Below are 57,671 nucleotides of genomic sequence, written 5' to 3'. Positions count from 1 at the left end.
ACGTTGCCGCCGCCCGCCCGAGAAACGACCTCAATGCCCAGCTGCTGCTGCAATTCCCGAGCCGACTGCATCTCCGGCTCGTCCCATCGAGACTTGTCGGACTGCCCGGGCGAAAACAGTCTGTCCAGCGCGTCTTGAATCTGGTTCTCTATCTGGTTCCCTGGATTCGCAGGGGGCGATGTGCTGGGAGGGGGCTGGAGGGCTTGAGGTGCGAATTGCTTTCCCCCTCGGGGAATACCGGGCCTGCGGAACGTCGGTGTCGGTGTCGGCGTGGGGGCTGCGACCGGCTTACTCCTGGCGGGCGGGCACTCGCCGCCTCCTACCCTGCAGACTGCCTTTTCGATACCTGACACTACGGTGCCACCCAGACCGGTGGACGCGACGGCGGCGGTGATGGCCGCGATAAGGAGAACCCCTACCACATATGATACGGGGCCTTCGCCCCTGTCGCCACGATTTGCGCGTTCAATCGTTGCTCGGAGTGGTACAAACTGCCGCATTCGGAAACCGTACGGATCCGAACAGGGCAAGTGGCAGGGTCCTGGGGCCCAAGCCCGGGCCTCATCTGGCGGACGTTCGCTTTCGGGTCGTGGGTAGGACTTATGGGACCAAGGCGCCACGCATTATGTCCCGGGAGAGACGACGTACGACGGATCGCGCTCACGTTGCTCGCGGTGACGGAACGGTCGTCGCGCGATGGTGTACCCGAATGGCGAGTGAAGGACAAAGTGTACGTGTGGTGAGGTCGGCTCTTTTCAGGATCGCGTCGCCGAAGTCGACGAGTCCATGCCGACGACCATCTGCTCGAAACCGCGCGCTCTGCTACCGGCGCCGTGACCTGCGCGAGCAAAGGTCACGCTCTGGTCAGGCCGGCCGTTCAACACCTGGGGCGCCGGCCCGCCGCCGACGGCGCGCCTGCCCGCAACCCACCTGGCCGGCTGCGTCCGGCCGGGCGACTCTCCTTGACAGCGGATCTAGTTAGGATCATATTGTGCTAGATACCTAGATTAATGGGGACCCTGGTGATCGAGTTCCACCTGGACGCGCGCTCGGGTGTTTCGCCGTATCTGCAGTTGGTGCGTCAGGTTCGGCAGGCGCTGCGGTTGGGGTTGCTGGCGGAGGGGGATCAGCTTCCGACGGTCAAGGAGGTGGTGGCGGGGTTGGCGATCAACCCGAACACGGTGCTCAAGGCCTATCGGGAGCTTGAGCACGACGGTCTGGTGGCGGCCCGGCCGGGGAGGGGGACGTTCGTGACGGCGACGCTGGCCGATGCCTCGCTGGCCGCGCACGGGCCGCTGCGTCAGGACCTGCGGCGCTGGCTGGCCAAGGCCCGCCGGGCGGGTCTGGACGAGGAGAGCATCGAGGCGCTGTTCATGACCACCTTTCGGGCCGCCGCTCAGGAGGAAATAGCATGACCGCCGTCTTGCAGGCCCAGGGGCTGGGCAAAAGGTACGGGCGGCGCTGGGCGCTGACCGACTGCACCCTGGACATCCCGGCCGGGCACGTGGTGGGACTGGTCGGCCCCAACGGAGCGGGAAAGACCACGCTGCTGAACCTGGCCGTGGGCCAGTTGCCACCGACATCTGGTGACATCGAGGTGCTCGGCGGCAGCCCCGCCGACGGCCCGGCACAGCTGGCCAAGGTCGGGTACGTCGCCCAGGACACCCCCACCTACGCCGGGTTGAGCGTCGCCGACCATCTACGGCTCGGCGCCCGGCTCAACCCCGGATGGGACGACGCGCTGGCACACGAGCGGATCGCAGGGCTCGGCCTCGATCCCGCTCGCCGGGCGGCGAAGTTGTCGGGTGGTCAACGTGCTCAGCTCGCCCTCACCCTGGGCGTCGCCAAACGACCAGAGCTGCTGATCCTGGACGAGCCGGTCGCCGCGCTCGACCCGCTCGCCCGCCGCGAGTTCCTGCAAAGCCTGATGGAGGCCGTCGCAGAACACGAGTTCAGTGTGGTGCTGTCCTCGCACCTGGTGGCCGACCTCGAAAGGGTCTGCGACTACCTCGTGGTCCTGGTCGACTCGCGCATCCAGGTGGCCGGAGAGGTCGAGGAACTGCTGGCCACCCACCACCGGCTCACCGGCCCCCGCCGCGACCCCAAGACGCTCCCCGCAGGTCAGCAGGTCATCTCCGCCGGTCACACCGACCGCCAGACCACCCTCCTGGTCCGCACCGACGACCCGATACACGACCCCGCCTGGACCGTCGGCCAGGTCAGCCTGGAAGACCTCGTCCTGGCCTACATGAGCCGGCAGGCCGAAACCGACCGCGGCGACAGGCCCGCACTGGAGGTACAACGATGATCTGGCTGACCTGGCGCCAGTTCCGCGCTTCGGCCGCGATGATGTTCGCCGCCCTGGCTTTGCTGGCCGTCATTCTGGGCCTGACCGGCCCGGGCCTGGCCGACGACTACTCCACCGGGATCGCCGCGTGTACCACCGAGAGCGGCGGCTGCACGAACTTCCTCGGCCGATTCTTCCAGGAAAGGCAGGATGCCTTCCTCGCCGTCACCGCCATCGTGCTGGTGCTGCCCGCCCTCATCGGGCTGTTCTGGGGAGCGCCGCTGATCACCCGTGAGCTGGAGGCCGGCACACACCGGCTGGTGTGGAACCAGAGCATCACCCGCACCCGCTGGCTGACCGTCAAACTCGCCCTCACCGGCCTGGCCGCCATGACCGCCGCCGGACTGGGCAGCCTCGCGGTGACCTGGTGGGCCGGCCCCATCGACAAGAGCGCCACCGATGGCTACCCGCGGCTGGGGCCCCTGCTGTTCGGCGCCCGCGGCATCGTCCCGATCGGGTACGCGGCCTTCGCCTTCGCCCTCGGCGTCACCATCGGCATGCTCGTCCGCCGCACCCTCCCCGCCATGGCCATCACCCTCGTCGCGTTCGTCGCCCTCCAGATCGCCATGCCCCTGCTGGCCCGGCCTCACTTCGTGTCCCCGATCCGTTCGACCGGTGAAATCACCCCATCGAGGCTCGATGGCCTGGCTTGGTCGCGCGGCGGCGGCCCGTTGTATCTGAGGGTGAAGAACCAGGTGCCCGGCCGCACGGGTGCCTGGGTCCTGTCCAGCCACATCGTCGACGCATCCGGACGCAAAGTCGACGGGACCATGCCCGTGTCCACGACCTCAGGACCCTGCAAACCACCCGAGGCACCCGGGCAGGGCGCTTCGTCGTGCCTCCCAGAGATAAAGCGGCTCGGCTACCGGCATCAGGTGACCTACCAGCCGTCCAGCCGCTACTGGACCTTCCAGTGGTACGAGACCGCGATCTACGCCGCCCTCGCCCTCGGGCTCGCGGGGTTCAGCTTCTGGTGGATCCGCCGACGCGTGTCCTAAGCCGATTCCGCACCCGCAGGATCGCCGGCTCGGCCGGTTGCTCTACAGATCGAGTTCTCCGGAGCGGATGCGGGTGAGGAGCCCGCCGAAGGCGGCCGCTGAGACGGTGAGGTGGCCGGCTTCGGGGTTCTGGCCGTCTTTGAGACCGACGGCACCGGGGAGCCGGGCGGCCTCGACGCAGGAGTTACCGGAGGCGTCGCTGTGGGTGCTCTTGCGCCATGTGGGGGTGCTCATGTCATGCCCTCCATCACCTGCTCGATGAGATCTCTCGTCGAGTCCCGGGACAGTGCGTCCGCCCCGATGCGGTCAAAACGTATGCCGTATCTCCGGATCTCCGCCTTGTCCAACGAGAGTCTGCCACCTCCCACGGCCTCCATATAGGCCACGTCTCCCTCGGCCACGGTGGTGACTGCGAAGGATCCCTCCAGTCCGATGTGGGCGCCGAGCGACCTCGGCACGACGCGGATGACGATGTGGGGAAGGCGGCTGGCTTCGAGCAGCCGTGCGAGCTGCGCCCTCATCACCTTGGGCCCGCCCAAGGGCTGGTCCAGGACGCTCTGGTTCAGCAATACCCACAGCTGGGGCGGCTCTTCTCTCGTGAGGATCTTACCTGTGTACGGGGAAAGAGGTCGAAGAGACGATCGAAGAGACGGTCGGGGGGTGATGGCAATGGATGCGATAACGGTTGAAATAGGAAAAAGTCGCCTGGAATTGACCTTGTTCCCGGTACCCCAGTCTGTGGCGATCGCGCGGATGTTCGTGCGCCACCAGCTCATCAGCCTGAGGTACGCCGACCTGATCCACGACGCGAACCAGATCGTCTCCGAACTGGTCACCAACGCGATCGCGGTCACGGTGTCCGAGGGCCGCGAGAAGCCGGGGCGCATCAGGCTCTACCTCGGCCCGAATCAGGGCCGGCCGCTTTTGGAGGTGTGGGACCCGTCTCCGACCTTGCCCCGGGTGAGAGAGCCCGACTTCGTCAGCGAGTCCGGCCGGGGCCTGCACATCGTCATGTCACTCGCCGCCGAGTTCGGGTGGACCGAAGGGGAGGGAGGGAAGACGGTATGGGCGTTGCTCGGATGAGAGGTGTCTCCTGGCTGAGCCGGTGACCTGACCACCGGACCTGACCACGACCTGATCAGCGGGACCTGGCCACCGGGACCTGACCACCGGGACCTGACCACCGGGACCTGACCACCGGGACCTGTCATCGGGCGGACACCGCACTGTGACCCCCTGTGATCAGGGCGATACAGGGCATAGTGTCGCGATTTGGGGGCATTTCCCTCGCCGTCACAACTGGACCGGATGGGGAGCGTCACGCTGAACGCGCATCGGACATATCCATGTAACACAGTGAATCTAGTGTCGCGTGATGGCTGATCGTCCAGAGCTGATGGCCGTCGGTGTCGAGGAGGAGTTCCACACCGTCGACCTCGAGACGCATCGATTGCTCCCGCGCGCCGACAGTCTGCTGGAGCAACTGCCCGCGCAACGGTTCGGAGCCGAGCTTCAGCGCTCGGTGGTCGAGACCAACAGCCGGCCCTTCGTGCGCCTGATCGACCTGGCCGAGGACCTCGCGGCGCTGCGCCGCGGCGTCGTCGCGGCCGCGGAGCCGCTCGGGCTCGGCATCGTGGCGGCCGGAACGGTGCCGGTGGTGGACCTCGACGCGCTCAAGGTCACGCCCGATCCGCGGTACGAGAACATGCTGGAGGAATATCAGGCGCTCGCCCGCGAGCAGCTCATCTGCGGCGCGCAGGTGCACGTCGACGTCGGCGACCGCGATCTCGCGGTGGCGGTGGCGCACCGGGTCGGGCCCTGGCTGCCCGCGCTGCTTGCCGTCTCGGCGAGCTCTCCGTACTGGCTCGGCTCCGACACCGGCTACGCCAGCTACCGGACGCTGCTGTGGAGCCGCTGGCCGACCACCGGGCCCGTAGGGCCGTTCGAGTCGGCGCGCGAGTACGACCGGCTGCTGGACGACCTCGTCAAAACCGGCGTGATCAGCGACCAGGGCATGATCTATTTCGACGTACGCCCGTCGGCGCACCTGCCCACGGTGGAGCTGCGCATCTGCGACGCCTGCCCGCGGGTCGAGGACGTCGTCCTGCTCGCCGGGCTCTTCCGCGCATTGGTGATCCGCGAGCTGGACGCCATCGCGTCCGGAGCGCCGGCCCGGCCGGTGCGCACCGAGCTCGTACGGGCGGCGGCATGGCGCGCGGCCAGATCGGGGCTGGAGGGAGAGCTGGTCGACCCGGTCAGCGGAGGGCCGATGCCCGCGGGCGCCTATCTCCGCGGGCTGCTTTCGGACCTGCGGCCGACGCTTGAGCGCACCGACGACTGGGAGCTCGTCGCGGAGCTGACCGAGGCGGCGCTGGCCGGGGGCGGTTCGGCCGCCCGGCAACGAGCGGCGTTCGCCGGCGGCGGCCTGGGCGACGTGGTGGAACTGCTGCTCGCGGAGACCCGCGCCAACACCGAGTGGATGCCCGGCGCGGGACCGGCCCGCCAAGAGGTGACCACGATGCTCGCGGGCTACCGCGCCGAGGCCGACGAGGCCGTGCTGTTCGACGGCAGCGCGCGCGGACCGTACGGCATGATCATGACCGCGCTCGACCGCATCGGCATCGACGGGCTGCGCGAGCGCGAGCGGCAGCGCGACGAGGTGCAGCGGCAGCTCGGCATGACGTTCCACGTCGACGGCGAGCAGCAGGACCGGCTCTTCCCGTTCGACGTCATCCCGAGGGTGATCGCCGCCGAGGACTGGACGCCGCTGCAGGCCGGCCTGTCGCAGCGGGTGCGGGCCCTGGAGGCCTTCCTGCACGACGCGTACGGCGAGCGCGCGGCGGTCAAGGACGGGGTGCTCCCGGACTGGATCATCAAGGAGTCGCCGGGGCTGCGACCGGACGGCCGGTTCGTGCCCCGGTCGGCGGTGCGGTGCGCCGTGGCGGGCATCGATCTCGTACGGGACGGGGCGGGGCGATGGGCCGTGCTCGAGGACAACCTGCGGGTGCCCTCGGGTCTCGGTTACGCCCTCGCCAACCGCTGGCTCGCGGCACGCGTGCTGCCCGAGCTGGTGCGCGCCTCGCACACGCCCGCCCCGGCGCGGGCGTTGAGCGTGCTGCGCACCGCGCTCACCGGCGCCTCGCCCGCGCTGGCGCTGGTCACGCTGGGGGAGGAGGACTCGGCGTTCTACGAGCACCGGCTGCTGGCCCGCGAGATGAGCATTCCGCTGGCCACGCCCGATCGGCTGCTCGTCACCGCCGAAGGCCTGCGGATCGACGACGACGAACGCACGCCGGTGGAGGTGCTCTACCGGCGGATCGACGAGGACGAGCTCTTCGACGCCATCGGCGCCGACGGCCGGCCGCTCGGCCCGGGGTTGCTCGCCGCGGTCGAGCAGGGCACGCTGACGCTCGCGAACGCGCCGGGCAACGGGGTCGGCGACGACAAGGCGCTCTACGCGTACGTCCCGCAGCTGATCGAGTACTACCTGGGGGAGCGCCCGCTGCTGGACATCGTCCCCACGTACCTCTGCCGCGACGCCGAGCAGCGCGCGCAGGTGCTCGACCGGCTGGACGAGCTGGTGGTCAAGCCGGTGGACGGGTACGGCGGCAACGGTGTGGTCATCGGCCCGGACGCCTCGGCCGCCGAGCTGGACGAGGTCCGCGAGCGGATCCTCGCCGAGCCCGCCCGCTGGATCGCGCAGGAGACCGTACGGCTGTCGACCCACCCGACCTTCACGGGCGACCGGTTCGAACCGCGCGCCGTCGACCTGCGCGCTTTCGTCGTACGCGGCCGCGTCGACGCCGAGCCGGCCGTCGTGCCGGTCGCGCTGACCCGGGTGGCCCCGGCCGGGAGCAAGATCGTCAACTCCTCGCAGGGAGGTGGCTCCAAGGACACCTGGCTGATGCAGTAGCCCGAGGTTCGCGTAGAAAGGATCCCCCCTCATGACCTTCTGGAGCCGCCCATGTGCGGGCTGAGCGGTGAACTGCGGCTCGACGGCGGGCTCGCCGACGTCGCCGCGGTGGCCCGGATGACCGCCGCGATGGAGCCGCGCGGGCCGGACGGCTCAGGCGTGTGGTCGAACGGCCCGGTCGCGCTCGGCCACCGCCGCCTGAAGATCATCGATCTGTCGGACAGGGCCGCCCAGCCCATGGTGGACAGCGAACTCGGCCTGACCGGGGTCTTCAACGGCTGTCTCTACAACTACAAGCAGTTGCGCGAGGAACTGCGCGAAGAGGGCTACCGGTTCTTCTCCACCTCCGACACCGAGGTGCTGCTGAAGGCCTACCACCGGTGGGGACGCGACTGCGTCGACCACTTCAAGGGCATGTTCGCCTTCGTCGTCGCGCTGCGCGACTCCGGGACGCTGGTGCTCGGCCGTGACCGGCTGGGCATCAAGCCGCTGTACGTCACCCGCGACACCGCCCGGCTGCGCTTCGCCTCGACGCTTCCCGCGCTGCTGGCGGGCGGCGGAGTCGACACCGAACTCGACCTGGTGGCGCTGCACCACTACATGAGCTTCCACTCGGTCGTGCCGCCGCCCCGCACGATCTTCGCGGGTGTCGAGAAGCTCCCGCCCGCGACCGTACGGACGATCCGGGCGGACGGAACGGTCGAGGACCACCGCTACTGGGCGCCCGATTTCACCCACGTGCCGGAGACCAGCCCGGCCGACCGGAGCCCCGCCGACCGGAGCGCTGCTGATTGGAGCACGGCGGTCCTGGAGGGGCTGCGCACCGCCGTGGACCGGCGCATGGTCGCCGACGTGCCCGTCGGGGTGCTGCTGTCGGGCGGCCTGGACTCGAGCTTCATCGTCGCGCTGCTCGCCGAGGCCGGCCAGCGGGATCTGACGACCTTCAGCATCGGCTTCGAGGCGGCCGGCGGCGAGTCGGGCGACGAGTTCGTCTACTCCGACCTGGTCGCCGAGCATTTCGGCACCGACCACCACCGGATCCGCATCGACGACTCGCGGCTGCTGCCCGCCCTCGCCGGCGCCATCGGCGCCATGAGCGAACCGATGGTCAGCCACGACGCGGTGGCCTTCTACCTGCTGTCGCAGGAGGTGTCGCGCCATGTCAAGGTCGTGCAGTCGGGGCAGGGCGCCGACGAGGTCTTCGCCGGGTACGACTGGTATCCGCCGCTGGCCGACGTGCCGCGCGCCGACGCGGCGGAGTCGTACGCGCGGGTGTTCTTCGACCGCAGGCACGACGCGCTCGTCGGAATCCTGAACCCGGTGTACCTGCTCGACGACGACGCGGCGTTCGACTTCGTCCGACGGCATTTCGACCAGCCCGGTGCCGAGACCTCGGTGGACGCCGCGCTGCGGCTCGACACCACGGTGATGCTGGTGGACGACCCGGTGAAACGCGTCGACAACATGACGATGGCCTGGGGGCTCGAGGCGCGCACGCCGTTCCTCGACCACGACCTCGTCGAACTCGCCGCCGCCTGCCCACCGGAGCTGAAACTCGCCGAGGACGGCAAGGGCGTGCTCAAGCGGGCCGCGCGCGGGCTCGTACCCGACGAGGTGATAGATCGAACCAAGGGGTACTTCCCGGTGCCGGCGATCCGGCATCTGTCCGGGCCGTACCTGGAGATGGTGCGTGAGGCGCTGGCCGCGCCCGCGGCGAAGTCGCGTGCGCTGTTCCGCCCGGAGTACGTGGAGCGCCTGCTCGCCGCGCCGAGCACGCACCGTACGACGCTCGGCGCCAGCCAACTGTGGCAGGTGGCCCTGTTGGAGTTGTGGCTACAGAACCACGGGGTGTAAGAGGAAGGAATGACCACCGCGTCATCGCGGTGGCGTGTGTCCGCAAGCGAGGGGAGATCTCACGTCGATGTGCCGTCATTTCACCTGGGTCGGAACACCCAAGACGCTGCATGAGCTCTTTTTCGCGCCGAGCTATGGCCTGCCCCATCAGGCCAGGCTTCCGCGCTGGCAGCAGATCGGCCTGGTCAACAAGGACGGCTTCGGCGCCGGCTGGTATCTCACGGACGGTTCGTATCGCGAGAACGGTTCACATCCCGAGAACGGTTCGTATCACCAGAACGGTTCGCCGTCGGTCTACCGCACGGTGGTGCCGATCTGGGACGACGCCGGGTTCCCGGCCTTCGCCCCTGACATCTCCGCGTCGTGCGTACTCGGCGCGGCCCGGGCGGCCAGTCCTGGGATGCCGATCGAGGAGACCGCCAACGCGCCCTTCACCGACGGGCGGCATCTGCTGAGCCTCAACGGCAACCTCAGCGTCGAGAAGACCGCCTCGCTGCTGGAGCCCGGCCGCGAGCCCGAGTCGGCCTGCGACTCGGCGTTCCTCGCCGCTCTGCTGTGGCAGCGCCTGGCGATGGGCCAGACGCTCGTCGACGCGGTCGAGAGCCTGCTCTACGCCGTCGTCGACCTGGACCCGAGCGCCTGCCTGAACATGCTGGCCACCGACGGCACCCGGGTGGTGGCCACGACGTGGGCCGAGACCCTCTGTTACCGGAAGACCGGCGAGGGCGTGCTGGTCGCCAGCGAACCCCATGACGACGGCGAAGGCTGGGTCACCGTGCCCGACCGTTCGCTGGTCGTCGCCGACGCGCTGCGAGCCGAGGTGCGGCCGCTCCGCCCCGTTCTCGACGCCGTGCCCACCGCCGTTCCGGGTGAGGTGGTGCGAGGCGGCCGCCTCGGCGTCGCCCACTAGTGCCTGCCCCGTGGATCATGTGACGGGGCGCGGAGTCCGCGCGGCTCGTCACCGCTTTGTGAAGTGCTCGAACAGGCGTGAGTAGTCGTCGTCGGCATGGCCCCGGTCGACGGCCTTGGCCACCAGAGCGAGGGTGTAGCCGGGAAATTCGTCATCGACGCCCCGCGCCCGGCTCTCCTGGACCAGGTCCTCGACCGAGGGCAGATGATGCTTGAGCGCCCCGTGCTCCACCGCGTGCTCGCCACGGTCGGCCCGATCGGCGATCGACGGCAGGAACGACAGCAACGCCGAGACCGAGGCGCCTGCGTGGTCCAAGAACCGCCCCGCATCGATGCCCTCGCTCGACAGCAGCGCGGCCGCGTGCAGGAAACCGTTCAGCGTTCCCCACATGGTGTCGTGCACGGCCATTCCGTACAGGACCGGAACGCCGGCATCGCCCGCGACCAGGCTCCCCCGGCCGCCCACCAGCCGCAGGGCCCGGCGATGGCGGTCGTACACGGCCTTCGCGCCACCGTAGAACACCACCGCCTCCGGATGCCCCACCCCTGGGGCGATCGTCATGATCTGCCCGTGCAGGTACTGCGCTCCTTGGCCGGCGACCCACTCGGCCACGGCCTTGACCTCCGCGGACGTCCCATCGGTCAGGTTGACCACGGCGCGGCCGGCCAATGCGTCGCCCGCCGATTCCAACAGCTCACGAGCGACCGTGTTGCCCTTCACGCTGACGACCACCAGCGCACTGTCAGCGACGGCCGCACGAACCGTCGCGGCCCATCGTGCTCCCTTGGCCACCAGGGCATCGGCCTTGTCCGGCGTCCGATTCCATACCGTGGTAGGGAGCCCGCCGTCCAGGAAGGCGCCCGCCAGCGCGGAGCCCATCTCCCCCAGACCGATCACGGTCACGGCCGGTCGGCCGTCGGTGCCTTCCTCCGTCGTAGCCATAGATGCTGCCCTCTCCCCAGGAGCGGGTGGCTCGGTCCAGCCCGGCCACCGCGGCTCGTCGATCACGGGCCACGCTAGAAACTCAACCGGGCTTGAGGTCAAGGGGAAGATCTGAGGCGGGAACTCTGGAGACGCGTGGCCAGGTCATCCGGAACGGCGCAGGGGGCGCAGCACGAGGTAGAGGCCGGCGGAGATGAGGAATCCCGCCTCGAAGGTGATGTCGCCGACCGAGCCGAACCTGTCCGGTATCGGGCCGACGTACTTCTCCTGGTTGGAGAAGAGCCACACGGACAGGACCACGCCGGCGGCCATCGCGGTCGGCCCGGCCCGGTTGCGGTGCAGCGGGTCGAACAACAGGTGGTCGATCGGCTTACCGCGGCGCAGGTAAAGGTCGACCAGGACGACGCCCAGCCACGGGCCGATCCAGTAGGCGATGATCAGCAGGAAGGTCTCGTAGTCGTGGCCCGCGTCATCGAGCCCGAAGTAGGCGACCACCAGCCCGACGGCCCCGAAGACCAGCGCGACCATCGCCCGCTGCACCTTGGACGGCAGCGGCAGTTTGATGCCGAGTGTGACGAACGACATCGACCCCGAGTAGATGTTGATGGCGTTGGCGCCCACGGCGCCGAGCGTGATCGCCAGCAGAGTGAGATCGGCGATGAGGGCGGGCAGGTGTCCGGTGAAGGTGCCGGTGGGGTCCCCCAGGGCGTCACCGCCGATGGTCACCGAGGCCGCCCCGACGATCTGCAGGACGACACAGCCCAGGAAGACGCCGAGCCCGGCGAACAGGCCCACCGCACGCCGGTCGGCCTCGACCGGAAGGTAGCGGGTGTAGTCGGCCGCGTACGGGTTCCATCCGGCGGCGTAGCCGAACGAGGCGGCCATCGCGATCAGGAAGCCGCCCACGCCTCCGCCGTCCGCGGCTCCCGGCGCGCCGAAATCCGCCTTCGACAGGATGATCACTGTGACGACGCCGAAGACCACTGCCAGCACCGGGAACGCGTAGCGCTCGAAGGCGTGCACGAGGTTGTGGCCGAAGAACGCGATCGCCGCCTGGGCACCGACCACGACGGTCAGGCACAGGGGCTTCGGCAGGCCGGTCAGGGTGTTGAGGGCGAGCGTCGCGCTGACGCTGTTGACGGCGAACCAGCCGATGCCGCCCGCGACGGTGTTGAGCGAGGCGGGCAGGATGTTTCCGCGGAACCCAAACGGCACCCGTCCGAGCACCATCTGCGCGACCCCGTGGCCCGGGCCGCGGGCCGACAGCACGCCGTGGGCCACCGCGCCGAGGCCGGTGCCGAGCACGATCGCGGCGACCGCCTGCCAGAAGCTCAGCCCGAAGGCGGCGACGGCGAGCACGCCGAGGAAGACCGTCGCGAACTCCAGGTTCGGCGACGTCCAGGTCCACAGCAGGTTGAGGGGGCGGCCGTGCCGCTCGGTGAGCGGGATGAAGCCCACACCGCCGGGTTCGACGGTGGCGATCTTCTTCCCGTACTCACCCTCCCGTACGACGACCTCGGACGGCGTGGGACTGTTCTCGAGCGTGGTCATGCGGGGGAGTCCTCTGTCAGCCGATGGTGATGGCGTCGAGCTTTTCGAGCAGGTAGTCGTGCGCGCGTACGGGACCGTAGGAGATCCGGCCGAGCGGCGGGCCGAGCGACTCGACGAGGGCGTCCGGGTCGCATTCGTAGAAGAAGACGAGCGACACCAGTTCCTCGTCGGGCGCGCTCGGGTCGGGTGGCAGCACGCGATGCCGGTTGGACTTCCACCGGCCGCCGGTCCAGCGGGCGAGGAGGTCGCCGATGTTGATGGTGAACGAGTCCTCGATGTACGGCGCGTTCGCCCACCCGCCATCCGGCAGGTAGACCTGCAGGCCTCCGACGCCGTCCTGGCGGTCGAGGATCGTGACGGTGCCGAAGTCGGTGTGCGGGCCGATCCGGAACTGGCCCGGCTCGGGCTCGCCGAGCTGCGACAGCGGCGGATACCGGTTGACGTTCAGGGTGTACGAGGGATGACCCGCGCGGGAGGTGAAGAAGTCCGGCGCCAGGTCCAGCGCCGTGGCGCAGAGCACGAGGAGCTCGTCCGCGAGCGCGCGCATCTCGGTCAGATGGCCGGTCAGCAGCCCTTCCAGCTCGGGAACCTCGTCCGGCCACACGTTGGGCAGGAACCACTCGTCGTCGATCTCCGCGTCGCCGATCGGCTCGTCGGCCCCGACCGCGAAGGTCTCCTTGAGATCGGGTGGGGTCTCGGTGCCCTCGGCGTAGCCGTTGGCCTCGACGCCGGGCGGAAGCCAGCCGCGTTCGCCGACCGTCACCGCGTACCGCTCCTTGATCTCCGCCGGCAAGGTGAAGAACCGCTTGGCGGCGGTACGGATCTCATCGCGCGGCGCCGCGGGAACCCCGTGGCCGGTGATCACCATGAAACCGACCTCGCGCAGCGCCGCGTCGACGCGCGCCGCCACTGCTCGCCTGCCCGCCTCGCCGCCCTCGAACCACGGGGTGAGATCGATGATCGGGACAGTGCTGCTCATTCGTCCGCTCCGATGTCCTCGTTCCACAGGTCGGGGCGCTCCTTGATGAAGGTGGTCATCAGCTCGACGCACTCGGGATCGTCGACCACGATCACCTCGACGCCGTGCTCGGCCAGCCAGGCGTGCCTGCCCTCGAACGTCCGGTCCTCGCCGACGACCACGCGCGGGATGCCGAACTGAAGGATCAGCCCGCTGCAGTACCAGCACGGCGACAGCGTGGTCACCATGGTGGTGCCGCGGTAGCTCCGCTGGCGCCCGGCGTCGCGGAACGCCGCGGTCTCGCCGTGCACCGACGGGTCGTCGTCCTGTACGCGCCGGTTGCGCCCTCGCCCGAGGAGCCCGCCGTCCGGGCCGAACAGTGCCGCTCCGATGGGCACACCCCCCTCGGCGTACCCGGCACGGGCCTCCGCCAGGGCGACGCGCAGCATCGCGGTCGGATCGGCCGGATGCGGATCATTCGCAGGCGGATCAGTGGAAACGCTGCTCACATGTCCACTATCCATTGCGGGCGGCAGCTCGGATAGAGGAAGAAACACGGCCGAAACGGGGCGATCCAGATTTAATCGCCCTGGAACATGCCGGGCCGGGCTCTCGTCAGCTGCGGCGCCGCGCCAGCGCGATGGCGGTCATCACGGTGAGCGCGAACATGAGGAAGACGACGATCTCGACCCAGCCATGGGTCTGGACCTTCTTGCCGGAGAAGAACAGGTCGTTGACGAGCCCGAGGAGCTCGGCGAGGGAGAAGAGCGTCACACCGGCCAGGACGAACTCGATGAAGCGTTGATAGCGGCGCGTGGAACGCTCTTGCAGTACGTCGAGGTGGGTGGTGAGGCGTCCGTAAAGCGCGTCGAGTTCGGCCATGTGGACGTCGAGCTCGGACTCCAGGCGGGCGATGTCGGCGGCCGAGAAAAGGTTGTCCATGAACCGGCGGGCCACGGCCGACGCGACCAGCTGATCGGAACGGAGCTTGGCGCGTCGCTCGCTGACCTCGGCCATGAAATCGCCCAGCGACAGGCGGAGGTCGGCGAGCGCCGGCTCGTTGCCGGTGCTCGCGCCCTGCGGAGTGGCGGAGTGCCGCTTGACCTCGGCGTGCACCTGCTCGAACTCCCGGTCGATCTGATGCCGCCACAGCCGGAAGAGCGCGGACACCGAGGCCGCGAACTCGACGACCTCTTCGTACTCGATCCACGACCAGTTCGGCGCCCCCGGCAGGAACAGCGTGGTCGTGTTGTTGGTCCGCACTCCGAGGGAGTCGGTGAAGGCGCAGCCCTCCAGCACGTCCTCTGGAGAGCGCGGATGGGGGTAGCGCACCCATTCCTCCAGGGACGTCGCCAGCGACTGCACCGACTGAGAGATCAGCGGCCCGGCGGCCTGGAGAATGTCCTCGCGGGTGGCCGCTCGTTTCCCGCCGGCGTCCGCGGTGGCGGCGGCGGCGCGGATCTCGAGAAGGACATGGCCGTCACCGTCCACGTCCTTGACGACGTGGTCGGCGTCGCCGCCGACCGCCAGCGTGAGATCGTTGATGAGTTCGTCGGCGTAGTCGCGCAACCTCGCCCACGTGCCGCCGCGTTCGCCGTGGATCACCTCTTCGCCCATGTAGCGCGAGCCGCGGCGAAAGCCCTGGTTGGTCTGGTGCAGGTTCAGGGCCGCTCGGCGGCTCTCGATGCGGACGTAGTGATTGCCCAGGTCATTGAGGCGGATCTCGGCCCGGTAGTCCTCGATCAGCTCACCGGCGGTCGTGGTGATGGACAGAGCCGGCAGCACGATGGTCACGCCGCCGTAGGACGGGCGGTCACGGTGTCCCCAGTACCAGATGTCGCTCAACTCGCTCGGCCGGGCGTAATAGGGGACCTGGCCCGCGAGCCCGGCGGTTCCGTGGCCGTCTCCCCACATGCGGGTCGCGGCCTCGCCGGCCTGCTCTGGGGAGACCCCGTCGAACGCGAAGGGAAAGACATAGATGAATCCCGCCTCGGTGAGTTCGAGACGGGGGATCGCCGGGTCGAGGACATATCCGCGCATGGCCATGAGCCCATGCCGGTAGGAGCGCAGTTCGCTCTCCCGGGCATCGCCCAGTATCGCGGGGTCGGACTCATGGCGCTGAAGCGTCCCGATCGCCTGGTCGAGGGTGTCCAACGCGTCGGGCTCGTCCCCCAGCACGGCGAGCACACTGCCGGCCACGTCGACCAAGCCGGAATAGGTGATCTCGTCGGCGCGCAGGATGTCATGCACGATCTCGATGCAGTCGGCGTCGCCATCCGGGTTCAGGGCACGCAGGTCATCGCCGAGCCGCTCGGAGCGGCTCGCGACCGCTTCGGCGTGGCGGGCCAGCGCGACGGGACACGAGCACTGGCAGGCGTTCTCGACGGCCATGCAGTCCTTCAGCGCCACCGACTGCTCCAGCAGCGTGCCGACCAGCGGTTCCGCCGCCCGTTCCTGGCGCCCTCCCGCTCCCGGGCGACGTACGGACTGCCAGGCCGCGTACATCTCGTCGATCGTGCGGGCGATGAGCGGTACGTGCTCGATGGAGAGTTCCCAGGATCGCTGGCACCGTGCGTACACGTAGAGGGCCAGCAGCAGGTGCGCGTCGGACTCGGCCGCGGTGTGCCAGAGCGACCGCAGTTCCGTCTTGAGGGCGTCATCTATCGGACGGCCGTTCAGAGCCGATTCGAAGGCCTTGACGTTGAGCCCCGTGTCCTCGATCGCCTTCGTGATCTCGACGGTCTCGCGCCTGCGGAATTCCTCGGCGATCCGGCGCCAGTCGGGGTCCACGGCCGCTCCCTGAGTACGAACTGCTGCTCGGCATGCGCTCCCCCGAGACGCTGCTGGATCGTATCTCACAAAGATCCACTCCGACGGCGCCCGCACTGCGTCCAATGGCTGAGCCAGCTGTCGACGGCCACGGCGCCGTCCAAGGATCTCTGAGCCGCCCGCCTCCCGGCTCTACTCTTCGGTGCGTGCCTGCTGCGCAGGCTAGCGGTCGGCAGTTGCCGAGCGTCAGCGCACGTAGTCGTCGAGCTGCGCCGAGATCCGGTGTTCGTTCGACGGCCACGAGGGGATTGCCAACGCGTCGATGTGGCCGGCTCCGCCGCGGGGGCGGGACACGATGGAGATCGGGCGGTCGGGCCGTCCGCGCGCGGGGATGTACAGGTCCACCCCGCTGATGAAGGGCTGCGCGAAGAACTGCGGGATCGGTGCGCTCAGGTCGGTGACGCCGTCTCTCTTGGCGTCGTAGGCGAAGATCCCGATCGTCCGCTTGGTCCGTGGGGTGTTGGCCGCGTTCAGCACCTCGCGGCCGTTGACCCGCAGGGAGTCGCCGGCCGCGCCCTGGTCGCCCCACCACTCCTTCTGCCGGTTGAGGACGAGGGCGGAGTGGCGCTCGCCGACCTCGATGAGGGCCGCGAGGCCTTCACCCGGCCGGCTCGTCAGCAGGCGGACCAGGGCGTCGGTGCGGCGGAAGGGCTGGAAGTACAGATGGTGGACGGCCGTCCGGCTCCACACCACGGCGAACTCGTAGTGGGCGTCACCACGGGCCTTGAACGGGCCCCATGATCCGTCGTCCCCGATGCGGTAGGCGGCGGCGGGCCGGCGGGTCTTGCGCGCGCCCGTGCGCGGGTCGACCTGGTAGATCTCCAGGCGAGCGCCCGCGGCGCCGACATTGGTCGGGAACAGCACGGCGCGGCCGGACAGGCGTACGTGGTGCTCTGGGATGACCGCGGTGGTACGCGGCGCCCGGCCGGTGAGGAACGGGTAGAACTGGGCGAAGGTCTCGGGCGAGGTGACGACCTGGGTGTGGGACTGCCCGGAGAAGTAGACGTTGGTGGCGCCGCCGATCCGGCGTTCGGTGGAGCCCTCGCCCCACACCGCGAGGGTCGGTACGCCGCCCGGGAGGTCGGCCGAGGACGCGCCGTCGAGGTTGACGTAGTGCGCGACGGTCGCCGCCCGTGCGGGAGAGCTCCGCAGATAGGTCTGCATGAGGCTGGTGCCGAGCGAGTGCGCGAGCAGGTCGACCTGGTCGGCCTCGGCCTTCTTCCGCAGCCGGGCGATCCGCTGGTCGAGGGCGGCGAACACCTGCTCCTGGGTGTTCACGGTGAACAGCGAGTCGTACTCGTGGGCCTCGATGTAGTCGGCCGGATATCCGTTGCCGGCCAGCCGCCGCGCCTGGGTCTCGAATTGCCCTCCCGAGCCGCTGAATCCGTGTACGAAGATCACCGGGCGCGGCCGGTGGCCGCCGGCGTGCGCGGGCGGCACGACCATGACAGGCACCAGGAGCAATGCGGACAACAGAGTGACAAACCTTCGCAGCACGGCGTCAGCCCTCTCTTGTCAGGACGCGCCACAGGCGGATCGCATGGCGCCGTCCCAGGAATCCGCGCGCCGGCCGTGGCGGGTCACACCCACGGCACCGCCGACCCGGAGACCGGATGTCAGCATCTGATCGATAAGGGTCGTGGTCAAGATATTCCCGGCGATCCGGCTCTCCGTTTGTGATGAGGCCCAACGAAGGGTCGGCGCCGCGTTCACCGCTCACAGCCGTCGGGTCAGGAGCGGTCCGCCGGCTCATCGATGAGGGCGACGACGTCGGCGTACCCGGGTAGGTCCGCGCTGACCGGCCGGCCTTCGGCGACCGCCTTCGCGGTGGCGACCGTCGCGTGGAGAGCGGCGCGGTACAGCAGTGAGCCGAGGCTGATCCGCCGGACTCCGAGCGATGCCAGGTCGGCGACCGTGTGACGGCCGGGCAGGAACAGGACGTTCACCGGGGACGGGGTTTCGGCGATGAGCGCCGAGATGTCATCGCCGGTCGCGATGCCCGGGACGAACACGCCGTCCGCGCCCGCGTGCGCGAAGGCAGACGATCGGGACAGCGCCTCGTTCAGGGGATCGGCGACGCCCAGCCAGAACGCGTCGGTGCGGGCGTTGACGAAGAGCTCCGGGACCCTGGACTTGATCGCGCCGATGGCCTCGACCTGTGCGGTCAGGTCGGTCAGCGACCCGTCCGGTCTGCCGTCCTCGAGATTGATGCCGGCGACGCCCATGCCGGCCAGCCGTTCGGCCAGGACGGCGATGTCGGTGGGGCCGCCGCCGAACCCTCCTTCGAGATCGACGGTGACCGGGCAGGGAAGTCGGGCGACCGAACCCGCCAGCCGGAGAGTCTCCTCAAGGGTGGCGCCATGACCGTCGGGTTTTCCGGCCACCGCGGCCACACCCAGGCTGGTGGTGCCGATCGCGGCGAAGCCGGCGGCGGCGAGCGCCGCGGCCGACGTGTAGTCCCAGGCGTTCGGCAGCAGCAACGGTTCCGCCGCATGGTGCAGAGAGCGGAACTCGGCGAAACGGTTCGAGGTCATACTCAACGTTAGGGCCGCGATACTTCGGCCGGCGGCGAAGTATCGGCCGGCGAAGCCATCTGGCCTGGCCGACCACCTGACAGCGATCGCTTTACAAGCAGCGCCACCCAGCGCCATCCTTGGATCATCATGACGGATTCGCGGGATTCGCCGTCGCGCTCGGGCTCGCCATCGTCCTCCGATCCGCCATCGCCGTCGGACCCGGCGTCCTCCTCGGACCTGCCGTCCCCGTCGGACCCGCAGCCCGCTCACGTGGACGTCGTCTTCCTGCTGGCCCGGCGGGACGAGCTGGGGCAGTTCCTTCGCCACCTCAACACCGAGGTGCAGCCGATCCCGGATCCGGAATCGGGCGGCACCGTCTACTGGTTCTCGCTGACCGGCTCGAGGCACCGAGCCGCCACCGGGGCAGAGAAGTCATGCTGTGCGCTGCTGATGGACGACACCGATCCCATGGGCTCGGCCGTCCATACCGCGCGGCAACTGGCGGTCCACCGGCCGCGTCTGCTGGTGACGCTCGGCCTCGCCGATTCGCTGAGCCCGGACGTACGTCTCGGCGACGTCATCGTGGCCACTCGCTTGTACGGGCACGGGTTCGCCGACGACGCGGGCGGTGGCGAGCCGGTCGTGTACCCGTGCAGCCCCCGGCCGGTGAACTGGGCGAGGAACTTCGAGTTCACCCATCCCGAGCGTTACCGGGCCTGGCAGCTGGAGTTCGAGGCCCTGACGGGCGGGCAGCCGGGCGCGGACCGTGAGCAGTTCGCCGGCCGTCCGGCCCGGCTGCACGACGGCCCGATCGGGTCGCGGCCGACGGCCGTACCGGCGACCGGGACGGCCGTCGGTGCGGCCGCGCCGGAACCCGGGCCGCTGGCCGTCGAGACGGCGAGTGCCAAGGTCCTCTCGGCGGTGATGCGAACCGGTCACGCGGCGGAGGTCATGGTCGTGCGGGGCGTCTCCGGCCACGCGGGTGGGGACGCAGCGGACATCCGCACTGACGGCTTCGCCGGGAGCGGCGACCTCGGGCCGGCGTCGGCCACGATTCTGGTGCGGACGATGCTGGAGGAGATCACCTTGGAGTCCGCCGCGGGCTCGCGGCTTCCATCGCCCTCCCTCCCCGGAACGAGCCCTCCGATCGGCAATGCCTTCGTGGGGCGCACGAGGGACCTGCAGACCTTGGAACGGCTTTTCACCGAGGACGACGCCCATCTGGTGACGGTGACCGGCGAGGGAGGGATCGGGAAGACGCGCCTCGCCCGTGAGTTCCTCCAGGCCGCGAAGAGCCGTTTCCCCGAAGGGATCTACTGGGCCGACCTCGGCTCCAACTTCGAACTCAGGAGCGTGGAAGAGGCCATCGCCCGGGCGGTCGGCGTCGAAGGCGTGCCGGCGAGCCAGGACAGCCTGGTCGCCGCTCTTCGCATCCGCCGCGGTGTGCTCGTGCTCGACAACTTCGAGAGCGTGGCGGCACAGGCGCCGCTGATCAACCGGATCATCGAGGCGTGCCCGTTCCTCCGGATCCTCGTCACCTCCCGCCAGCGGCTTCAGATCCCGAGCGAACGAGTGCACCGGCTCCAGCCGCTCGACCATACGGGCGACGTGGCGGATTCGGAGGCCGTGGCGCTGTTCGTCGCGAGGGTGGCGGAGTCGACGGCCAGAAGGACGTGGTCGCAGGAGGAACTGGCCACGATCGACAAGATCTGCCAGGCGGTCGAAGGCGTACCGCTCGCCCTGGAATTGGTCGCCTCGCAGGCCGGGCATGTCGGAGTCGCCGACATGCTCACCCTGGTGTCGGCCGGCGATGCGCCGGGAGACCCCGGGGGATGGCGGTCCGATCCGGCGTCCGCGGTGCACGTCGGTCTCGATCGCAGTTTCGCTTCGAGCCTGAACGCCTTGAGCGAGGACCAGTTCACCCTGCTCAAGGGCGTCGCATGCTTCGGGGGGAGCGCCTCGATGGAGGCACTGATCGCGATGCGGGGCTTCTTCGGCGACCGGCTGATCGAGGACCTCGGTGCCCTGGCTAACCGCAGCCTGCTGCGCACCGCGTTCGACCAGTCCGGATCTGCGCGCTATTCCATCCTGGCGCCGCTGCGGGAAGACGTCCGGCGCCGGCCGTGGCCTTCGCAGGCACGCACGGGCGTGGAGCGGGCACACGCCGACTACTTCGTCGATCTCGCCTGGACGGCGAAAGACCATCTGATCGGCCCGACCCAGGTGACCTGGCTCGACTCCGTCGAAGCCGACGTATGGAACTTCAGCCTCGCGCATGATTTCGTGACCCGCCACGGCGACATCGGCGACGCGATGAAACTCCAGGGTGGTCTCACCCGGTTCTGGTTCGCGCGCGACTTCCTGGTGATGGGCGAGGCCCTCGCCGAGAACACCGCGGCGCTCGACGCGCGCACGGAACAGGACGTGCCCTGGGCGGAGTGGTCGCTCTCCAGGGGTCTGATCGCGTGGCTCCGAGGGCGACCCGCGGTCGCCGAGGACATCTTCTCCCAGGTGACGCAGTTCGGCTCGCGGTCGGGGGCGGCTTTCTACGAGGCCAACGGGCTCGGCAACCGCGGTCTCGTCGCCGCTGACCAGGGGCGTCTGGACGAGGCCGCCCGTGACTACGCCGACGGTGAGGCCCGGGCCGCGTGGGCCGGTGACGACTGGAACCGCGCCATCTGCATCTCCGGGCTCGCGGGCGTGGAACAACGTCGGGGTGCTCTCGACGTGGCCTTCACCTCCTACGTCCAGAGCCTGGACCTGTTCCGTGCCACCGGCGACACCTGGAGCCTCGCCCGGATTCTGCGCCGGATGCTGTCGCTCGCGGTCGAGCTCGGTGATGACGACCTGATCCAGGCGACCGCCGAGGAGGCGCACGCGATGGGCCGCGTGGTCAAGGACGCCCATTCGGATGCCGAGCTCGACTGGTTGCTCGGCCAGCGCGACGAACGGCACCAGCGATATCGGGACGCGCTCCAGGGCTACTGCAGGGCGGCCGGCCGCTACGCGGATCTCGGCCGCGAGTCCATGGCCGTGCTGATTCTGCAGAGGGTCAACGCGCTCCTGCTCAGCCAGGACGAGAGCGAACTGGCCGGACGTGCTGCCGGAATCGCCGGCCAGCTCCTCGAGCGGAACGTTCGGCAGGATGCCGTACAGATGGATCCGCCGGATGCCGTGGCGGATCGGCTCGCGTACACGCGGGGGTTCAACTCCGGGGTGGGCGACAACGCGCTCACCGGGCTCGAAGTCCTCGCCGAGGCCGTGCGGTGCCTGGACTGAGTGGGGCCGGTCAGGGGGCGGTCGGTCAGGGTGACGCGCGCCGCCGGGCGGCGGCGAAGAGGTGCTCGACCGGCCGCGGCCGTCATGGTGGGATTGACGGTGTGCTGCAGATCTTCCCGCCTCTCGCGGAAGGCGGCTCTCGCACGGTGCGAGGTGAGGACCTGTCAGCGACCTGCGACTACCCCGGCGGGGCCGCGCGCGCCTACGTCCGCGTTCATCTGATCACCTCGGCGGACGGTGTCGTGATGGCGGACGGACCCGGCGGTGGCCGGGCTTCGCATGATGGCACGCTCATGGCCCGTACGCTCCGAGAGCTCGCCGACGTGATCCTGGTCGGGGCGGGCGCCGGTCCAAGCTCAGGCGACTCCGGCGCGACGCTGTCCGACGAGCCTGAGGAGGCCCGATCCGAAGGGTGCCGGCGACGCCGGCGAGAACGCGGACAGGCCGACGTCGCGGCCGTCGCGGTGGTCGCCGAGCACGCGGATCTCGATCCCCGGGGAGCGCTCTTCCGCGATGCTCTGGTGCGGCCCATCGTCTTCACGGTCGCCGCGGCCCCCCGCGATCGGGTGGCGGCTCTGGCCGGCGCCGGGGCGCAGGTGATCACTGTGGGGGACGATCGCGTCGAGGTCCCGTTGATCCTCGACGCGCTGACCGAGGCCGGCCTCACCCGAGTGCTCTGCGAGGGAGATCCGCTCCTCTACGGCCGGCTCCTCGGAGCGGACGCGGTGGACGAACTGTGCCGCACGCTCACGCCATGCCTCATCGGAGACGGCCTCGACCGCCACCCATGGCCGGGGCCCGTGTCGCTGCCGCTCCGACTGGTGTCGGTGCTGGCGGGCGACGGTGTGCTGTTCATGCGGTATGAGCGTGATCGCAGCGAATCGCAGGATCCGTGATGGCATCAGCGCCATCGTTTCCCGCCCTGCGTGAGCGCTACCACCGGCTGCTGGCGGACCGGTTCGCCGACCGGGCGCAGCGTCCTGGCTGGAGCGGCGCCCAGCTCGCGGCGCACCAGCGGACGGCGCTCCGACGGCTCCTCTCCCATGCCCGGGAGCACTCACCCTTCTACGCTCGCCGGCTCGCGGCGATCGATCCGGATCGTTTCGAGGTCGAGGATCTCGCGCGCATACCGGTGCTGACCAAGCCCGACATGATGCGCGAACTGGACGATGTCTTCACCGACCGGAGATTGAACCGGGCACTGGTCGAGGAGGCGCTGACCACCGCGGGTCCGGAACCCGCAGCGATGCACGGCCGCTACCTGGCTCAGGTCAGCGGGGGCAGCATGTTCGGGCGAGGGCTCTTCGTCCTCGATCTGGACACCGCCGTCGACAGCGCGCTGTGCGTGCTGCGGGCCAACGCCTCGGTCGGCACGAGGATCGCCATGGTCGCCGCGGGGTCCTGCGTGCACGGTACGGGTCTCGTGTCGGCGATGAATCCGCCCGGCGCCGGCCCCACGACCATCGTCTCGGTTCCCGCGACCCTGCCGCTGGAGGAGATCGCGGAGCGGGTCGAGCACCTCGACCCGCACGTGCTGGGCGGTTACCCGACCGTACTGGCCCGGCTGGCCCGGCTGCGGTCGGCCGGTCGGCTCCGTGTCGCGCCCCAACGCGTCCAGAGCACCGGTGAACAGCTCACGCCCGTGCTCCGCCGGATCATCAGGGAAGGCTTCGGGGCTCCGATCGTCGACGTCTTCGGCTGCTCGGAGAGCTTCATGGGGGTGACCGAACCCGACGGAGCGGTGTTCACGTTCAACTCCGACATGGTCATCGCCGAGCTCGTCGACGACCAGGATCGCCCCGTGCGCCCCGGCGTCAGATCGTCGGCGGTCCTGCTGACCAGTCTGAACAATCTCACCCAGCCGCTCATCCGGTACCGGCTCCCCGACCGGTTGCGCCAGGTTCCCACCGGCCGGTCCCCGCTGCTCCAGGCGACCGCCGAGGGACGTGACGTCGACCTGTTCCGGTACGGCGACGCAACGGTGCATCCGTTCACGGTCTCAGCTGTCCTCCTGGAGCTGGCCGGGGTGGTGGACCACCAGATCCTGCAGACACCCGAAGGCGTCGAAGTGCTCCTGGTCGCGGACCCCGATATCGACCTCACCGGCCTCCGGCATGTTCTCGTCACGGCACTCGGCTCCGCGGGCCTGCGCGACGCCGACGTGACCTTGACACCGGTCGCCGGGCTCGCCCGCTACCGGCACAGCGCCAAACTCAGCCGCTATGTCCCGCTTGACGAGAGTTCGCCGGAGCAGGGGATCGGTGACACGGACGGCGTGGTGTGATCGAGCCGTGACCTGGCGTGAGACGCTGCAGGTCCGGCCGCACATGAACCGCGCGGTGCGGTGTGGCGGGTCGCCGGTGAGCGGCGAAGCGGCCTTCTTCCTCCGCCGCCGGCCGGCGTACGGCGTGGAGGCGGGGCAGAGTGATCGCGATGGTGCTGGCGGTGTTCGCCGCCGTGAGCAACGCGCTGTCATCGGTCCTGCAGCGGCGCGCGGTGCAGTCGGCCCCGGCGACTCACGGGCTCCCGGTAGGGCTGATGTGGTACCTGATCCGCCGGCCGGCCTGGCTTGCGGGCATCGGGGCGCTCATCGCGGGCTTCCTCTTCCAGGCCGCCGCACTGAGCGGGGCCGGGCTCGCTCTCGTACAGCCCATTCTCGTGACCGAACTGCCGTTCACGATGATCTTTGTCGCATGGCTGTTCCGGATCCGGCTCGCCGCCAAGGCCTGGCTCGCCATCACCGCCCTCACCGTGGGCCTCGCCGTTCTTCTCGTCGCAGCGGGCCCGGTCGAGAGCCGCCGCCTGCCGGACCGGACCGGCTGGACGATCGCCACCATCGTGACCGTCGGGGTGGTCGCGGGATTGGTGGCGGTGGCGAGAGTCCTCAGGGGGGAGCGCCGGGCCACCGTCCTCGGGGTCGCGTCCGGCCTGGGCTTCGCCTTCACCGCCGCGCTGATGAAGCAGGCCACAGAGGTCCTCGCCGAGGATCCGCGGGCCCTGCTGACCTCGTGGCCGGTCTATGCCATGGTGGCGGCCGGTCTGTGCAGCCTGTTACTGCTGCAGCTCGCGCTGCAGGCCGGAACGCTGGTCACCATACAGCCGGCGCTGAACGTCACGGACCCGGTGGCGAGCATCGCGTACGGCGTCGGCCTGTTCGGTGAGCAGATCCGGCTGGGAGCCTGGGTGGTGCCGGAGGTGATGGGCATCGGCTTGATCCTCTACGGAAGCGTCGGGTTGGCCCAGTCGGCCCCGATCCGCCGGCACGAGCACGTCACACCGCTCGACGGCTGACCGGCAGCCTGCGCCCGCCAGAAGGAGACGTGCCGGCCGACCGTTCAGCCTCACGATCACCGGCCCTCTCGGTTCAGTCGGGCAGGTTCAGTCGGGCAGGAGCGGCACCGAGATTCCCTGGTCGCGGCCGAGCAGCACGGCACGGGTGACGGCGGTCGATCCGAACCGGTCGCGCATGTCGTCGAGCGCGGTGTCGAGCGCGCCGTTCGCGGCGTGGTCGAACGGCAACGCGAGTTGAACGGTGCGGTCGTCATGCAGCTCGCCGAGGGTGATCCCGATCAGCGTGATGCCCCGGCTCTCGATCAGCGGCAGTGCCGTCGCGAGCAGCCGTCTCGCGGTGTCGAGGATCGGCGGCGTCTCGGCGGTGGCCTGGGGCAACGTACGCGACCGCGTCGCCCGCGAGAAATCGTCGAAGCGCAGCCGCAGCGTGACAGTGCGGCAGAGCCGCCCGGCCGCCCGCAGCCTGCGGCCGAGGCGGTCGACCAGCCCGACCACGATGGCGGCCAGGTCCTCGGGCGATCTGCCGCGGCGGCCGAGCGCCCGCTGTGCCCCCATCGAGCGCCGCCGCACTCCGGTGCGCACCGGGCGGGGGTCGCGGTTGTGCGCCAGGGCATGCAGGTGCCGGCCCGACGCCTGGCCGAGCATCGAGATCAGCGTGCTCTCGGGCAGCCGCGCCACCTCGCCGACCGTGGTGATCCCACGGTTCCTGAGCCTGTCGGCGGTGACCGGACCGACGCCCCACAGCCGCCGGACGGGGAGCGGGTGCAGAAACTCCAGTTCGCCGTCCGGTGGCACGACCAGCAGCCCGTCGGGCTTGGCGACGCCACTGGCCACCTTGGCCAGGAACTTGGTGCGCGCCACTCCGACGGTGATGGGCAGCCCGATCTCGGTGAGGACCTCGCGCCGTAACCGGGTGGCGATGTCGATGGGCGACCCCGAGATCCTGCGCAGCCCGCCCACATCGAGAAACGCCTCGTCGATCGAGAGCCCTTCGACCAGCGGTGTCGTGTCCTTGAACACGGTGAACACGGCCTTGCTCGCCTCGGCATAGGCCGACATCCGGGGCTCGACCACGATCACGTGCGGGCACAACCGCCGGGCCTGGCCGCCGCTCATCGCGGTGCGGACTCCGTACGCCCTGGCCTCGTAGCTGGCCGCGAGCACCACCCCAGACCCGACGATCACAGGCCGGGCCCGCAACCGGGGGTCGTCACGTTGCTCGACCGATGCGTAGAACGCGTCCAGGTCGGCGTGCAGGATCGTGGCCTCGTTCGACACGAACATATGTTCGCATGGGCCGCCCAGGACGCGCGAGACCCACAGAGCACCTCGCCGTGTGTTTGATCAGTATTTGTCGGGGCATCTTGGGGCAAGAAATCAGGGAGGTTACTCGAATGAGAATCGGATCGGTCGTCGTTGCGCTGTGGCTGATCATCGGCTTGGTGGCAGCCGGCCAGCGCGATTATTTGAACGGCAAGGTCGAGGACTGCAACGCGCTCGCGACCATCACGGTGACCATCTTGGCCGGTCCCCTCAACTACGTCGGGATGAACCCGAAGATCTCCTGCGAGGCGCCCGAACCCAGCAAGTGACGACTCGCCACGGCCGGGTCGATTGCGCGGTGGTGACATCGCCACGACTCCACCCGCAGCGTAATTCCAGGAGTTGATCAATAGAATGATCAACTCCTGGAATAGGTGCCAAATGAGAGAACCGTACGGGGCGCCCACCTCTTTTTCGCGGCCGAAATTGTCGATGTGACAGGTACCGTGTCAGGCGCGCCGCATCGGTATGTTCGTATCCACCAGTTCCCTCATCCCTGGACTCCGTGGCCAGACGGTCCAAGGCGTCGAGCGGGCGGGCCTGCCCGCTGAGCGAAGGCATCCGGGCGTGCGGCATGTCGCCGCCCATTGTGCGGGGCCCGGGGAGTCGCCATCATGCCGGATGAACCCTTGTCCTTGGCCACGGAGCCCCACATGACCTCTCCTCCTCCCGTACGCCGACCGCCCCTCCCGGCCGCGCGCGCAGGTGATCCTCAGCGCGGTGTGATGGGCCTGCTGCTGGTGGCGCCCGCAGTCATCGCCGCACTCGTCTCGCTGGCCGTCCCCAGCCTGCAGACGATCTGGACGAGCCTCCGGCAGGCCAGCCCCCTGCGCGGCTCGGAGAGGTTCGTGGGCCTGGAGAACTACGGTGACGTGCTGGGTTCAGGCGGGTTCTGGCGGGCGCTCGGGTTCTCGTTCTCGCTGGCGGTCATCCCGCTGTTCGTGGCCGTCGCGGTCGCCCCGGTGCTCGCCGTGGCCCTCGACGGCGCCGGACCGTGGCCGCGCCGCGTCGGGCGGGTTCTGCTGTCGGTTCCCCTTGTGGTCTTCTCACCGGTCGCGATCGCCGTCGCCTGGATGCGCGCGCAGAGACCCGGCAGCCCCGGGAGCGGTGTCGCCGGCCTGGTGGGAACGATCACCGATCCGGACGAGGCGCGGCTGGCCGTCCCGCTGATGATCGGGGCGGCCACGTTCGGAGCGGTGCTCGGGCTCGCCCTGATCGTGTTTCTGGCCGCACTGCGTGGACGCGCGGAGGGACGATCCGTCGCTCCGGCCATGCTCGCGGTCGGGGCGATCACTGTGCTGGCGGCACTTGCGGTGAGCCTGCAGGCCTTCTCGTTCTCGACGCTCATCAGGACGCGCAACTCGTCGACGGTCAGCAGCCTCTGGTACCAAGATGCCTTTCTGGCCTTCCGGTTCGGGCCCGCCGCGGCGACCCAGACGATCGTCGGACTGATCCTCGGGCTCCTCGGCGTCACCGCCACGGTCATCGTGATCAAGGCTCGTCTGCGCATCCGGCTCATGCCGTCCGCGCAGGCACCGAAGGCATGGCCCGCGCCGCAGCAGGGTCCGCCCGCGCCGCAGCAGGGTCCGCCCGCAGCGCAAGCCTCCCCACCGGGGCGGTTCCCACCACAGGCGGGAGGTCTCGGCGCGAAGGAACGTGCGGCCACGCCCGGCGGCATGGTCGTCGGCGTCCTGGCGCTGCTGGTCGTGGTGACCATTGCCGTGGTCGGCATGTGGCCGTGGCTCTCGGCCGTATTCGCATCGACGCCCGAAGGGTCGGGCCCCAGGCTGTTGCTCCCGACGCCGACCTGGCGGATCCATCTGAACACCTGGTTGCCGCCTGTCCTGGGTGCCGCGGTCTCGGTGGGCATCGCGTTTCTCGCGGCGCTCGGGATCGGTGGGCTCCGCCCTATGGGCCGCCGCAGTGAATGGCTGCTGCTGCCTTTCGCACCCTGGCTCTTCGTCGGTGTGGGACCGCTGGCGGTCGCCGACTACGTGAACGCCAGGGACCTCGGCCTGGTCGGCGACTTCGCCGCGCTCTTCCCACCGATCCTCATCAGCGTTCCGGCTCTGGTCATCCTCACGCTCTTCTGCCGGGGTCACTCGGCGAAGTGGCGGGCACTCTCGGCGAGCGGCGCGCCACCGGCCCTGTCATTCCTGCGCGTGGTCGTGGTGCCCGCGCTTCCGCTGGCCGGTCTTCTCGCGGGCGCGGTGGCGCTCGTCGGCGCACAGGGCCTCCTGTGGCCGCTCCTGATGGGCTCCGAATCCGAGCAGTGGACCGCGCCCGTCGCTCTGGTGAGTCGGGCGGCCGTCTATGCCGCGATGGGTCCTTCGGTCGGCTCCACCACGCCGCTCGTCGCGGTGATCCTGGCGTTGATCGTGCTGGCCGTACTGCAGATTCTGTATCTCGACCGGCTGGCCATCCTCGCCGGCCGACCCGACGAGATCGAGGAAGACCCGCACAAGGTCGCGCCGCCGCAGCACTGGGCTCCCATGCCGCCGCATGGACCGGTCGCCGGACCAATGGCGGGACCTTCCGGACCAGGCCCTTGGCCACCACCGCCCGGCGGAGTCGCCGGGCCATCCGGACCACCGCCCGGACCACCGCCCTGGCAGCGGGGGCCGGTTCCAGGGCCACCCGAAGCCGCACCTCGGGGAGCGCCGGGCCCGCAGCCGGGGCCGGGCCGGCAGGACGCGGACCCACCCCTCGAACCCGATGGTGACGACGATAGGCCGTGATGCGGGCGAGCGACGTAATCGTCCGGTCACAGACCTGGTCTCGTGTCCTGGCCGGGCGCGGCGGATACTGGGGCAATGGACGATCACGCGCCGGTGAACTGCCCGTACGGCCATGAACTCGGGCCCGAGTGGACGCTGGTGGGGTGGTCGCCATGCCAGTGCCCGCCGGCGCTGACCAACCATCGCGGGCACCGGACCTATCAATGCCTGAGGTGCCGTGAGTCGGACCGCACCAGCGTGTGTTACCGGCCTTATCACGTTCCCGAGCCGGGCGCGGTGATCCGCTGGCCCTGACGGGGGTCGCGAGGCGGTTCGAGAATGCCCGGTTGCTCCTGGGCATGCCGCTCTCCGAACGAACACGCCCGGCAGGTGCTCACCTGACTGCTGGACGATCCCATTCGCTAGCGCACACGGCACAGCCACCTAGATTGCATTCCTATCTAGTATGTGATCTCATCTAGGTATGGCGACAGACAGGCGGGCCAGCTGGCTCAAGGGAGTGCTCGATCTGCTGGTGCTCTCCTGCCTGACCGAGGGCGAGAGCTACGGATACGAGATCGCAAAGCGGCTCGACAGTGCGGGCCTGGGCCTGATCAAAGGCGGCACGCTCTACCCGGTGCTCAACAGGCTGGAGGAAGCGGGCCTGGTCGAGGCGGAGTTCCGGGCGGCCGAGCGCGGTCCGGGACGGCGCTACTACCGGCTCACGACCGACGGTCGGCGTGACCTCGGCGAGCAGGGCGGGGCATGGCTGGACTTCCATCACACGGTGAAAGAGCTGCTGGGCACGAGGGAGGGCAAGACATGACGAACGCCGACGCGTACTTCGAAGAGCTCACCGCGCTGCTGCGGGAGCAGCGGATGCCGCACGAGCGGATCGAGACGCTGGTACGGGAACTGAAGGCGTACGCCGAAGAGGCCGGGAGCGAGGCGCACGAGGAGTTCGGCCCGCCCGAGGTGCTGGCGGCGCAGCTCACCGAGCGGGATCGCGCGGGCTCGGCCGGTGCTCTGGAGGAGCCCGGGAGCGAGGCCGAGACCTGGGTGTGGACGGCGGACGCCCTCAAGGAGGAGCGGCTGCTCAACCATTTCGGCGACCAGGGCTGGGAGGTCGAACGGCTCGACCGGGCCGGCCGCTTCGTGTGCCGCCGTGACGCGCGGCAGCCGATGCGATGGGAGTACCGCCGCGAGAGGGTCGGCCGAGGTGATCGCGCACGGCTCTCCGAGCGGCTCGCGCCTGAGGGGTGGGAGCCGTGCGGCGTGTGGGTGTGGTTCGCCTACTACAAGCGCCCCGAGGCGGTCGGCGCGGGGCCGGCGGCCCGGCTGGCCGAGCCGCCCGCGGCTCCGCGCGAACGGGTCTACATCGCGAAGTGGGTGTACGCGTGGATCGCGGCCTGGCCGGTCGTCGCTTCGGTCCTGATCTGGCAGGGGTTGCGCGGCCTGGACAGCCTGTCAGGCGTGGCCGGGGCACTCGTCGGGTTGCTGCTCTGCGTGCTCGCGGGAGCGGGCCTGTCGCTGTGGTGGAGGCGGTCTGGCGGAGCGGCCTCGAAGGAGTCTCCTCGGCGGTGATCGCCCTTGGCCGGTGGCCGGTCGCCTCTCATGGTTCGCAAAAGCTCGTACAGATGGCGCAAGAATCTGAGGTAGTGCCGCAGTAGACCGGCAAGAATGCGAAATTCTCTGCCGAGAACATCTTGTCGAGCGGGTGCGGGGGCCTTACTGTCACCTCACCCGCACGTGTCCGCTCGCCTCGAGCGTCTGAGATGTCCCCGAGAGAAACGAGCATTCGATGTCACGGAGCATCACAGGAGCCGAAGCGAGACGGTCCGGCAGGTCGGCGCGCTGGGGCCGCGGTGGCGGTCTCGGCGGTCACGGCGGCGGCACGGCCATGGCCGACGTGAGAGCGCACGGCGGACCGGCACCTGTGGTGACGCGTGCCGCTCTCGATCCCTCGCTCGTCGCGGGCCGGGGCGCCGATGTCGACTTCGCGGAGCAAGAGGCGGAGAACGTCCCGACGAACGGCACGGTCATCGGCCCGGATCGCACCGCGTACACGTTGCCGGCGGAGGCGTCCGGCCGTAAGGCGGTCAAACTGACGCCGGGACAGCATGTCGAGTTCACGCTGCCGAGCGCGGCCAATGCGATCACCGTGCGCTACAGCATCCCGGACGCTCCGAACGGCGGCGGCATCACCGCGCCGCTCGACGTCACGGTGAACGGCGGGCACCGGACCACCATGAAGCTCACATCGCAGTACGCGTGGCTGTACAACCAGTATCCGTTCACGAACGACCCGAACGCCGGTCTGCTGCACCCCGACTGGTGGATCACCGAGTGCTCCTGCGTGCCCAACGCGACGACACCGCCCCCGACGATCAGCAAGCCGTTCCGGCCGAACCACTTCTACGACGAACAGCGCCTGCTGCTCGGCCGCAAGTACCGCGCGGGTGACAGGGTGCGGCTGACGGTTCCCGCCGGGAGCAACGCGGCGTGGACGGTCGTCGATCTGCTCGACTCGGAACTCGTCGGCGCGCCGCACGTCAGGCTCGTCGCGGCGAACGTGCTGGTGTTCGGCGCCGACCCGACCGGCCGGCGCGAGTCCGCCGGCGCGTTCGACAAGGCGATCGCCTACGCCAAGCGCAAGCACCTCAAGGTCTACATCCCGCCGGGTGTCTACCAGGTGAACCGACACATCATCGTCGACGACGTGACGATCGAGGGCGCCGGAAACTGGTACACGATCATCAAGGGCCGCGAGGTCGCCCTCAGCCCGCCAGCGCCCGACGGCTCGGTCGTGTCGAACAACTTCGTACGCAACACCGGTGACGACGGCCTAGCCATGTGGTCGGAGAAGACCGCCAACGCCGGCAACACGTTCCACCACAACACCGTGCAGACGCCGACCCTCGCGAACGGCATCGCCATCTACGGCGGCACGGACAACACCGTCTCGAACAACCTCATCGCCGACCCGATCCGGGAGGGCAGCGGCCTCCACGTCGGGGCCCGTTTCGGCGCCGAGGCGTTCACCGGTCATCTGTGGATCAAGAACAACACCACGGTCCGGGCCGGCACGTACGAGCTGAACTGGAACATCGGTCTGGGAGGCATCTGGTTCTACGCGCTCGACAAGAACATCGACGCGGACATCCAGGTGGTGGGGGATCACTACCTCGACAACACCTACAACGCGATCATGCTGGTCAGCGACTGGCCGGTGAAGGACCTGTACTCGATCACCAACGTCCACTTCAAGGACATCAGGGTCGACGGCACGGGCACCTCGGTGGTCAGCGCTCGCGTGGCCGGGGCAGCGTCCTTCGAGAACGTCGATGCTCGCAACGTCGGCGCGGTCGGCGTCAACAACTGCGGGTCGTTCGACTTCCCGTCCACCGGCTCGGAGTTCTCGCTCACGGATCTCGGCGGCAACGACGGAGGCGGCACGACCGGGCCCTGGCTCGCCGCCTGGGAGCTGCCGAACACCATCACCTGCGACGACCGCCCACCGGTCGTCGCACCTTCGGCACCGTCCCCGTGGTGGTGGACCCGTGGTGATGGACCCGTGGTGATGGACCCCGTGGTGACGGCCGCCCCCAGGCGCTCGCCGACTATCGTGCGGGCGTGTGATCAGCGATGAGCCGGCTCGTAACGTCGTGGGCGTTTGGGGCGACGACGGCGTCCGATGGCTCGCGGACCTGCCGTCCATCCTGCGGGACCTGGTCCGCGATTGGGATCTCACGGTCGGTGCGCCCTACGAACTGCCCTGGCGCTGGTCGAGGCGTTCGACGACTACGTGACCGTCCACGGGGAGGCCGGGCCGCTGCCGCTCGACCTCGTCGTTCGCGCCGGCGGGTTGATGCGCGAGCTGTGCGCGTCGGCCACCGAACGGGTCGTCCTGCACGGCGACCTGCACCACGACAACATCCTGCGCGCGACGCGCGAGCCGTGGCTGGCCATCGATCCGCACGGCATCGTCGGCGATCCCGGCTACGAGGTCGGCGCGCTGCTGTTCAATCCGGATCCAGACGACCGCGACGAGTCGTTGACCGCGTTGGTCCCGCAGCGGGTCGAGCAGCTCGCGGACGGGCTGGCGATGCCGGTCGACCGCGTCGTGGCATGGGGATTCGTCAAGGCGGTCACGTCCGATGTGTGGTCGGCCGAGGGCTGGTCGCCCGTCGCGGACCGGTCTCCGATCAGCCGCGCCCTCGATGTCGCCCGCTTGTTGCTTCCGCGGCTGCCGTAGCCGTAATCCCGCTCCCGCACGCCCACGAACTCCGCTTTACGGTGACCGGTAAATCTCCGATTTTCGAGTGCGAGGCCGATACCGATAGCATCCGGCAGACCTTTTCGGCGAGGTGTGTTCGTTCTCTGAACCATTCCTGGGAGACCGTACTGATGAAGCGCATGCTGCTGCTCGTCTCGGCTGTGACCACACCTCTGCTGGTCGGCGGATGTTCTGGCGCGGACACGCCCGCTGCGAAGGCGACCACCGGGAAACCGAATGTGGAGGGGTCCGCATCACCATCGGCCTTCGCAGGGCGGCAACTCGCAACGAACGACCTGGTCGTGACGGTGCCGGCCGGTTGGAAGAAGGTCGATCCCACCACCGATTCCTCGGACGTCGTGGCCCAGGCGTACGGGACCAAGGAGGGCCCGGCCGCCGACCTGTCAAAAGAACTGCTGAAGATGCTGAAGGGAAAGGGCGCGGTCTGGGCGATCGATCCGACCAGCGCTTCTGGGGCGTTCGCCACCCATTTGACGGGTGCCTGCGATTCCGGCGGGATGATGGGCAGCTCACTCGAGGCCTTGCGGAGAACGGCGCAGGCCTTGCACAAGGGGGCACAGATCGCCGACATCACGGTCAGCGGGAAGCCCGCGCTCCGGATCGCCTACACCGAGACCGCTACGCTCACCGGCCGGACCAGCGAGACGATCGAAGTCCGGGTGCCGGTGTCGGACGACAAGTATTGCTATGTGAACCTCAACGCCAAGCCGGGTCGGCTTGCCGGGGTCGCCGACCCGATCATCAAATCGTTCGCGCTGCGTTAGCGCCGTGGCGGCCTCGAGCCGGGGCGCCATGCCGAAGCCTCGCGGTCACGCTCGTGATGGTCGGCGCCCGACGCAACCCGCCTGACCGTCCGGACCCATGGATCCGAGGTCGCCACGTCGTTTCGTACGGCCCGTAGGCGCCGGGTGGCGAGGGCGTGGAAATGCGTTATATATGCCCAATTTACGCTCTTATTGGGACCGGAGAATTGGATCTCCGGCACTGAGAATGGCATTTTTCTCGGCTACTTCCGCTTACATTTGGGCCGTCATTCGATACCATGTTCGAAGACTTGCTTATCCTTGCCTATCGAGGAATGCGCGGAGGGAGGTGTCCCCGGATGCCAGGTGCCAAGGTCGAGGAGTTGCCGGATCTTTCGGGGATGCTTCCTGGTCCGCGGCTGGCAGGTGAGCTGGCTGAGTTGCCGGTGGGTGGGTTGGATGAGCATGGTGTGGTCGAGGTGATGCGGGCGGCTCGGCGGTTGGCCTCGTGGGCGGAGTCGTTGGAGCTGTCGGCGATTGCGGAGTTGGATCGGCGTCGGTCGGTGCAGGCCGACCGGTGTGGGGCGTGGACGGTGGAGATGAGCCGGGCGCTGTGTGATGAGGTCTCTGCGGCGTTGACGTTGTCGGGCACCGCCGCCGCAATCCAGCTGGGAATGGCCGCCATGCTGGAAGGGCCGCTGCTGGAGACCGGCCGGGCGCTGGTGGAAGGCCGCATCGACGGTGACAAGGCGCGGGTGATCTGCGACGGGATCCTTGGGATCGGCCACGACATCGGTCGTAGAGTCGAGAGTCTCGTGCTGCCCGACGCGCCCCGGCTGACCGCTCGGCAACTGGCAGTGCGGGTCCGTAAGGCGGTCATCGAGGCCGACCCGGAAGGTTATGAGCGGCGTCGTAAGGCGGCTGAGAAGGGCCGCCGGGTGGAGTCCTACAGCAATCCCGACGGCACCGTGGATCTGGCCGCCCGTGATCTGCCCGCCGAGGACGCCGAGGCCGCCTACAACTACCTCAACGCGCTGGCGAGCTCGATCAAGGCCGACGGGGACGAACGGCCCATGGACGCCATCCGTGCCGACCTGGTCTTAGAACTCCTGCGCGGCAAACACCCCGCAGACCTGTTCCCCCCACCCACCCACCCCCAACAGCACCCGCCATCACCCGCAGCACCCACCCCCACACCCGAGGACTCCGCGGCTGGGGCCCGCGCTTCCCGGCGTGGCACCGGCCGGTCTGGCGGCACGCGACGTACCGATCCCCGAAGGTCAACCGACGGCGGCACCGGAGACGAAGAGGCCGCCGCGATCACCCAGACGGCCCGCGATCGGCTGACCGCGCTACTCGACCAGATCGGTGACCGAGGCGGCCCCGCTGAAAGACGGCTGCTGGTCACCGAAGCGGGCCGCCGGATGACAGAGGCGCTCTCACCGCTCAAGGTCCGCTGGTGCGCTCTGGCGGTCGACACCGGGGGCCACCCCGTCCACGGACATCACGGCTACCGGCCACCTGCCGGAATGCGCCGCCTCATCCAGGCCAGAGACCGCACCTGCGCCTTCCCCACCTGCAACCGCCGCGCCACCGAATGCGACCTGGACCATACGATTCCGCATCACAAAGGCGGGCCGACGTGCCCATGTAACCTCGCCGCATTGTGCCGCGGCCACCACTTACTGAAACAGCACCCCGACTGGACCCTGATCCAAATATGGCCCGGCGCACTGCTGTGGATCACACCCACCGGACACTGGTACCTCATCGGCCCCGAGCCCTGACCGGTAGACGAGGGGGCGAGGGCTCATAGCCGTGGATCGAGCTCTTGGCGGCTCGGATACCGGTCGTGCGAGGGACGGGCGACGACCGTCGAGGCGACGGCGACGCCGAGGCGCAGTGCGTCGTTCATGTGCCCGCTCTCGGCGAGCGCGGTGATCAGCCCGGCGGCGAAGCTGTCCCCGGCGCCAGTGGTGTCGAGCGGCGTGGTCGCCGGTGCGGAGACGGCGAGTAGGCCGCCGCCCGGCAGGTGGGCGATGGCCCCTCGCTCACCGAGCTTGACGATGACGCGGCCTCCGCTCATCTCCGCCAGGGCCGCGGCCGCTGCGGCGGCGTCGGGCTCGCCGGTGAGCGCGAGGGCCTCGGGTTCGTTCGGCAGGAACAGGTCGACCAGCGGGAGCAGGTCGTGGATCTCCCGCACCCCCGAGGTACGCCAGTCATCGGGGTCCCACCCGGTGTCGAGCAGCGTCGTGGCTCCGTTGCCCCGTGCCCGCACGAGCAGATCGCGGGTGCCGTCGCCGCGCATCCCCGGCAGCGAGAAGTAGCCGGTGAGCAGCACGAAATCGGCTTCGGTCGCGTCCGCGGGCAGCGCGTCGGCGCTCCACGAATCGAGTACGCCATGGGCGGTGAGGAACGCGCGCTCCTGTCGCGGCGCCTCCAGCGCGATGGAGATCCCGGTCGCGGTGCCGGGCACGATCCGGACGCCGGAGTCCAGGCCGAGCCTCCGCAGCTCCCGCAGGACCCAACGCCCGGCGTAGTCGTCTCCGAGAGAGCCGAACAACCGGTGCGGGGTCGCCAGGGCGGCCAGGGCGAGGGAGACGTTCCCGGCGGCCCCGGCGGGGCGGACGTCGATGCGATCGATGATCGTGTCGCCGCCGGCGGGCGGCAGCGCCGTGACGGGGGCGGCGAGGACGTCGAGCTGGATGTTGCCGATGACGTGTATCGATGGCACGCGGCCCTGGGCCGTCGTCTCGTCGGTCATGGGCGCTACGCCGACTCGAGTTTGGTGTCGTGCTGGCGATGCCGGAAGCCGTCCACGCGCAGCCCGCGGCGGGAGGCCACCGACCAGCCGAGCAGCTGGATCGGCAGGATCTCGAGCACCGCCCGTGCCAGCGGAGACCGTACGCGGGGGAGGCGCACGACGGTGAGGCCAGCGGTGTCCCGTACGTCCTCACGAGTCGTGATCAGGATCGTCGGGCATCCGAGCGCGCGGACGTCCTGCGCCAGCTTGACCTCGCGGCCGCCTCCGATGATGAGACAGGCCGTCTGGGCGTCGAGGGGTTCCATCGGCCCGTGCAGATAGTTGCGGGTCTCGTGCGCGGCGGTGTGCAGGTGCGCGGACTCGCGCAGCAGCAGTGCGCCCTCTCCCGCGGCGGCGTTGCCGCTGCCCGAGGCGACCACGTCGACGATGCGCGCCGCATCGAGGACGGAGGCCGGCGCGTCCACGACCGCGCCGAAGTCGTCGAGCACCCGCTGGGCGAGATCGGGCAGCGCGGACCAGTCGCCGTCGCCGCCGTGGCCGCTCCAACGCTCGCCGATGAGGCCCAGCGCCTGCAGGGTGGCGGTGTACCCGGTGGTGTAGACGGCACTGTCCGGGCCGCTGCCGAGGTGGACGGACCCGTCGGTGACCTCGGTGAGCGGGGAGCCGGGCTCGTTGGTGAGGGCCACCGTGGTCCGGCCCGACACCGCTTCCATGGCCTTGACCGTCTCGGCGCTGCGGCCGGATTCGCTGATGGCCACGTACACGTCGGCGCTGAGGTCGGCGGCGGCGAGCATCTCGGACGCCGGCAGCGGGAACGCGCGCAGCCCGGCAGCGCGCCAGGCGGGTGCCGCCCCATGGGCGGCGTACTCGCTGGCGCCGATCCCGACCAGGGCGATGACCTGCCCGGGCCGGGGCACTGCGAGCCGGTCGAGCGCGGCGGTCACGGTCTCGCGGCTGCGCGCGAGGACGTCGGGCTGGGCGGCGATCCCGTCGGGGAAATGCAAAGCGTCAACCTTTCACGGAGCCGGCGGTCAGCCCGCCGACGAGGAAGCGCTGGAAGGCGAGGGCCAGCAGCACCGGGGGCAGCGCGGCGAGTACGCCGCCGGCGGCGACGAGGCCGAAGTCGGAGGAGAACTTGCCGGTGAACTCGGCGATGGCCACGGGGATGGTCTTGGAGTTGGTCGTGGAGGTGAAGATCAGCGAGTAGAGGAACTCGTCCCAGGCGAGCAGGAATCCGAAGATCGCGGTGGCGAAGATCCCGGGCCGGGCCAAGGGCAGCACGACCCGTACGAGCGCGCCGAGGCGCGAGCAGCCGTCGACGCGGGCGGCCTCCTCGAGCTCGGCCGGCAGGGACAGGAAGAAGTTGCTCATCGTCCACAGGCAGAACGGCGTGACGATCGAGCAGTACGTGATGATGAGGCCGATCTTGGTGTCGAGCAGGCCGAGGTTGGACAGGGCGAGATAGAGAGGGATCACCAGCGCGATCGGCGGGAGCATGTAGATCGCGAGAAACGACATCAGGGTGGTGCGCCGGAACGGGAACCGCAGCCGGGCGAAGGCGTACCCGCCGAGACAGCCGAGCACCAGAGAGATGATCGTCGTCGAGCCGGCGACGATGAGGCTGTTGAGCATCGCGACGCGGAAGTTGCCGGCGACGTTGTCGCCTCCGGACGCGGACGTGAAGATCTCCCGGTAGCGCTCCAGCGTGGGTCGCTCCGGAAGCCAGTGCACATGGGAGCCGATCAGCTCGGTCGGCGAGGAGACGCTGGAGATGACCAGCCAGGCGAACGGGGCCAGGATGACCACGGCCATGAGGACGGCCATCGCGTACATGAAGGCGAGGTAGCGTCTGCCGGGCGTCATTTCACACCTGCCATGGCGCCTTGGCGCAGGATGCGCAGGTACATCATCGCCAGCGCGAACACCGCCAGGGCGATCAGGTACGCCAGCGCGGAGCCGTAACCGAACAGTTGGTTCGAGAACGCCTGCTGGTAGGTGTAGAAGGCGACCGTCTGGGTGCCCGAGGCGGGCCCGCCGCCGGTCATGACGTAGATGATGTCGAACACCTTGAAGGCCTCGATCGTGCGCAGGATGAGCACGACGGCGATGCTCGGCCGCAGCAGCGGCAGGGTGACCCGCAGGAACGACCGGACGGGTCCGGCGCCGTCCATGCGCGCCGCCTCGTAGAGGTCGTGCGGGATGGTCTGCAGGCCGGCGAGGACGAAGAAGGCGACGACGGAGGTGTTCTTCCACACGTCAGCGATGATCACCATGTTCAGAGCGAGGAACGGCGAGCCCAGCCACTGGTGGTTGGCGTCGGTGATGTGCAGGGCCGACAGCAGCCCGTTGAGCGCGCCGTACTGACCGTTGTAGATCCACCGCCACAGCGCGCCGTCGACGATCGTCGGCAGGGCCCACGGCAGCACGACCAGGCTGCGCCACAGCCAGCGGGCCTTGAGCGGAGCGTTGAGCACCATCGCGACCCCGATGCCCAGGGTCAGTTCCAGCGCGGTCGACACGAGCGTGAAGTAGGCGGTGTGCCACAGCACGGTGTAGAACGACGGGTCGCCGAAGACCTTCGTGTAGTTGCGCAGGCCGACGAACGGATAGCTCCCGGGCATGGCACTGGTCACGTCGAACAACGACACGACGAGCGTGCGCACGGCGGGATAGAGCACGACGCCGAACACCACGAGCGCGGCCGGCAGGAGGAGCGCGACCGCGAAGCGGACCTCGCCGCGTCCGGCCCTGCTCGGCGTCGGACGGCGGAATCGCGGCCGGGTCTTCGTCGTGGTGGTGGCCATGGCTAGGGGAGGCCGCCGGCCCTGCCGGCGGCGTCGTCGAGCGCCTTCTGGGGCGTCTTCTGGCCGAGCAGTGCCTTCTGGATCTCCGCCTGCAGCACCTGCGAGACGGCGTTGTAGTTCTTCACCTGAGGGCGGGCGATGAGCTCCTTGAGCTGCTTCTTGGCCTGTGGCACGACGTCGGGGCTGGCCTCGACGACCTGCGGCTCGTCGTAGGAGGCCGACCATACGGGCAGAGAGCTCCGTGCGAATCGGTCCTGCACCGGCTGACTGGTCAGGTAGGAGATGTACTTCCACGCGGCGGCCTGCTGCTTGCTGCCCGCGCCGACGGCCAGCGCCATGCTGCCGTTCACGCCCGGGCGGCCGCCGCCAGGGCCAGAGGGCGTCTGCAGCACCTTCACCTGGCCGGCGACCTTGCTCTGCTTCGGGTCGTCGGCCTGCGCGTCCATGTACGTCCAGTTCAGCGCGAGGCTGGCCTGGCCGGCCGAGAAGATCCGCCGGACGTCCTCTTCGAGCGACTGGGTCGACACGGGGTTGGACAGCCCGTCCACGATCGACTTGCGCATGAACTCCAGTGCCTGCACGCCTCCGCCGGTGTTGAACGCGAAGTGCCCCGACGCGTCGAGGAACCTGCCGCCGAAGGCGCCGAGCAGCTGGGCGTAGTCGCAGACCAGCGCCTCGGCCTGCTGCCACGACCAGACGAGCGGGTACTTCGTCACCCGGGCATCCTTGATCGCCTTGGCGGCGCGCAGCACACCGTCCCAGGTGTCGAGTTCGCCCGCCTCGACCTTCGCCCGCCGCGTGTGCTGCTCGTTGTAGAAGAGGTACTTCGTGTCGAGGATCCAGGGCACACCGTAGAAGTGGGAGCCGTACTGGGGGACAGCCACCGCACCGCCGACCATCTGCTGCTTCCACGCCGCGGGCCAGCGGGCGGTGACGTCGGCGATGATGCGCTTCGAGCTGAACTCCGCCGGCCAGATCACGTCGATGAGGACGACGTCGTAGGTGCCGGCCGGCGCCGCGGCGACGATCTTGTCATGCAGCGCCTCGTACGACACGAACTCGGTCTTCACGGTGACGCCGGGGTTGGCCGACTGGAAGCCCGAGGTCATCTTCGTGATGTCGTCCTCGGAGTAGCCGGCCTGCTTCATGAACAGGGCCCGGATCGTTCCCTTGCCGCTGCCCTGCGCGCCGGTCGATCCGCTGCCGCCCCCACCGACGCCGCATGCGGCCAGGAACGTGGACAGCCCCACGCCGCTCGCCGCGCCGAGGAAGGCTCGACGCGGTAGCCCTGTGGCGTTCGATGAGGTGTCTCGCTCCATCTGCTGGCTCCCGTTAATTAAGCAGATTGCTTTATTATTTGTAGTAGGTTACCGCCTGTTGGTGGTCGAGACGCCGCAGGAGGTTCGTTGAGCAGGGCGTTTGCCGGGATGTCCGGTGTTTCCGTGGTCTTGCGGCATCTGCTGGCAGCCTCGACACCCCAGAGCCGTCCGGAGGTTGCCGCGGCCTGCAATGTGTCGCGCCCCACCGTGTTCAGTGCGATCGCACGGCTCGAGGATCTTGGTTTTGTCGCTCGTACCGGTCAGCGCAGCGGCGTTCCAGGGCGCTCCGCGGCTCTGTACGAGGTGCCGGCCGGCGCCGGCCGGGTCGCCGGGATCGACATCGGCGGGGTCAACCTCCGGGTGGAGGTCTGCGACGTGCGCGGCGAGCGGCTGGCCGGGGCGCGACGCCTCACCGTACCCGAGGGCGGGGCGAGCGTGGTGCGCCAGGCCGGCGACCTGCTGGCCGAGACCCTCGCCGAGGCCGACACCCGCACCGCCGCCGCTGCCACTGTCACCGACGCGGACGCGGACACGGAGATCGACGCCGGCTCGTCACCCCTGCTCGCCGTCGGTGTCTCGGTGCCGGGCATCGTCGACACCGCCAGCGGCCTCGTGGAGTTCGCGTGGAATGTCGGACAGGGCGAGCCCTATGACTTCCAGTCGGGCCTGGCATCGGCCATCAACGCTCCGGTCCTGCTGGAGAACAATGTGAACCTCGCCGCGATCGGCGAGCAGTGGCGGGGCGCCGCGCAGGCACTGAACACCTTCGTCGTCATCGCGGTCGGCGCGGGTGTGGGCGCCGGCATCGTCCACAACGGGGCGCTGCTGCGCGGTGCGCACGGAGCCGCGGGCGAGGTCGCGTTCTTCCCCTTCGACGGCGTACGGCGCCGAGGGTCGTCGGCACCCGACCATGCCGGAGCCGTGGCCCTGCTGCGGCAGGCCCAGGCGCGCTCCGGCTGGCGCGGCGGGCCACCAGATGACGTCGCCGAACTCTTCGACCGGGCGGCCGAGGGCGAGGAGCCGGCCCTCGCCGTCGTCGAGGACGAGTGCCGCCGCGTCGGCCACATCATCGCGGCCGTGTGCGTCGTCATCGACCCCGAGGCGGTGATCCTCACCGGCGGCGTCGGCGGCAACGACCTGCTGATCGAACGTGCGTCGGACTTCGCCGCCCAGGTGGCTCCGGTGCCGCCGCCCGTCGTGCGATCCCGCTTCGGAGAACGCGCGAGCCTGGTCGGCGCCGTCGCCATGGCCGTACGGCACGCGCAGGACGGGCTCCTCACCCGGCTCGAGACGCTCGAGGCGCAGGCGTAGTCAGGCCCCGCTTCAGTCGACGGAGTCGGCCTGGACCTGGGCGAGCAGGTCGCGCAGGCGCAGTCGATCGTCGCCCGGCAGATTGAAGAGCTCGATCGCCGTCGCGTGGCTGCGGGAGCGCAGCGCCGCCCGCTTGCGCTCACCGGCCTCGGTGAGCACCAGATGCTTGACCCGCCGATCGGTCGGGTCGGGTTGACGGGTGACCAGGCCGCGGCGCTCGAGTCCGTCGACGATGCCGGTCACGTTCGAAGCGTCGCAGGCCAGCCACTCCGCAAGCTCGCGCATCGGGGCCGGTGAGCGCAGATTGGCCAGTGCCAGGGCCTGGGCGGGCGGCAGGTCCAGCTCGGCCGCCGTCGCGTTGAACCCCGCTCGCAGCCGCCCCGCCACCTGGAAGACCAGGTCGGTCAGATCGGCCACGACCGGATCGGCCTCCGCGCTCATGCCTCAGATCATACGCGGCCCCTTCATCACCTCGAATGTTGAGGACCTCAAGCAGAATGTTGAGAACCTCAATCATCTATGGTTATGCTGCCAGAGAAGTTGAGTATCTCAATAGTGAAGCGACTCAAGGAGTAGACATGGCGACTCAGACGGAGAGCGTTCGGGGCCTGCCTGCCGGGGTCCGCCGGCGCGACCGCGCGATCGGGACCGCCGGGGCGTTGGCGGCGGCCGTGGCGGTCTGGGCGGTGGGGGAGCCCGTGCTCGGGTACGACCTGGTCGTCGAGCAGCCCGGTCAGAAGCCCAATGATCTCGGCATGGGCGCGATCGCGTTCGTCACCCTGGCCGCCTCGCTCCTGGGGTGGGCGCTGCTCGCGGGACTGGAGCGGGTGACCGCCCGTGCCGGCCAGGTCTGGACGGTCATCGCGCTCGTCGTCCTGGTGGCCTCGTTCGTCCCGTTGATCGGAGTGGAGGCGAGCGGCGGCACCAAGGCCGTGCTCGCGCTCACACACGTCGCCGTCGGCGTGGTCCTCATCCCGGTGTTCCGGCGGACGACGGCGGCGGGCCCGACTCGCTGATCGTCAAAGCCGCGACAGTCGGCACAGGGGCATTCCGAGCCCCCTGCCGGCCCGGACCCGCGGCCGGTTCAGTCGCCGACGGGCACGGTCGCGTCGCGTACGTTGCGGCCGGTGATGCTGACGACGGGCGGTGCCCCGCGCAGGTCCGAGGCCCGGTAGCGGGCCGTCAGCGTCTGGCTCTGACCGGGCCAGAGGGTGACGTTGTTGTCGGTCCAGACGATCGGCAGCACCTGGTCGTCGCCTCCGCGGCGACGGCCGTCGGCGGTGCCACGGCGTACGTCCGCCCTGGTGAAGACCGCGGGCACGCCCCGGCCGCCGGTTTCGCGGGCGGCATTGCGGATCGTCACCGTGGTGACGGCTTCGTCCCCCTCACGCCGCGTCGAGGCGGACACCCGTACGGCCGCGGGGGCCAGGTTCCGCAGGCCGGTCAGGTCGGCGTAGCCCCCAGGTGCGAACACCGCACCACTGCCCTTGCCCAGCGTCTCGGACCAGTCGACGGCGTCCGGCTTCGTGGACAGCCAGTAGACGTTCCGGCTGACCGTCTTGTCGTCGCGGGTCAGCGTCAGCTCAAGGAAGTACGTGCGGGAGATCCCGGCCGGGACCGCAGGGGTCAGGACGGTGCGCACGTCCTGGCTCGCCAGGTCGGGTACGCGCGAACGGTCGGTCCTCTTCACCGTCCCGTTCAGATCGATGAAGCGCGCCGAGGCGGTCAGGCCCTTCTGGCTCTCGCCGGTCAGGTTGGCCACCTTGATCGAGCCGCCCGCGTAGTCGTACATGATGTGCACGGGTTCGCCGGCCTTGAGTGCGCCGAAGTAGACGCCCGGCTGATCGAAGTCGTAGTTGTACAGATTCCAGTGCAACGACGGCCATGCCTTGTTCGCCATCCAGTAGATGACGCCGGTGCTCGGGTTCGCCGGGTCCTTGGAGTGGCCGATGTACGCCTCGAACTGCGCACGAGTGGTCTCGTAGCCGCTCATCTGGGCGATCTTCTGGTACGAGGCCATGTCGGACCAGCCGCCGTAGCGGTTCCACATCGGGGTGTTGTACTGCCCCATCCGTGCCGTCTTCGTGTAGCTGTTGTAGGTGGGATAGACGTGGAAGAGGTCCGGTCCGCTGTCGGGCCCCTTGGCGGTGCTCGGGTCCCAGATCTTCCGCTGTTCGGCCGGGGGCAGGAACCGGTCGAGGGAGTCCTGCGTCGGCACCGTGTTCCCCGCGCTGGTCTCGGTGCCGTAGCCCCATGCGCTGCCGGCGTTGGTGAAGGTCTCGTCAGTGCCCGCGGTCTCGGGGCCGTTCGCCCACCAGTAGCCGGGCGGCACATAGTTGTACGGGCCCTCCTTCGCACCGGAGATTCCCAGTCGCGGCGAGGACTTGTACTCCGCCGCGGCGACCTGGGGCGTCTGCCAGTCCGCCGCGTCGAACGCGGACAGGTAGATCGGTTCCTTCGCGGCATCGGGTGCCTCGTCGCTGCCGTGGAAGAACGTGAAGACGCTGGGATGGTTGCGCAACCACTGAGCGACCCGCGAGGCCTGGTTGCCGGCGTTGGTCTTCAGCGCCTCGGACCAGGTGCTAGAGGGGGTCTCCCACTTGTCGCAGCACTGCCAGCCGGCCATCGCCAGGATTCCCGCGCGGTCCATCTCGGCGAACATGTCGTCCGGCGGAAGGTTGCCCTCGAAGCGCAGGGTGTTCAGGCCGAGGTTCTTGACGTACGAGAGCTGGTCGCGGATGTTCCGCGGCGAGTAGCGCATGAACATGTCAGGCGACCAGCCGCCGCCGCGGATGACCAGCGGCACGCCGTTGATGAAGAACTGGCGGTTGCCGTGCGGGGTATGGGTCTTTCCAGGGACGACCGGGGTCAGGCGTGAGGTGACCGTGCGGATTCCGAAGTCCTGCGTGAAGCGGTCGGAGACCTCGCCGCCGACCCGGACGTTCGCGTCGAGGTGGTAGAGCGGCTGCCCGCCGAGCTGGTACGGCCACCAGACCGCCGGGCGGACGAGTCGCAGCTGCGGATGGTCGGCGGGCGTCAGGGTCACCCTACGGGTCGACTTCGCGGGGACCGTCACCGCCGTCGTCAGGGCGATGCGCGTGGGTCCACGAGTGATCGTCTGGGTGAGCTCGGCGCGCTGTGCGGAGGCCGTGTCGTTGCGCAGGTCGGCTTTGAGCGTGAGGTCGGAGGTCCCGAGGTCCTTGGCGTTGCGCTGGTTGACGTGCACGTTCCGCAGGGAGACCTGCCCGGCCTGGGCCAGCTGCGGCGGGAATCGCAGACCGGTGTTGTGGTCGGGTGCCGGCGGGTTCCAGTCCAGCTGGCTGTCGGTCAGTTGCGTCTTCGGGTCGTTCTTGGCGACGTCGAGCGCGATGGCGTTCGCGCCGTCGCGTACGTACGGGGTGATGTCGTACTCGAGCCGCGAGTAGGCGCCCTGGAGCTGAGCGCGATCGGCGACCTTGGTGCCGTTGACCCAGAGGTCCGCGGTGCCCAGCACCCCGTTCATGATCAGGAAAGTGCGGCCCTCTTTACGCGGATTCACATCCAGTTGCAGGCGATACCACCAGTTGACGGCGAACTGTTCGGTCGGCACCGTCTTGAGGTGGTCGGAGTAGAAGATATTGGGGTAGCGCCCGTTCTCGAGCAGACCCGCCATCACCGTTTCCGGCTGCTTGATCGACAGCCAGCCCGTGGGCGAGTAGTCCGGCCGGGAGATCCGGGCTCCGGACGTGCCGGCCACGGCGGAGGACTGGATCTTCCAGCCGGTGGTCAGCTCCGAGAGCCCTGTGCCCGGCGCCGTGGCGGTTGCCGACGCGGCGCCTGCCGGCGATGTCCGGGGCATGCTGCACGACGTGACCGCAGCGGCGAGCACCACGCCGACCACGAGCGAGACTAACGGTGACCTGGTCATACGTCACCGTAACAAGACGTGACGGGTGCTGAAGAGAGCCGGGCCGGAGGGCGAAGCCCACGGACCGGCAGGGGTAGGGAATTCGCTGCCGTCACGATCACGCTCACCCGCCGCGGTACCGGTTCCTTGGCCTACTCGTACAGAGGCGGCGTCGGCCACGGAACCTGAGCAAGTCCCACTTTGGGCCTGAGTTTGGGTCCACGGTCCGTGGTCTCCCGCATTCGGCGCGGATATGCTCCCGCGTTCAGGTGAGGTCCGCTTTTTGGGCCAGTGGGCGTGGCACACCCCATCGGTCGAGCACAGGGGGAAGCGACGACGTGTTGACGACCGAAGCGGCGGTTCACACAGACGGTGCGGTGGCGGGGCGTCCACGCTGGCCGGTGCTCCTCGGAATCGGTCTCTACACCGTGACCAGCCTCGTCGGAGCGGGCCTGCTGTTCGCGGTCGAGCCGATGGTGGCCAAGATGCTGCTGCCCGCGTACGGCGGCTCGCCCATGGTCTGGAACACCGCCGTTCTGTTCTTCCAAGGCGCACTGCTCGCCGGTTACGCCTATGCCCACTGGTCGCAACGGCGACTGGGAGCCCGCCGGCAGCCGCTCGTCCACATCGCCCTGGTCCTGCTGCCGCTCATCGTGCTGCCGATCTCACTACCGAGCTGGTCGGTCGCCCCCGAGTCGACACCGACCGCACTCTGGCTGCTCCTGGTGCTCGTGGTGATGGTCGGGGCCCCTTTCGCCGTCCTCGCCACGACCGGACCGCTCGTGCAACGCTGGTATTCATGGTCCGGTCTGCCTCGCGCCGGTGATCCTTACTTCCTGTACGCCGCGGGCAACGTGGGCAGCTTCGTCGCTCTCCTCGCGTATCCGTTCCTGATTGAGCCGGCGGCGGACGTCGGCACCCAGGCGCGCTGGTGGACCGTCTGCTACGTCGCCTTCGCCGGTTTCATGATCACGTGCGCGATCCTCGTCCGGTGGCAGGCCAGGGGCGCACAGGACGACCCGCCCAGCGCGGCGCCGCTCGCCCTCGATGCGGAATCGGCGGCGACCGTCGAGGCGGCCGAAGAGATCGAGGCGGTTGAGACGGCCGAAGAGGTCGCCGCGATCGAGGCGGTGGAGGAGAAGGTGGGGTGGCGGCGCCGCGCGCGGTGGCTCGGTCTGGCCTTCGTCCCCTCGTCGCTCTTTCTCGGCATCACCACCCATATCTCCACCGACATCGCAGCGGTACCGCTCATGTGGGTGGTGCCACTCGCGCTCTACCTGGCCACGTTCATCATCGCTTTCAGCGCCACCAGGCACCGCTGGCTGACGACGACCGTCCGGCCGGCCGCTCTCTCGGCGCCGTTCCTGCCGTGGGTGCTGGTGGCGTTCGGGCCGCATTGGGGAGTGCTGCTACTACCGCTGGATCTCGCCCTGGTGCTCACCGCCGGCCTCGCGTGCCATGGCCTGCTCGCCAATGACCGGCCGAGCCCGCGGCGACTCACCGAGTTCTTCTTGTACGTCTCCATGGGCGGCGCTCTCGGCGGCGCGTTCAACGCTCTCCTCGCCCCGATCGTCTTCAACTGGGGAGCCGAACTCCCCATCGTGATCGCGGCCCTCGCGCTGCTCCCCGTGGCCAAGGGCAGCGCTTCAAACGCAGTACGCCGCTTCACCTTTCCCGGCAGCTGGGTCTTGTCCACGATATTTCTGCTCATAGCCCCGACGGTCGCGATCCTCTGCTACATCGTGACCGACCTGGTCTGGGCGATCATCCTCAGTGTGGCCATCACGGTGATCTGGGGCTGCTGGATCGTGCGGCGACCACAGGCACTGGTGTTCTCGGCGATCTGCACGGTCGCCATGCTCTTCCTGATCCAGGTGAAGGCCGCACCGGTCCAAGAACGCACATTCTTCGGTAGCTACCGGGTCAACGTCAGCGATGGGCGGCGCGTCTTCTCCCACGGGTCCACGTTGCACGGCTTCCAGTCGCTCAAAGCGACCGAACGCAGGACGCCCACGGCCTACTACTCGAGGAACGGACCACTGGGCGACGTCTTCGCCGGCTACGGCGATCGGCCCACCGGTGATCGTGTCGCCGTGATCGGCCTGGGCACCGGAACGGTCGCCGCCTACGGCCGGGCCGGGCAGCGCATGGACTTCTACGAGATCGACCCGGCAGTGGTCCGGATCGCACGCTCACACTTCACGTATCTTCGCGACTGCGACTGTGAGGCCCGCACCATCGTCGGCGACGGCCGGCTGGAGATAGAACGGATGGCGGACGGCACGTACGGCACCATCGTCTTGGACGCGTTCAGCTCCGACGCCATACCTGCGCACCTGCTCACCCGCGAGGCGATCCAGATCTACGCGCGCAAGCTCGCTCCTGGCGGGGTGCTCGCATTCAACGTCAGCAATCGCAACCTCGATCTCGCTCCGATGCTCGCCTCCACGGCCCGCGCGAACGGCCTGTCGGTGCTCGCCGCAGACGACCCGCATCCATCGAATCCACTGGCATTCGCCTCTGTCTGGGTGGCCATCGGGCGGACCGACGCTGACCTTCGTCCGCTGACCACCCGAGATCCCCGCTGGCAGCCGGTCCCGAACGGCCCGGTATGGACCGACGGCTACTCCTCCATCTTCGGCATCCTGCGGCTCCGCCTCTGAAACACACCCGTCGAAGACATCCGCCTGACCACGTGACCGAGTGCGTAAGAGTGAAGCGCAGGTCACGCCAGGATCTGTACCGGATTCTCGAGCAGTGCGAGGAAGACCCTCATCCATTCGGCGGCGACCGCGCCGTCGATCGGCCGGTGGTCCACCGAAAGCGTCACCCGCATCACCGTTCCGGCCTTCAGCCTGCCGTTCTTGACGACCGGCTCCTGGCGCACGGCACCGACGGCGAGGATCGCCGACTGCGGGGGGTTGATGATCGCGGCGAAGTCCTCGGTGCCGAACATGCCCAGGTTGGTCACGCTGAAGGCGCCGCCTTCGAGCTCGCTCTGCCGTAGCCGGCCGGCCTTGGCGCGTTCGACGAAGTCCTTCACGGTGGTGGCCACCGACGAGACGGTCATCTGCTCGGCGGACCTGAGCACCGGTGTCACGAGGCCTCGCCCGGTCGCGATCGCCACCGACACGTCGACCGAGGAGAAGGACCGCACCGCGTCCGGGGTCCAGATCACGTTCATCGCGGGAACGAGCAGGTGGGCTCGGGCGGCGGCCTTGAGCACCAGGTCGTTGACGGAGATCTTCACCGGGCCGCCATCGTTCAGCCGCTGCCGCAGCTTGAGCAGTTTGCCGACGTGCGCCGTGCCACGCAGGTAGAAGTGCGGTGTCGTCTGCTTGCTCTCGGTCAGCCGAGCGGCGACGGCCGCGCGGATGCGCGAGTGAGGTATGTCGGTGAACGTCTGCGACGCCGCCGTGGCCGCTGGGACCTTCACCGGCCTGGTCACCGGGTCGGTCGCCGGGGCGGGCCCGGCGGGTGCCGCGGTGGGCTGCGACGAGGTGCCGGTGCTCCTGATCGCCGCTTCGACGTCCCTTCGGATGATCCGGCCGTTCGGGCCGGTCCCGGGGATCTTCTCGACGGGGATCCCCGCCTCTCTGGCCAGCCGGCGGGCCAGGGGACTGGAGAAGACGCGCCCACCCGAACCGTTGCTCGATGCGGCGGATGCATTGGAGGCGGTCGAGGCGTCGACGACGGCGCTCTCGGCCGGCCCCGGTCGTAGGTCGAGCCGCTCCGCGGCCGCCACGGGGCCGACGGGGGCGAGGCCTAGCTCGGCGAGCAGCGCGTCGAGGTTCTCCGGCTGCTCGCCCGGCTCGCCGACGAGGGCGATCGGCGCGCCCACCTGCACCTCGGCGCCCTCGGGCACCAGGGTCTTCAGGATGACACCGTCGCTCTCGGCCTCGACGTCGACGACGGCCTTCTCGGTCTCGACGGTGGCGATCGCGTCGCCGGTGGCGTACGGGGCGTTCTCCGCGATCGGCCAGCTCTGCAGGACGGCCTCGATCGCGTTCGCGGCCACTTCGGGCATGCGCAGGATGCCGGCCATGTCAGTACCCGCTCATCTCGTCGAGCTTGGCGGACGCCTCCTCGGTACGGGCGATGGCCGCGCGTTCGAGGACCTTGCTGATGCTGGGCGACGCCTCGCCGCCGGTCACGCGCTGCACCGGCTGGTCCAGCCAGTCGAAGAAGCGGCGCTGGATCTCGTCGGACAACCAGCCGCCGTACGACGTGCCGAGCGCCCCCTGCTCGGCGATGAGCACGTTGCCCGTCTTCTTGATGCTCTCGCCGATCGTGTCCCAGTCGATGCTCGCCCGGTCGAGCCAGCGCAGGTCGATCACCTCGGCGTCGACGGTGCCGAGCGACTCGACCGCCTCGAGGACGTAGCCGGTCATCGCGAGGTAGGAGATGACGGTGAGCTGCGAGCCGGCCCGGCGGACGGCGGCCTTGCCGACGGGTATGCAGTAGTCGAGGTCGTCCACCGGTCCTTGCCCGACCGATGTGTAGAGATCGACGTGCTCGAGGACGACGACCGGATCGTCGCACCGCAGCGCGCTGTTCATCAGCCCCACGTAGTCGAAGGGCGTCGTCGGGGCGACGATGCGCCAGCCAGCCGAGGTGGCGAAGATGCCGGCCGGGTCCATCGAATGCTGCGAGCCGTACCCGGTGCCCATCGCGACCTTGCTGCGGAGTACGAACGGCACGGCGCCGTCGCCGCCGTACATGTGCCGGGCCTTGGCGATCTGGTTGAACAGCTGATCGGCCGCGACCCACATGAAGTCGGCGTACATGAACTCGACCACGGGCCGGTAGCGGCCGTCGAGCGCGATGCCCCCGCCGAGGCCGGTGAACGCGTTCTCGCTGATCGGCGTGCCGAGGACGCGGTCGGGGTGCGCCTCCTTGAGCCCGCGGGTCGCGCCGTTGGTGCCGCCGCTCAGCCGGTGCACGTCCTCGCCCATCACGACGACGGTGCCGTCGGTCGCCATCCGCCGGCCCATCACGCCGGCCACGGCGTCGATGAACTTCTGCTCGGCGAGCTCGCCGGTGAACGTGTCGTGGTCGGCGAAGCGGGCGTCGGCGAACTCGCTGAGGTCCCCTCGCACTCCCACGTCGGCGAAGGCCGGGTCGGGCCATTCCGCCGGCCTGATCCGGCGCTGGCCGGGCTTGCCGCCGGGCAGCGGTTCCAGTAGTACGTCGCCGATCTCGGCCATCAGCTTGGTCGCACGTTCGATCGTCGCGTCGATCTCGGTCTGGGCGAGGATGCCGCGCCGCGTGAGGTGCCCGGAGAGCTGCTTGATCGGGTCACGGTCGCGCCACTGCTTCTCCTCTTCCTTGGTGCGGTAGCCGAACGCGCTGCCGGGGAACGGGCCGTTCTGGTGGAAGTAGCGGTAGACGTCCGCCTCGATCACTGCGGGGCCCTTGCCGTCGCGCATGTGCGCCAGGGCCTCGTTCATCGTGAGGTGGACGGCGAGGGGGTTCATGCCGTCGACCTTCCAGCTCGCGATCCCGAAGCCCGGCCCGCGCGCCGACAGGCGGGGCTCTCCGGTGGCCTCGGTGACGTTGGTCGAGACGGCGTACCGGTTGTTCTCGATGAAGAAGCAGAGCGGCAGGCGCCACGCGGACGCCAGGTTCAGGGTCTCGAGCGTCGAGCCGATGTTGGTCGCGCCATCGCCGAAGTAGGTCACCGAGACCGCGTCGGTGCCGGACTGCCGGTGCGCCCACGCCGAGCCGGCCGCGAGCGGGACCCCGCCGCCGACGATGGCGTTCGTGCCGATGGCGCCGGCCTCCTTCCACTGCAGGTGCATGGATCCGCCGCGCCCATGACTGAAGCCGCGGTCGAGGCCGCAGATCTCGGCCAGGCTCCTGAGCAGCACCGCGCGCACGTCCGGGGAGAACTCCTGCCGGGGATCGATTCCCTTGGGCTCGACGTGCGCGAGCACCTTGGCGAGGAACTGGTGGTGGCCCCGGTGGGATCCGTTGACGGTGTCCTTGCTCGTCAGGGGCAGGATCGAGCCGACGGCGCCGGCCTCCTGCCCGATGCTCGAGTGCGCCGGCCCGTGGACCAGCCCGGCCTTCGCGAGCTCGAGGACGTACTCCTCGAAGGTCCTGATGAGGACGAGCTGGCTGAGCATGCTCGTGAGCAGGGCCGGATCGGCCGCGTCCCAGTCGGCGTCGGTGGTGACGACCTCGACCCAGGGCACCGCGGGGTCGAGCCGGTGGTGCTGAGGCATGCACACGCTCCCGTGCGATCGATCCTGATGTCAGCGCAGCCTGCCACATATTGGATCCAAATATCTAGGGAGATGTCCGATAGACCGTTGTCACCTCAGCGCGTTACGATGGTTTGGATCCAATGTGGCTTGGATTCAATCTGGCTCGATCGCAAAGTGGAAGATCACAGAGTGGAAGAGGGCAGGATGAGCACCGGACTCCCCGGACTGACCCGCGTGGACCACATCGGCTTCACGGTGCCCGATCTCGAGGAGGCGCGGGCGTTCCTGGTGGATGTGCTGGGATGCGAGTACATGTACACGCTGGGCCCCTACCGCCATGACGACGACTGGATGACCGAGCACCTGGGCGTCCATCCGCGTGCCGTGATGCGCGAGCTGCACTTCTTCCGCTGCGGCGGCCAGGCGATCTTCGAGGTGTTCGAGTACTCCGCGCCGGAGCAGGACATGACGGTGCCGAGGAACAGCGACGTCGGCGGCCACCACATCGCCCTGTACGTCGACGACATGGACACCGCGGTCGCGTACCTGAAGAGCCAGGGCGTCACGGTCATGGGCGACCCGACCGCCAGCAGCGGGCCGAGCCAAGGGCAGCGCTGGGTGTACTTCCTCGCCCCCTGGGGCATGCAGTTCGAGCTCGTGTCCTACCCGCACGGCAAGGCCTTCGACCGGCAGAGCCCGGCCGGGTAGGGGATCCGCTCATGCCAGGACAGGTGATCGGGACGACGACCGGGAACAGCGGGAACAACGGCGACGCGGCGAGCCAGCGGGTGGCCGACTACCTGCGCGAGGCGATCCTGAGCGGGCAGATAGCGCCGGGTGAGCGGATCCGGCAGGAGGGCATCGCCGAGCGCTTCGGCGCCAGCCGGCTGCCGGTGCGCGAGGCCCTGCGCATTCTCGAGGCCGAAGGGCTCACCGAGCACCACAGGCACCGAGGCGCCCGCGTACCCAAGCTGGACATGCACGAAGTGGACGTCATCTACCAGATGCGCGAGCGGATCGAGCCGCTCGCGCTCACCGAGAGCATCCCGCATCTGACGGAGGACGACTTCCGGCGGCTCCAGGAGATCCAGCGGAGGATCGAGAGCAACACCGACATCGGTGAGTTCCTCGCGCTCGACCGCGAGCTCCATCTGCTGACCTACAGCGGGTGCGGCATCGACCAGTTGTCCTCGATGGTCGTAAGACTCTGGAACTCCACCCAGCACTACCGGCGCGCGTACATGCACCTGAGCGGACCGGCCCGGCGATGGGTGGTGAACGCCGAGCACCGGCTGCTCCTCGACGCCATCGAACGCAGGGACGCCGTCGACGCCGAACGGTACCTCAGCGGGCACATCCGGCGGACCCGCATTGAACTCTCCCAGCACCCCGAGGTCTTCGCGGAGGCACTTGCATGAAGCAGGCGTACGAGCTGACCGTCAACGGGCGGAGCGTCCGTGTCGAGACGGATCCGGACACCTCGCTCCTGCACGTCCTGCGCAACGAGCTGGACCTGAAGGGGACCCGGTTCGGTTGCGGGGTGGGTCTCTGCGGCGCGTGCTTCGTCCAGCTGGACGGCAACGTCGTCGCGTCCTGCGACACTCCCATGTGGTCCGCGGAGGGCCGGACCGTGGTCACCGTCGAAGGCCTGGCGCCCGGTGACGGCCTGCACCGGCTGCAGCGGGCGTTCGTCGAAGAGCAGGCGGCCCAGTGCGGCTACTGCATCTCCGGAATCCTCGTCAGCGCGGGCGCCCTCCTCGACGCCAATCCGGAGCCGGACGAGCAGGACGTCATCGAGGCGCTCGAACGGAACCTGTGCCGCTGCGGCGTTCAGCGTCGCGTCGTGCGCGCCGTCCTGAAAGCCGCGTCCTCAGAGGAGACCGCATGACGGCCGGACACGAGACCGTGCGGATCAACCAGCTGCCCAAGGACCTGGAGGCGAACCCGATCCTGTCGCGCTGGGTCACCGTCAACGCCGATGACACCATCGGCGTGCGGGTGGGCAAGGTGGAGTTCGGCCAGGGAATCCTCACCGCGCTCGCGCAGATCGCCGCCGATGAGCTCGGCGTCGGCCTGGATCAGGTGCGGATGCTGCCGCCCAACACCAGGTACGGCCCCGATCAGGGCCTGACGTCCGGGAGCATGTCGATCGTCCACTCCGGTCCCTCCCTGCGCGCGGCATGCGCTCAGGTGCGGGTCAGGTTCGTGGCCGAGGCGGCGCGGCGTTGGGACGTCGGCGTCCAGGAGGTCACCGTACGGCAGGGCCGGATCAGCGGGGGCGAACGGACCACGTCGTACGGCGCGCTGGCCGCCGCCGTCGATCTCGACGTGCCCGCCGATCCCGAGGCGCCCCTCACGCAGGGCGATCGGCCGGTGTTCGCCGGTACGAGCTCACCTCGCGTGGACCTGCCCGACAAGATCGCCGGTCGGCCGAGGTACATCCACGACCTGCGCCTGCCCGGGCAGTTGTACGGGCGGGTGCTTCGCCCGCCCTCTCCCGGCGCGATCCTGCGGCAGGTCGACACGTCCCGGCTCGACGGCATGGACGTCGAGGTGGTCAGGGACGGCTCGTTCACCGGTGTCATCGGTGCGGACGAGGCCGAGACGATGCGCGCCGTGGCGGCACTGAGAGACGCCACCACCTGGGAGGAGCACGACGGGCTGCCCGACGAGGACGATCTGCGCACCTTCCTGCGGTCCGGCCCGCACGAGACCATCAAGGTGCTGGCCGACGAGCAGCCGCCGTCGGAGGGGTCCTCTCCGGAGGTGCGGACACTGCGGGCCGCCTACAGCCGACCGTTCCTGGCGCACGCGTCGATGGCGCCGAGCTGCGGGGTGGCGCGCTGGAACGACGATGGCACCCTGTCGGTCTGGAGCCACAGTCAGGGCATCCACAACCTACGAGCCGCCATCGCGTTCGCCCTCGACCTGGACGCGCAGAACATCGAGGTCGAGCACGCGGAGAGCGCCGGTTGCTACGGGCACAACGCGGCCGACGACGCGGCCTTCGACGCGGTGCTGCTCGCCCGCCGCGTACCCGGCCGCCCGGTGCACGTGCAGTGGAGCCGGAGCGACGAGCTCACCTGGTCGCCCTTCGGATCGGCCATGTCCGCCGACGTCGAAGCGATCGTCGACGACTCCGGCGTGGTGCGCTCCTGGCGGTACGACGTGTGGAGCCAGGGGCACACGAGCCGTCCCGGCTACCGCGGGGTGCCCGGCCTGCTCGCCGGCGCCTACCTGGAGCGGCCCCTGAACCAACCCGCGGCCGCCGACCCTCCGCTCGCCAACGGCGGCGGGACGATCCGCAACGCGGTGCCGATCTATGACTTCCCGGCCCGCCGGGTCACGGGCCACCGGTTGCTGGAGACACCGATCCGTTCGTCGGCGATCCGTTCACTGGGCGCCTTCATGAACGTGTTCGCGATCGAGTCGTTCATGGACGAGCTCGCCCTGGCCGCCGGCGTCGACCCGCTGGCGTACCGCCTGACGCATCTCGGCGACGCTCGCGGGCGGAAGGTCCTCGAGACGGCGGCCAAGGCGGCGGGCTGGGGCACACCGGTGCCGGACGACAGAGGGCGCGGGATCGGGTTCGCCCGGTACAAGGGCAAGGGGGCCTACTGCGCGGTGGTCGCGGAGGTGGAGGCGGAGCAAGAGGTCCGGGTCCGCCGCCTGACCATCGCGGTCGACGTCGGCCAGGTCGTGAACCCCGACGGGGTGCGCAACCAGATCGAGGGCGGAGCCGTCCAGGCGGCGAGCTGGACGCTCAAGGAGCGGGTGCGGTTCGACCGGCGCAGGATCACCAGCGACACCTGGGAGAGCTATCCGATCCTGCGCTTCAGTGAGACGCCGGAGATCTCCGTGGAGCTGGTCGAGGAGCCGGGCACACCCCCCATGGGTGCGGGCGAAGCGGCTCAGGGACCGACGGCGGCGGCCATCGCGAACGCGATCGCGGCCGCCATCGGGGTCAGGGCCAGGGACCTGCCACTCACCAGCGCGGCGATCGTCGCCGCCATCGAAGCCTCCGCCTCATGACCCCATCCGCATGCACCGTCCCACCGCCGAACCCTCCGCCTCCTGACCCCATCCGCATGCACCGTCCCACCGCCGTGATCATGGACTTGTGCGCGTCGTTTGCTTACAGCAGGACGTTGTGGCGGCGAACAACTGCATGATCACCGCCGGGTCGGCGCCCTCCAAGGGTCGCGCGCAGAACCTGCACTCCCGTGATCATGCACTTGTGCGCGCCCCACGGTCCCGTCAGACGTGGTCGCGCGAACAACTGCATGATCACGGGGGAGGTCGTTCCACGTCGTGATCATGCACTTGTTCGCGCCCGTAGTCGCGGCGGGCGTGGTCGTGCGAATAAGTGCATGATCACGGCAGCAGGAGACACCTACTCTCACCCTGCCGGGGGGCTTTCAGGCGCGCCCTGCCGGGGGGCCTCCGGTCGCAATCCTGCCGAGGGGCCTCTGGCCATGCCCTGCCAGGCGAGTCTCCCGACGAGTGATGGAGTGGATCAAGGATCACGGCACCTCCAGGCACCCCGATCCTTGATCGACCCCCGCGGACCTCATCCGTGATCATGCAGTTGTTCTCGCCGTCTGGTTGCGGCGGGGGGTGCGGCGGCGACTAACTGCATGATCACCACTGTGGGTGCCCTGATCCTGCGGGGGCCCGCGCGATCGCAGAGCCTTCTATGTCGTGATCATGCACTTGTTCGGGTCAGGTCGGTGCCCTGGTCACGCTGGTCGCGTCGGTTCGGTGGTCTGGTCGCTCTGGTTGGGGTCCGTCGCGGTTCCGTTGCGTTCTTGGGGAAGGGCGGCTATTCGGAGGGCTCGGTATGGGCTGGGCCCATTGGGATCGGACGGTGCTTCAGTGCCTCGTCGACGATCTGCTCGGCGGAGGCGTCC

Annotated in this window: 46 protein-coding genes (1 of these 46 running past the window's edge); 26 read left to right on the top strand and 20 right to left on the bottom strand. The window is 69.3% G+C overall.

Annotated elements, in window-relative coordinates:
* Positions 1-53, bottom strand: the beginning of a protein-coding gene (locus HKK72_RS10840; RefSeq protein WP_222720570.1) for a hypothetical protein. Its footprint begins 475 nt before the window's first position; only the first 53 of its 528 coding nucleotides appear in the window; the start codon lies at positions 51-53; its stop codon lies beyond the left edge, outside the window.
* A gap of 969 nt (positions 54-1,022) precedes the next feature.
* Here HKK72_RS10840 and HKK72_RS10835 point away from each other — a divergent pair.
* From HKK72_RS10835 to HKK72_RS10825, 3 genes are read left to right on the top strand one after another with little or no spacing between them, the layout of a single operon-like run.
* Positions 1,023-1,415, top strand: coding sequence for a GntR family transcriptional regulator (locus HKK72_RS10835; RefSeq protein ID WP_315987182.1), 393 nt, complete (start codon positions 1,023-1,025; stop codon positions 1,413-1,415).
* Positions 1,412-2,308, top strand: coding sequence for an ABC transporter ATP-binding protein (locus tag HKK72_RS10830; RefSeq protein WP_187234172.1), 897 nt, complete (start codon positions 1,412-1,414; stop codon positions 2,306-2,308). Before HKK72_RS10835 ends, HKK72_RS10830 begins: the two co-directional genes overlap by 4 nt.
* Complete coding sequence (locus HKK72_RS10825; RefSeq protein WP_187234171.1) at positions 2,305-3,345, top strand: ABC transporter permease; 1,041 nt, start codon at positions 2,305-2,307, stop codon at positions 3,343-3,345. Before HKK72_RS10830 ends, HKK72_RS10825 begins: the two co-directional genes overlap by 4 nt.
* A gap of 42 nt (positions 3,346-3,387) precedes the next feature.
* Here HKK72_RS10825 and HKK72_RS10820 read toward each other — a convergent pair whose 3' ends face one another.
* Together HKK72_RS10820 and HKK72_RS39795 are read right to left on the bottom strand one after the other, a co-directional pair.
* Positions 3,388-3,579, bottom strand: a complete 192-nt coding sequence (locus tag HKK72_RS10820) for a DUF397 domain-containing protein (protein WP_187234170.1) — start codon at positions 3,577-3,579, stop codon at positions 3,388-3,390.
* Positions 3,576-4,121 (bottom strand): DUF5753 domain-containing protein, encoded by a 546-nt coding sequence (locus HKK72_RS39795; protein ID WP_222720569.1) that lies wholly within the window; start codon positions 4,119-4,121, stop codon positions 3,576-3,578. Before HKK72_RS39795 ends, HKK72_RS10820 begins: the two co-directional genes overlap by 4 nt.
* Here HKK72_RS39795 and HKK72_RS10810 point away from each other — a divergent pair.
* The 4 genes from HKK72_RS10810 (at position 4,099) to HKK72_RS10795 (ending at position 10,022) form a co-directional block, all read left to right on the top strand.
* A complete protein-coding gene (locus HKK72_RS10810) occupies positions 4,099-4,428 on the top strand; it encodes an ATP-binding protein (protein WP_187234168.1) in 330 nt (109 codons plus the stop codon). The two genes, HKK72_RS39795 and HKK72_RS10810, sit on opposite strands and share 23 nt — an antisense overlap.
* A 292-nt stretch (positions 4,429-4,720) precedes the next feature.
* Positions 4,721-7,258 (top strand): carboxylate--amine ligase/circularly permuted type 2 ATP-grasp protein, encoded by a 2,538-nt coding sequence (locus HKK72_RS10805; RefSeq protein ID WP_187234167.1) that lies wholly within the window; start codon positions 4,721-4,723, stop codon positions 7,256-7,258.
* Between the two features lie 51 nt (positions 7,259-7,309).
* Positions 7,310-9,112, top strand: coding sequence for an N-acetylglutaminylglutamine amidotransferase (locus tag HKK72_RS10800; RefSeq protein WP_187234166.1), 1,803 nt, complete (start codon positions 7,310-7,312; stop codon positions 9,110-9,112).
* A gap of 67 nt (positions 9,113-9,179) precedes the next feature.
* Positions 9,180-10,022, top strand: coding sequence for an ergothioneine biosynthesis protein EgtC (locus HKK72_RS10795; protein ID WP_187234165.1), 843 nt, complete (start codon positions 9,180-9,182; stop codon positions 10,020-10,022).
* Positions 10,023-10,070: 48 nt separating this feature from the next.
* On the opposite strand, the gene HKK72_RS10790 is transcribed toward HKK72_RS10795, so the two are convergent.
* The 7 genes from HKK72_RS10790 to HKK72_RS10760 all read right to left on the bottom strand — a co-directional run bounded on the left by HKK72_RS10790 (position 10,071) and on the right by HKK72_RS10760 (position 18,836).
* Entirely contained in the window at positions 10,071-10,964 is an 894-nt protein-coding gene (locus tag HKK72_RS10790) for an NAD(P)-dependent oxidoreductase (protein WP_187234164.1), read from the bottom strand.
* 144 nt (positions 10,965-11,108) lie between these two features.
* Complete coding sequence (locus tag HKK72_RS10785; RefSeq protein ID WP_187234163.1) at positions 11,109-12,515, bottom strand: purine-cytosine permease family protein; 1,407 nt, start codon at positions 12,513-12,515, stop codon at positions 11,109-11,111.
* A 16-nt stretch (positions 12,516-12,531) separates the two neighbouring features.
* Entirely contained in the window at positions 12,532-13,494 is a 963-nt protein-coding gene (locus tag HKK72_RS10780; RefSeq protein ID WP_187234162.1) for an isopenicillin N synthase family dioxygenase, read from the bottom strand.
* Entirely contained in the window at positions 13,491-13,922 is a 432-nt protein-coding gene (locus HKK72_RS10775; RefSeq protein WP_187234177.1) for a nucleoside deaminase, read from the bottom strand. The genes HKK72_RS10780 and HKK72_RS10775 overlap by 4 nt, the downstream gene beginning before the upstream one ends.
* Before the next feature lie 166 nt (positions 13,923-14,088).
* Complete coding sequence (locus HKK72_RS10770) at positions 14,089-16,263, bottom strand: hypothetical protein (RefSeq protein ID WP_187234161.1); 2,175 nt, start codon at positions 16,261-16,263, stop codon at positions 14,089-14,091.
* A gap of 225 nt (positions 16,264-16,488) precedes the next feature.
* Positions 16,489-17,775, bottom strand: a complete 1,287-nt coding sequence (locus HKK72_RS10765; protein WP_261986716.1) for a lipase/acyltransferase domain-containing protein — start codon at positions 17,773-17,775, stop codon at positions 16,489-16,491.
* Between the two features lie 257 nt (positions 17,776-18,032).
* Positions 18,033-18,836, bottom strand: coding sequence for an isocitrate lyase/phosphoenolpyruvate mutase family protein (locus HKK72_RS10760; protein WP_187234160.1), 804 nt, complete (start codon positions 18,834-18,836; stop codon positions 18,033-18,035).
* Positions 18,837-19,088: 252 nt separating this feature from the next.
* Between HKK72_RS10760 and HKK72_RS10755 the strand changes: the two genes are divergently transcribed.
* The 4 genes from HKK72_RS10755 (at position 19,089) to HKK72_RS10740 (ending at position 25,388) form a co-directional block, all read left to right on the top strand.
* On the top strand, positions 19,089-22,097 hold the full coding sequence (locus HKK72_RS10755; protein ID WP_187234159.1) for an NB-ARC domain-containing protein: 3,009 nt from the start codon (positions 19,089-19,091) through the stop codon (positions 22,095-22,097).
* Between the two features lie 101 nt (positions 22,098-22,198).
* Complete coding sequence (locus HKK72_RS10750) at positions 22,199-22,993, top strand: dihydrofolate reductase family protein (RefSeq protein WP_187234158.1); 795 nt, start codon at positions 22,199-22,201, stop codon at positions 22,991-22,993.
* Positions 22,993-24,381: an AMP-binding protein gene (locus tag HKK72_RS10745; protein ID WP_187234157.1), complete on the top strand. Its 1,389-nt coding sequence runs from the start codon at positions 22,993-22,995 to the stop codon at positions 24,379-24,381. The genes HKK72_RS10750 and HKK72_RS10745 overlap by 1 nt, the downstream gene beginning before the upstream one ends.
* Positions 24,382-24,530: 149 nt before the next feature.
* The gene (locus HKK72_RS10740) at positions 24,531-25,388 is read left to right on the top strand and encodes a DMT family transporter (protein ID WP_187234156.1); all 858 of its coding nucleotides are present in this window, start codon (positions 24,531-24,533) and stop codon (positions 25,386-25,388) included.
* An 87-nt stretch (positions 25,389-25,475) separates the two neighbouring features.
* Here the strand turns inward: HKK72_RS10740 and dinB are convergent, their stop codons facing one another.
* Positions 25,476-26,666: a DNA polymerase IV gene (gene dinB, locus HKK72_RS10735; RefSeq protein ID WP_222720567.1), complete on the bottom strand. Its 1,191-nt coding sequence runs from the start codon at positions 26,664-26,666 to the stop codon at positions 25,476-25,478.
* Positions 26,667-26,782: 116 nt separating this feature from the next.
* On the opposite strand from dinB, the gene HKK72_RS10730 reads away from it, so the two are divergent.
* From HKK72_RS10730 to HKK72_RS10695, 8 genes are all read left to right on the top strand, one after another.
* Positions 26,783-26,980, top strand: a complete 198-nt coding sequence (locus HKK72_RS10730; RefSeq protein WP_187234154.1) for a hypothetical protein — start codon at positions 26,783-26,785, stop codon at positions 26,978-26,980.
* 384 nt (positions 26,981-27,364) lie between these two features.
* On the top strand, positions 27,365-29,449 hold the full coding sequence (locus HKK72_RS10725; protein ID WP_187234153.1) for a sugar ABC transporter permease: 2,085 nt from the start codon (positions 27,365-27,367) through the stop codon (positions 29,447-29,449).
* A gap of 463 nt (positions 29,450-29,912) precedes the next feature.
* Positions 29,913-30,254 (top strand): PadR family transcriptional regulator, encoded by a 342-nt coding sequence (locus HKK72_RS10720; RefSeq protein ID WP_187234152.1) that lies wholly within the window; start codon positions 29,913-29,915, stop codon positions 30,252-30,254.
* The gene (locus HKK72_RS10715) at positions 30,251-31,012 is read left to right on the top strand and encodes a hypothetical protein (protein ID WP_187234151.1); all 762 of its coding nucleotides are present in this window, start codon (positions 30,251-30,253) and stop codon (positions 31,010-31,012) included. Before HKK72_RS10720 ends, HKK72_RS10715 begins: the two co-directional genes overlap by 4 nt.
* A 217-nt stretch (positions 31,013-31,229) precedes the next feature.
* Complete coding sequence (locus HKK72_RS10710) at positions 31,230-33,077, top strand: glycosyl hydrolase family 28-related protein (RefSeq protein WP_187234150.1); 1,848 nt, start codon at positions 31,230-31,232, stop codon at positions 33,075-33,077.
* A gap of 219 nt (positions 33,078-33,296) precedes the next feature.
* Positions 33,297-33,683 carry an aminoglycoside phosphotransferase family protein gene (locus HKK72_RS10705; RefSeq protein ID WP_410050293.1) on the top strand — a complete coding sequence of 129 codons (387 nt, stop codon included), beginning with the start codon at positions 33,297-33,299 and terminating at the stop codon, positions 33,681-33,683.
* Between the two features lie 152 nt (positions 33,684-33,835).
* A complete protein-coding gene (locus tag HKK72_RS10700; protein ID WP_187234148.1) occupies positions 33,836-34,489 on the top strand; it encodes a hypothetical protein in 654 nt (217 codons plus the stop codon).
* Positions 34,490-34,827: 338 nt separating this feature from the next.
* The gene (locus tag HKK72_RS10695) at positions 34,828-36,255 is read left to right on the top strand and encodes an HNH endonuclease signature motif containing protein (protein ID WP_187234147.1); all 1,428 of its coding nucleotides are present in this window, start codon (positions 34,828-34,830) and stop codon (positions 36,253-36,255) included.
* Positions 36,256-36,278: 23 nt separating this feature from the next.
* Here the strand turns inward: HKK72_RS10695 and HKK72_RS10690 are convergent, their stop codons facing one another.
* From HKK72_RS10690 to HKK72_RS10670, 5 genes are read right to left on the bottom strand one after another with little or no spacing between them, the layout of a single operon-like run.
* Positions 36,279-37,232 carry a carbohydrate kinase family protein gene (locus HKK72_RS10690; RefSeq protein WP_187234146.1) on the bottom strand — a complete coding sequence of 318 codons (954 nt, stop codon included), beginning with the start codon at positions 37,230-37,232 and terminating at the stop codon, positions 36,279-36,281.
* 5 nt (positions 37,233-37,237) lie between these two features.
* Positions 37,238-38,236 carry an SIS domain-containing protein gene (locus HKK72_RS10685; protein WP_187234145.1) on the bottom strand — a complete coding sequence of 333 codons (999 nt, stop codon included), beginning with the start codon at positions 38,234-38,236 and terminating at the stop codon, positions 37,238-37,240.
* Between the two features lie 4 nt (positions 38,237-38,240).
* Complete coding sequence (locus HKK72_RS10680) at positions 38,241-39,095, bottom strand: carbohydrate ABC transporter permease (protein WP_187234144.1); 855 nt, start codon at positions 39,093-39,095, stop codon at positions 38,241-38,243.
* Positions 39,092-40,036, bottom strand: a complete 945-nt coding sequence (locus tag HKK72_RS10675) for a carbohydrate ABC transporter permease (protein ID WP_187234143.1) — start codon at positions 40,034-40,036, stop codon at positions 39,092-39,094. The genes HKK72_RS10680 and HKK72_RS10675 overlap by 4 nt, the downstream gene beginning before the upstream one ends.
* Before the next feature lie 2 nt (positions 40,037-40,038).
* Positions 40,039-41,355, bottom strand: coding sequence for an extracellular solute-binding protein (locus tag HKK72_RS10670; protein WP_187234142.1), 1,317 nt, complete (start codon positions 41,353-41,355; stop codon positions 40,039-40,041).
* 87 nt (positions 41,356-41,442) lie between these two features.
* On the opposite strand from HKK72_RS10670, the gene HKK72_RS10665 reads away from it, so the two are divergent.
* On the top strand, positions 41,443-42,666 hold the full coding sequence (locus HKK72_RS10665) for an ROK family transcriptional regulator (RefSeq protein WP_187234141.1): 1,224 nt from the start codon (positions 41,443-41,445) through the stop codon (positions 42,664-42,666).
* Positions 42,667-42,678: 12 nt separating this feature from the next.
* Here HKK72_RS10665 and HKK72_RS10660 read toward each other — a convergent pair whose 3' ends face one another.
* Positions 42,679-43,107, bottom strand: a complete 429-nt coding sequence (locus HKK72_RS10660; RefSeq protein WP_187234140.1) for a MarR family winged helix-turn-helix transcriptional regulator — start codon at positions 43,105-43,107, stop codon at positions 42,679-42,681.
* 137 nt (positions 43,108-43,244) lie between these two features.
* Between HKK72_RS10660 and HKK72_RS10655 the strand changes: the two genes are divergently transcribed.
* Positions 43,245-43,682, top strand: a complete 438-nt coding sequence (locus tag HKK72_RS10655; RefSeq protein WP_187234139.1) for a DUF6069 family protein — start codon at positions 43,245-43,247, stop codon at positions 43,680-43,682.
* 68 nt (positions 43,683-43,750) lie between these two features.
* Here HKK72_RS10655 and HKK72_RS10650 read toward each other — a convergent pair whose 3' ends face one another.
* Entirely contained in the window at positions 43,751-46,573 is a 2,823-nt protein-coding gene (locus HKK72_RS10650) for a glycosyl hydrolase 2 galactose-binding domain-containing protein (protein WP_187234138.1), read from the bottom strand.
* 356 nt (positions 46,574-46,929) lie between these two features.
* On the opposite strand from HKK72_RS10650, the gene HKK72_RS42090 reads away from it, so the two are divergent.
* The gene (locus tag HKK72_RS42090) at positions 46,930-49,215 is read left to right on the top strand and encodes a fused MFS/spermidine synthase (RefSeq protein ID WP_187234137.1); all 2,286 of its coding nucleotides are present in this window, start codon (positions 46,930-46,932) and stop codon (positions 49,213-49,215) included.
* A gap of 62 nt (positions 49,216-49,277) precedes the next feature.
* Here HKK72_RS42090 and HKK72_RS10640 read toward each other — a convergent pair whose 3' ends face one another.
* Together HKK72_RS10640 and HKK72_RS10635 are read right to left on the bottom strand one after the other, a co-directional pair.
* Complete coding sequence (locus HKK72_RS10640; RefSeq protein WP_187234136.1) at positions 49,278-50,597, bottom strand: 2-oxo acid dehydrogenase subunit E2; 1,320 nt, start codon at positions 50,595-50,597, stop codon at positions 49,278-49,280.
* A gap of 1 nt (position 50,598) precedes the next feature.
* Complete coding sequence (locus HKK72_RS10635) at positions 50,599-52,779, bottom strand: thiamine pyrophosphate-dependent enzyme (protein ID WP_187234135.1); 2,181 nt, start codon at positions 52,777-52,779, stop codon at positions 50,599-50,601.
* A gap of 186 nt (positions 52,780-52,965) precedes the next feature.
* Here HKK72_RS10635 and HKK72_RS10630 point away from each other — a divergent pair, with 186 nt between their 5' ends.
* From HKK72_RS10630 to HKK72_RS10615, 4 genes are read left to right on the top strand one after another with little or no spacing between them, the layout of a single operon-like run.
* Complete coding sequence (locus tag HKK72_RS10630; RefSeq protein ID WP_187234134.1) at positions 52,966-53,469, top strand: VOC family protein; 504 nt, start codon at positions 52,966-52,968, stop codon at positions 53,467-53,469.
* 11 nt (positions 53,470-53,480) lie between these two features.
* Positions 53,481-54,179: a GntR family transcriptional regulator gene (locus HKK72_RS10625; protein WP_187234133.1), complete on the top strand. Its 699-nt coding sequence runs from the start codon at positions 53,481-53,483 to the stop codon at positions 54,177-54,179.
* Complete coding sequence (locus tag HKK72_RS10620; protein ID WP_187234132.1) at positions 54,176-54,649, top strand: (2Fe-2S)-binding protein; 474 nt, start codon at positions 54,176-54,178, stop codon at positions 54,647-54,649. The genes HKK72_RS10625 and HKK72_RS10620 overlap by 4 nt, the downstream gene beginning before the upstream one ends.
* Positions 54,646-56,793 carry a xanthine dehydrogenase family protein molybdopterin-binding subunit gene (locus HKK72_RS10615; protein ID WP_187234131.1) on the top strand — a complete coding sequence of 716 codons (2,148 nt, stop codon included), beginning with the start codon at positions 54,646-54,648 and terminating at the stop codon, positions 56,791-56,793. The genes HKK72_RS10620 and HKK72_RS10615 overlap by 4 nt, the downstream gene beginning before the upstream one ends.
* The last annotated feature ends 878 nt before the right edge of the window (positions 56,794-57,671 follow it).

Source organism: Actinomadura sp. HBU206391 (assembly GCF_014323665.1).
In the GTDB taxonomy this organism is placed as follows: domain Bacteria; phylum Actinomycetota; class Actinomycetes; order Streptosporangiales; family Streptosporangiaceae; genus Actinomadura_C.
The sequence above is the reverse complement of the archived record's forward strand: the minus strand, read 5'-3'. Positions and strand labels throughout refer to the sequence as shown.

What these genes read in the sequence shown, in the direction of transcription:
- HKK72_RS10625 (WP_187234133.1), top strand. Translation starts at nt 53,481, where the DNA reads ATGCCAGGACAGGTGATCGGGACGACGACCGGGAACAGCGGGAACAAC.
- HKK72_RS10635 (WP_187234135.1), bottom strand. Translation starts at nt 52,779, where the DNA reads ATGCCTCAGCACCACCGGCTCGACCCCGCGGTGCCCTGGGTCGAGGTC.
- HKK72_RS39795 (WP_222720569.1), bottom strand. Translation starts at nt 4,121, where the DNA reads ATGAGCTGGTGGCGCACGAACATCCGCGCGATCGCCACAGACTGGGGT.
- HKK72_RS10615 (WP_187234131.1), top strand. Translation starts at nt 54,646, where the DNA reads ATGACGGCCGGACACGAGACCGTGCGGATCAACCAGCTGCCCAAGGAC.
- HKK72_RS10800 (WP_187234166.1), top strand. Translation starts at nt 7,310, where the DNA reads ATGTGCGGGCTGAGCGGTGAACTGCGGCTCGACGGCGGGCTCGCCGAC.
- HKK72_RS10620 (WP_187234132.1), top strand. Translation starts at nt 54,176, where the DNA reads ATGAAGCAGGCGTACGAGCTGACCGTCAACGGGCGGAGCGTCCGTGTC.
- HKK72_RS10780 (WP_187234162.1), bottom strand. Translation starts at nt 13,494, where the DNA reads ATGAGCAGCACTGTCCCGATCATCGATCTCACCCCGTGGTTCGAGGGC.
- HKK72_RS10655 (WP_187234139.1), top strand. Translation starts at nt 43,245, where the DNA reads ATGGCGACTCAGACGGAGAGCGTTCGGGGCCTGCCTGCCGGGGTCCGC.
- HKK72_RS10660 (WP_187234140.1), bottom strand. Translation starts at nt 43,107, where the DNA reads ATGAGCGCGGAGGCCGATCCGGTCGTGGCCGATCTGACCGACCTGGTC.
- HKK72_RS10715 (WP_187234151.1), top strand. Translation starts at nt 30,251, where the DNA reads ATGACGAACGCCGACGCGTACTTCGAAGAGCTCACCGCGCTGCTGCGG.
- HKK72_RS10725 (WP_187234153.1), top strand. Translation starts at nt 27,365, where the DNA reads ATGACCTCTCCTCCTCCCGTACGCCGACCGCCCCTCCCGGCCGCGCGC.
- HKK72_RS10670 (WP_187234142.1), bottom strand. Translation starts at nt 41,355, where the DNA reads ATGGAGCGAGACACCTCATCGAACGCCACAGGGCTACCGCGTCGAGCC.
- HKK72_RS10695 (WP_187234147.1), top strand. Translation starts at nt 34,828, where the DNA reads ATGCCAGGTGCCAAGGTCGAGGAGTTGCCGGATCTTTCGGGGATGCTT.
- HKK72_RS10810 (WP_187234168.1), top strand. Translation starts at nt 4,099, where the DNA reads ATGTTCGTGCGCCACCAGCTCATCAGCCTGAGGTACGCCGACCTGATC.
- HKK72_RS10630 (WP_187234134.1), top strand. Translation starts at nt 52,966, where the DNA reads ATGAGCACCGGACTCCCCGGACTGACCCGCGTGGACCACATCGGCTTC.
- HKK72_RS10785 (WP_187234163.1), bottom strand. Translation starts at nt 12,515, where the DNA reads ATGACCACGCTCGAGAACAGTCCCACGCCGTCCGAGGTCGTCGTACGG.
- HKK72_RS10680 (WP_187234144.1), bottom strand. Translation starts at nt 39,095, where the DNA reads ATGACGCCCGGCAGACGCTACCTCGCCTTCATGTACGCGATGGCCGTC.
- HKK72_RS10795 (WP_187234165.1), top strand. Translation starts at nt 9,180, where the DNA reads ATGTGCCGTCATTTCACCTGGGTCGGAACACCCAAGACGCTGCATGAG.
- HKK72_RS10740 (WP_187234156.1), top strand. Translation starts at nt 24,531, where the DNA reads ATGGTGCTGGCGGTGTTCGCCGCCGTGAGCAACGCGCTGTCATCGGTC.
- HKK72_RS10825 (WP_187234171.1), top strand. Translation starts at nt 2,305, where the DNA reads ATGATCTGGCTGACCTGGCGCCAGTTCCGCGCTTCGGCCGCGATGATG.
- HKK72_RS10830 (WP_187234172.1), top strand. Translation starts at nt 1,412, where the DNA reads ATGACCGCCGTCTTGCAGGCCCAGGGGCTGGGCAAAAGGTACGGGCGG.
- HKK72_RS10690 (WP_187234146.1), bottom strand. Translation starts at nt 37,232, where the DNA reads ATGACCGACGAGACGACGGCCCAGGGCCGCGTGCCATCGATACACGTC.
- HKK72_RS10760 (WP_187234160.1), bottom strand. Translation starts at nt 18,836, where the DNA reads ATGACCTCGAACCGTTTCGCCGAGTTCCGCTCTCTGCACCATGCGGCG.
- HKK72_RS10730 (WP_187234154.1), top strand. Translation starts at nt 26,783, where the DNA reads ATGAGAATCGGATCGGTCGTCGTTGCGCTGTGGCTGATCATCGGCTTG.
- HKK72_RS10705 (WP_410050293.1), top strand. Translation starts at nt 33,297, where the DNA reads ATGCGCGAGCTGTGCGCGTCGGCCACCGAACGGGTCGTCCTGCACGGC.
- HKK72_RS10775 (WP_187234177.1), bottom strand. Translation starts at nt 13,922, where the DNA reads ATGCTGCGCGTCGCCCTGGCGGAGGCCCGTGCCGGGTACGCCGAGGGG.
- HKK72_RS10790 (WP_187234164.1), bottom strand. Translation starts at nt 10,964, where the DNA reads ATGGCTACGACGGAGGAAGGCACCGACGGCCGACCGGCCGTGACCGTG.
- HKK72_RS10700 (WP_187234148.1), top strand. Translation starts at nt 33,836, where the DNA reads ATGAAGCGCATGCTGCTGCTCGTCTCGGCTGTGACCACACCTCTGCTG.
- HKK72_RS10650 (WP_187234138.1), bottom strand. Translation starts at nt 46,573, where the DNA reads ATGACCAGGTCACCGTTAGTCTCGCTCGTGGTCGGCGTGGTGCTCGCC.
- HKK72_RS10675 (WP_187234143.1), bottom strand. Translation starts at nt 40,036, where the DNA reads ATGGCCACCACCACGACGAAGACCCGGCCGCGATTCCGCCGTCCGACG.
- HKK72_RS10710 (WP_187234150.1), top strand. Translation starts at nt 31,230, where the DNA reads ATGTCACGGAGCATCACAGGAGCCGAAGCGAGACGGTCCGGCAGGTCG.
- HKK72_RS10805 (WP_187234167.1), top strand. Translation starts at nt 4,721, where the DNA reads ATGGCTGATCGTCCAGAGCTGATGGCCGTCGGTGTCGAGGAGGAGTTC.
- HKK72_RS10745 (WP_187234157.1), top strand. Translation starts at nt 22,993, where the DNA reads ATGGCATCAGCGCCATCGTTTCCCGCCCTGCGTGAGCGCTACCACCGG.
- HKK72_RS10720 (WP_187234152.1), top strand. Translation starts at nt 29,913, where the DNA reads ATGGCGACAGACAGGCGGGCCAGCTGGCTCAAGGGAGTGCTCGATCTG.
- HKK72_RS10820 (WP_187234170.1), bottom strand. Translation starts at nt 3,579, where the DNA reads ATGAGCACCCCCACATGGCGCAAGAGCACCCACAGCGACGCCTCCGGT.
- HKK72_RS10640 (WP_187234136.1), bottom strand. Translation starts at nt 50,597, where the DNA reads ATGGCCGGCATCCTGCGCATGCCCGAAGTGGCCGCGAACGCGATCGAG.